Genomic DNA, 54,867 nt, shown 5'->3' with positions numbered 1-54,867 from the left:
TCCGACCTGGCGTCGCTGCGGACCCGCGCGGTGCTCGACGGCGACCACTTCGTGGTCAACGGGCAGAAGGTGTGGACCTCGGGTGCCCACGACGCCGACGTCTTGTTGACGTTCGTCCGTACCAATCCAGATGCGCCGAAGCACAAGGGAATCAGCGCGCTCGTCATCCCCACCGACACCCCGGGTCTGGTGCGCCGGCCGTTCCCGTCGATCTGCGGTGTCGACGATCTGGATTTCAACGAGGTCTTCTTCACCGACGTGCGGGTGCCGGCCGAGAACCTGGTCGGCGAGCTCGACCAGGGCTGGCGGGTGGCCAACGGATCGCTGGGGCACGAACGCACCATGATGTGGCTGGGTTTCGCCGATCGCCTCGAGAACATGATCGACGACTTCCATCCCAACACCGACGTCGAGCGCGACCAGTACGCGAGCACGATCATGGACAGGCAGGCGCTGCGCCTGTTGGGTTCGGCGGCCCTTGCCCGCGCCGCGCGCGGCGAAGATGACGTGGCCGCGATCTCGGTGCTCAAGCTGCTGGGTTCCGAAGCGGAGTTGCGTGGCATGGAACTGGCGTTGACGTCCGCGGGATCCGAGGGGCTCGTGCACCCCGGGCTCACGGGCCCGTACGCGCACATGAACCTCGACCACTACTTCGCCAGCTGGTTCGAGCGCTATGCCCGCAGCTTCTCGGGGACCATCGCCGGCGGTACCTCCGAGATCCAGCGCAACATCATCGCCCAGCGGGTGCTCAGCCTGCCGCGCGGCTAGCGCGCTCAGAGGGCTTGCTGAGAGACATTGCCGGCCAACGGCATCCGGGCCACGCCCGGAGTGTCCAGCTGGCCTGCCAGCCACGGCAACGCCGTGGCGAACACCGTGCCTGCAGTCGGCCAGTCGTGCTTTCCGGGCTGGGCGACCACCGCGCAGTCGATGCCGTTCGCCCGGCCGACCTGGCACAGGGAAGCGGCGGCGGCGGCCTGGTTGCCCGGGTCAGAGGCCGCACCTCGGCTTGCGACAGACAGCGCGGCGCCATCGACGATCGTGATATTGCGATGCGGCGTCGGCGTACCCCCAGAAGTGATGGCGAACCAGCCGGATACCCCGGTGTAGCGGCCGTGGCGGTTGATCACCGTGGTCGGGTCGAATCTCGCCCACGCGTCGGCGTCGCCGTCGAAAAGGTTGGCGATGGTTTGTTCCTTGGTTCCGGTGTTGGGGGTCAGGTCGCCCTCGATGTCGACGAACGAGCTGAACATGTTGGGATGCATGACGGTGAGATCCACTGCGGTCGTCCCGCCCATCGACCAGCCGACAACGCCCCAGTGGGACGGGTCAGGGCTGACCCCGAAGTTCGAGACCATATAGGGCACAACGTCTTTGGTCAGATGATCCGCGGCATTGCCGCGGATTCCGTTGACGCCTTCGGTGTCGTTGTCGAACGCGCCGCTCGGGTCCACGAACACCAGCACCGGTGCATTGCCGTCATGCGCGGCCGCAAAGGCGTCGACAGTCTCTACGGCGTTGCCGGCGCGCACCCAATCGGCGGGCGTGTTGACCATGCCGCCGATCATCATCACAGTCGGCAGCTGCGGCGGCGGGGAACTCGCAAACCACGCCGGCGGCAGGTAGACGAGTTCCTCGCGGTGCTTGAAATGCGACGCGTCGTCGGGAGTCTGCACCGACACCAGGCTGCCGTGCGGCGGCTTGGCTCCCTTCGCCGCCAACGCGATCACGGCGGCTTTGTCGGTCTGGTTGGGCAGCCGAGCGGAGGTGATCTGCTCCCACGCGCTCTGCACGGTCTGGAAGTAGCCGACCCACTGGTTGAGCACGAGCAGCGAGCAGAGCAGGCACAGTGGCACCGCCAGGATCGACAGCGCACGCCGCCACCACCCCGCACCGCGCCAACCCAGGATCAGCACCGCCATGGCCATGCCGACCAGCGCGATCCACACGTACAGCGCGGCCGGTGCCGACTTGCTGGCCCCGTCGGCGATGTAGGAATGCGCCCCGAGGGCCGTCATGACTCCGGCGACGGCCGCGGCGGGCAGCCACAGCAAACGCCAACGACGTGAGCGCCATCCGGCGGCGAGTCCCAGCATGATCGGCGTGACGATCTGGGCCGTGATCGGCACCCAACCGTGGATCAGAGATATGTGGTTGCCCAGAAGCGACATGGCGATTCCTCCTCTCAGCTGCCAGCGATCCAGCTGCGTGAGAAAAGGATCGAATGCCGACCTCGGCGAATCCTTGGTGGATTCTTGGGCACGGTCGGGGTGGCCGGAGCCGGCGCCCGTGGGTGCGCTACATCGGGTGTGAAGCCACGGCGGCTGCCGTCGGCGTGTCGTCGCCCTCAGCGCACAATCAAAACCGCGGGCTCACACTCGAGAACAGCTGAAACGGCTCAGACCGGTTCGAATTTGGTAATCAGCCAGGCGCCGTTGACCCGGGTCAGACTCACCAGCACGCTGCTGGAGGCCATCGCGGGGTCGGGATTGTCCTTGCTCGTGGTGCTCTGGTCGACCAGCACCAGCACCACGGCCGAATTCGGATGTAGTTCCTGTACCGCGGCCCCCAGCACCCGGGCGTTGGTTTTCAGTGACTTCTGTTTGGCTGCCGGAGCCACGATCTGTTCGGTGAACTGGTTGTAGTACGACAAGAAGTCGCCGGACAGGTGAGACTTGGCGGCGGCGAAGTCTTTGTCGAGGGTGTCGGGCGAGTACGACAGCAACGCGACCGTTCCGTCGGACGCCGCGTTGGCGACCACGCTCGCGACGCCGACGTCGGTCTGTTTGTCCGGCCGGTACTGCTTGAAGTACAGCCACGTCGCCGCGCCACCGGAAAGCAGCAGCAGCACAATCAGAATCACGGGAACGACTTTCACCTTGCGCCGCGCGCGTGGAGTCCGAATTTGATTGGCTGTTTCGGCAGAGTCGCCGGCGGTGTCGATGCTGGGCTTTTCCTCGCTCACGGAATGAACTCCACGTTGGACATCTTGTATTGCCCGCCGTCGTTTTTGACGGTCACCTTGAGCCGCCAATTGCGTGGTGCGTCTTTGGCGCCGGCGGCGTTGGTGACGTGCGATGTCGCCGCGACGAGAACCAACGCGAAATCCCCGTTGATGGATTGCACGGCGGCCGCATTCACGGTTCCTTCGGTGACCACTTTGGACTGCTCGACGACGGTCGTGAAATCTTTTGCACGCGCCTGGAAGTCGTCCCGGAACTGGCCGGTCGAGCTGTCGATCACCCGCTGGACGTCCTCCTTGGCTTTGTTGAAGTCCATGGAAGTCAGGTTGACGACACCTTGTCTGGCTCCCGCGATGAAGTTCGCGGCGCGCTGGTTGCGCTCGACGGTTTCATGACGCTGCCACATCATGTATCCGCTGGCCGCGACGAAGGCGCAGATGAGGATGATGACGGCAGCTTTCCATGCCACGGACCACGAGGGCAGCCGCAGGCGTCGCCGAGAGCGCGCCTGCTTGGATTCCGATTCCGCGTCTTCGGGGGTTTCGTCGGAGACTTCTTCCTCGGTCTCCGCTTCGTCGGTTGCCTCGGCGGTGTCGCTGACGTCGTCAGTCTTCGGCTCGGCGGTCGTCGCCTCGTCGGTCTCCGGCTCGGCGGTGTCGGTTGCGTCCTCGGCGGCGTCCGAGGCTTCTTCGGCGATCTCAGTCTCGGACTTGGCCTCAGCCTCAGCTTGGGCCAGCGCTTCGCGCCGCAGCCGGGCGGCACGGGCGCGGGCGCGCGCCGCGGCGGCCAGCGCTTCGGCTTCGGCTGCCTCGGCCTCGGCTTCCTCGAGCAATGCCCTCGCCTCGGCTTTCGAGGTGGCCGAATCTTGCGGCGGTTCCTTGGCCTCAGCCATCGTGCTTACTGACTCCTGTACGTCTCACGCGGCTAGAATCGCACGAGCGAGAACGGGTAACTGTTGCTGCCCCCGGGTCCACCACCGCAGCCCGTGTCGAACGTCGAGTCGACCTGACCCGCCAGCGTCACCGCATCCCACGAATAGACGTCATGCGAGGGAAAGAACTGGACCACGCAGCGAACACCGTCGGGCACATCGACGGCCATGGTGTAACGGCCATTGGCCAGCTGAGCTACGCCTCTGTAGACCGTCGCTTGCCCGTTGGGCTGCGGAGTCGCGTACACCTGCGCGCATCCTGGCGCCGGCTGGACGCACGGGCTAATCGACCAAATCCAGAAGTGGCCGGGATCCCGGTTCGTGTCCACATGGTAGTTGCCAAACAGCATGTCCGCGTGGGCGGTCGGCGTGACAGTCAGCGCGGCAATGGCAAGCGCAAGGCTCACTGCGAAAGTCTTCACCGTTGCGTCTCCCATCTCTGCACGCGCAATTGCCCCAAATATAGGGGGTGGTCACGCTGAACAGGCCCACTCGTAGAAATTGTGAGCAGCTCAGTCGATGACCGCAGCTTCCTTACGCTCGGTGATCGGCCGGGCGAGTTCTTGCTCGTCGCAGATGCGTTGCAGCTTCTCCAGCGTCTCGTCCAGGCCCGCTCCCACCTTGCGGCCGGGCGTGAAGGTGGCCGGCAGCTTACGCATGCCCTGAATGACACCGATGGTCTCGTAGTGGACGGTGCCCTCTGGATCGCACTGATAGTCGGGCATCCGGTCGAGCACCGCGGTCAGCATGGATTTGAACACGGTGCGTGCCACGTTCGACCCGATGCAGCGGTGAACACCCAGCCCGAAGCTGAAGTGCCGGTTGCCCTTACGGTCGAGGATGATCTGGTCCGGGTCGTGGAACACCGAGGGGTCGCGGTTGGCCATCGCCCACGAAATCCAGAGCCGCTCACCCTCTTTGAACTGCGTGCCGTCGAGCTCGGTGTCGTCGGCGAAGGTCCGGCCGTCGCCGGGCGCCGGAGTGAAGTAGCGCAGGAACTCCTCGGTCGCGGGGTCGAGCAGGGTCTTGCGCTCGTTGCTGAGCAGCTGTCGTTGCTCCGGGTTTTCCGAAAGCCATTCCAGTGAATGGGCGGTCAGGGCGGTCGTGGTGTCGAAGCCGCCGCCGATGACCAGGCCCAGGTTGCCGAGGATCTCCAGATCGGGGGCGGGCTCGCCGTCGATCCGCATCTGCAGCAGCGCATTCACGATGCCGGGCCGCGGGTTCGCGCGTATCTCGAGCATGTTGTTGACCATGTCGAGCCCCATCTCGCGGTGCATCGCGGTGACGCGCTCGATGTCGGGGGAGTGCTCGGGCGTGTACACCGCGGCGTGCACCGGCTCGCTGTACATGTTCCACTTCTTCAGCGGGATGCCCAGCATTGCCAGCGTGAAGACGGCGGGCACGATGTTGGCCAGGTCGTCGACGAAGTCGATGCGGCCGCTCTCGATCTTCTCGTCGAGGCAGGCACGCGTCACGTCGTCGATGAACGGTTCCCAGCGCTTGATCGCCGCCGGTGACAGGTACGGATTGAGCACCGTTCGGTACATGCGGTGCTCGGGGTCGTCCATCTCCAGGATGCCGCCGCGCACCGCGCTGACCCGGCTGGCGGTGGGGATCGAAATGCCTTTGTAGCCGCGGCGTTCCCCGTGGATGTCGTGATCGTTGGAGACGGCGGGGCAGCGGGCCAGCTCGAAGACCTCGTGGCTGCCTGCCGCGACCCAGTGCCCGCCATAGGTGTCCGTCCAGGCCATCGGGCACTTGGCGTGCATCTCTTCGGTGATCGCCTTGAACTTGGACCGGTACTCCGAGGAATGCCGGTCGAAGTGGTACCGATTCTTCTTGCGGTCGCTGTCATTGACGACGTCGTCGACACTCAACGCTCTGTCTCCCTATGTGTTTCGCTGGCTAAGGCCCGTGCCGGCTCAGGCGTCGTCGGTGATCATGATGGCCTGCTCCGGACAGGACTGCGCGGCTTCACGCACCTGGTCCTCGCGATCGGCGGGCACCACCTCGTCGATTGCCGACGAACTGCCGTCAATGTCGCTGAGCTGGAACGAATCCGGAGCGATCATCGCGCACAGGGTGTGGCCCTGGCACCGTTCTGAATCCACCGAGACCTTCACGGGCTTTCTCCTCTCACGCTGGTTGCCGGGCACCGCTGACGAATCGCCACCGCTCAGGTGTTTCGACCGCCGTTGACGCCCAAGATCTGACCGGTGATGTAGCCGGCTTCCTCGGACACCAGAAACGCGCACGCCGCCGCGATGTCCTCGGGGGTGCCCATCCGGCGTACTGGGGTTCGCGCGATGGTCTCGTCGATGTCGCCGAGGAATCCGTTCTTCTCGGCCGCGCGCAGCATCGGCGTGTCGATGAAGCCCGGCGGCACCGCGTTGACCGTGATGCCTTTGGGCCCGTACTCGAGCGCGAGGGACTTCGTCAGGCCGTTGACCGCCGACTTGGCCGCCACGTAGTGACTCATATAGGGAGCACCCGAATGCGTGCTCGACGACGAGATGTTGACAATGCGGCCCCACCCCGCCTCGACCATGTCGGGCAGCACCGCCTGGACGGTATGGAAGACGCCGTTGAGATTGACGTCGATCACCCGGTGCCAGTCTTCGAAGGTGATGTTGTTGAACTTCTTGAAACCGTCGAGCCCGGCGGCGTTGACCAGAACCGTCACCGGACCGAGCTGGGCGCGGATGGCCGACAGCGCCGCGTCCAGTTGCGACCGGTCGGTCACGTCGGCGGTGAACGCGAAGTCATCCTCCGACGGACGCAGGTCGATAGAGGCGACGTTCAAACCGTCGGCGCGCAAGCGCCGCACGACGGCGAGACCGATGCCGGATCCGCCACCGGTGACTACCGCAGTCTTCATGTTGAGGCCTCTGCTCCGAAGGGGGCAATTTCAGTCACAAAGAATCTCCCTTACAATTATGAGAACCTTACTCTCCGCGCGGAGCGCCATGCAACACGCGCGCAACACCGTGTCCGGCCTGCGCGGAGAGGCCCAGTCCGACAGCGTACGGCCAGTTGAGGCCCTGGTCGGCACGTCGATCCCATTCCTGAGACTTTCTTGAATTATCGAAAGTCGAATGTAAGATTCGCCGGGGAAGAGAATGAAATTATCGTGATCGCCACCACACTAGGGGGGTACGGAATGCCTGCCCAGGACACGGCAGAGCCCGCCACTGGGACCGCAGCGACCGTCGCAGTAGCCGCCGTCTCAGCGAAAGGAGCCGGCGCATGAGGCCGCTAGAAGGCATCCGCGTCCTCGAAGTCGCCATGTACGGCTTCGTCCCCTCGGCGGGTGCCGTGCTCGCCGAATGGGGCGCCGACGTGGTCAAGGTGGAGCACGCGGTGACCGGTGACCCCCAGCGCGGGCTGCGGCAGACCGGGATGCTGCGCGTTGAAGGCGATCCCAACCCCAACATCGAGCACGCCAACCGCGGCAAGCGCAGCATCGGGCTGGATATGTCGGTGCCCGAGGGCAAGGAAGTGCTCTACGAGCTGGCCCGTCGCGCCGATGTCTTCCTGACCAGTTTCCTGCCCGACCACCGGCAGAAGTTCGGCATCGACGTCGACGACATCCGGGCGATCAACCCCAAGATCGTCTACGCGCGCGGGAGCGCGCTCGGCCCGCGCGGCGAGGAGTCCACCAAGGGCGGCTACGACATGACCGCGTTCTGGTGCCGCGCCGGAACCGCCGCCACCATTACCCCCGCCGGCATGCCGGGCATGATCGCGCCGCCGGGACCTGCGTACGGCGACACCATCTCGGGTACCAACCTCGCCGGTGGCATAGCGGCGGCCCTGCTCAAGCGTGAGCGCACCGGCGAACCGTCAGTAGTCGACGTGTCGCTGCTCGGCAGCGGGCTGTGGTCCATGGGGCACACCGTCGCGCTGACAAAGCATTTGAACCAGCGGCTGGAGGCGCCGCCGCCGGGCGTGCACGGCGCCCCCAACAATCCGTTGGTGGGGCTGTACACGACGTCCGACGGCCGCTATATCTCCTTTGTGATGATGCAGCCCACCAAGTTCTGGGCCGACGTGTGCCGCCACGTCGACCTGCCGGAGCTGGCCGATGACCCGCGTTTCGACACGGTGGAGAACATCGCCGCCAGCACCGCCGACGCGGTGGAGTTGCTGACCAAGGCCATCGCCACCCGCACGCTGGCGGAGTGGAGCGAGCGCTTCGCCACGCTCTCCGGGCCGTGGGCACCCGTACAGGACACCCTCCAGGCGGCCGACGACGCGCAGATCCGCTCCAACGAGTACATGGTCAAGGCGGGCGAACTCGAGCTGGTGGCCAACCCGGTGCAGTTCGACGTCGCAGCGCCACAGACCGGGCCGGCCCCCGGATTCGCAGAGCAGACCGACGAGATCTTGATGGAGCTCGGCCTCGACTGGGACCGGATCATCGAACTCAAGACGGCCGGCGCCGTCACCTAGGACTGGAGCAGCACTGACATGCTTGAGCCGACCGTCGCTTCCGTTGGGACGCAGTTACCTGCCTCACAGCACTGGCCGCGAGATGCGCGATAACGGTTATGCATTTTTCGCTCCGCCTGGACTCGGTATGAGTCATAATCGCCGGACGCTTCAAGACGTGGAGCCCCTCCTTTTGCGGTGCCATGTCACGCGACGGAACGGAGGTCTGTGGTGAGCGGACTCGCAGCTGTCGCAGCGCAGACGGACGCCGGAACATGGCTGCCCGCTGAGCATTTCGCCCTCGTCAGCGCGCCTTTACAGCTGTCAATTCTGTCGAATGTACCGCACTCGTTGCGCCACAACAAGACTGTCGGTCTCGTAGCTCGGGAAGGGGCTGCCACCGATGGCAACCAAGGGAGCTGACCACTGGTCGACGGGGTTGCCCGCGCTCAGGCTCAAGTTCGACCTCTCGGGGCCCATGCAGGCCGTCGGAGCCTTGTTCGCGATGTCGGCCGATGCGGTCAGGTTCTTGTTCCGCCGGCCGTTCCAGTGGCGGGAGTTCCTGGAGCAGTCCTGGTTTGTCGCGCGGGTGTCGCTGGCTCCAACCTTGCTGGTGGCGATCCCGTTTACCGTCCTGGTCAGCTTCACGCTCAACATCCTGTTGCGTGAACTGGGCGCCGCCGACTTATCCGGCGCGGGTGCCGCGTTCGGCGCGGTAACCCAGCTCGGTCCGCTGGTCACGGTTCTGATCGTGGCGGGCGCGGGCGCAACGGCAATGTGTGCGGACCTGGGGTCGCGAACGATTCGCGAAGAGATCGACGCGATGGAGGTGCTGGGCATCAACCCGATCCAGCGGCTGGTCACACCGCGCATGCTGGCTTCCGGATTGGTCGCCTTCCTGCTCAACAGCCTCGTTGTCATCATCGGGGTCCTTGGCGGCTACGTCTTTTCGGTGTTTGTGCAAGACGTCAATCCCGGAGCCTTCGCCGCGGGCATCACCTTGCTCACCGGCGTGCCCGAGGTGGTCATTTCCTGCATCAAGGCAGCCCTCTTCGGTCTGATCGCGGGCTTGGTTGCCTGCTATCGGGGCCTGTCGATCACCGGCGGGGGCGCCAAGGCCGTCGGCAACGCGGTGAACGAAACCGTGGTTTATGCCTTCATGTCCCTGTTCGTCGTCAACGTGGTCGTCACCGCGATCGGCATCAAGATGACGGCGAAGTAGGACAGCAATGGCGCTGAGGGCTACATATCCGCGATTAACCCGCCAACTCGAGAGGCCGGTCGCCCTGATGGGGCGGATCGGCGACCACACCCAGTTTTACGGTAAAGCGCTCGCCGGGGTGCCCTTCGCGGCCACCCATTACACGCGCGAAGTCGTTCGACTGATCGCCGAGATCAGCATGGGCGCGGGCACTTTGGCGATGATCGGCGGGACCGTGGTCATCGTCGGCTTTTTGACACTGGCGGCGGGCGGCACGCTGGCCATTCAGGGTTACACCTCACTGGGCAACATCGGCATCGAGGCGCTGACGGGCTTTCTGTCCGCGTTCATCAACGTGCGTATCGCGGCACCGGTGGTCGCCGGGATCGGTCTGGCGGCCACTTTCGGCGCCGGCGTGACCGCTCAGCTGGGTGCCATGCGGATCAACGAAGAAGTCGATGCGTTGGAGAGCATGGCTATCCGGCCGGTTGCCTATTTGGTGAGCACCAGGATTCTCGCGGGAATGATGGCGATCACGCCGCTGTACAGCATCGCCGTAATCCTGTCGTTCGTGGCCAGCCAGTTCACCACGACGTTCCTGCTCGGGCAGTCCCAGGGTTTGTACCAGCACTACTTCAACACGTTCCTGAACCCGATCGACCTGTTGTGGTCGTTCCTGCAGGCCATCCTGATGGCGCTGACCATCCTGCTGATCCATACCTACTACGGCTATTTCGCCTCCGGCGGGCCGGCCGGCGTCGGCAACGCCACCGGCAACGCGGTGCGCACCTCGCTCATCGTCGTGGTGTCCGTGACGCTGTTGGTCTCGCTTTCTATTTACGGCACAAACGGCAACTTCAACCTGTCCGGTTAGCAGAGGAGGTGAAACAGCAATGACGCAGAATGTTCCGGCGGGTCGCGGCGCTGCCGCAGGCCGACCGGCGCGCGCCGGCCATGGCCGGGCGCCGGCCGAACGGAATTACCTGCCGCCCCTGCTCGGATTAGCCACCGTCCTCATCATTGGTCTGATCTTCGCCGTCGCGGTGGGGCTGTTTCAGGGTTCTTTCACCACAACGGTGCCGGTGACGGTGATCTCGCAACGCGCCGGGCTGGTCATGAACCCGGACGCCAAGGTCAAGATGCGCGGCGTGCAGGTGGGCAAGGTCTCCTCGATCGAGTCGCTGCCCAACGGCCAGGCGGCCATTCACTTGGCGATGGACCCATCGCAGCTGCACTTCATCCCCGGCAACGTGCTCGTCAACATCGCGTCATCGACGGTCTTCGGCGCGAAGTCCGTCGAGCTGGTGCCACCTGATCAGCCCTCGGCCCAACGGCTGCACAGCGGCCAGACGCTGCAGGGCCAGCACGTCATGGTCGAAATCAACACGGTATTCCAGCAACTCGTGTCGGTGCTGTCACACATCGATCCGCCCAAGCTCAACGAGTCGCTGGGCGCACTGGCACAGGCATTCAGTGGGCGGGGCCCGCAACTCGGCCAGTCGCTGAGCGACCTGGATTCGTTCCTGGCCAAGCTGGAGCCGAGCCTTCCCGCATTCCGCCATGACCTGACGGTCTTGCCGGCGGTGTCCAACGCCTATGCCGACGCGGCTCCGGACCTGATCAAGACCGCCGCCAACACGACCCGGATCAGCAAGACACTTGTCGATGAGCAGCACAACCTGGATGCGTTGCTGATCAGCGCGATCGGCTTGGCCGACATTGGCAACGACGTCTTGTCGACGAACCGCCAACCGCTGACGGATGTGTTGCATCTGCTGGTGCCGACCACCGATCTGACCAATGAGTACGCCCCGGCGCTCAACTGCGCTTTCGCCGGGCTCGTACAGCTATCGCACGCGGCGCCGTTGTCGGAACCGAGCATCAACATCTCGGCGAGCCTCACGTGGGGCGCTGAGCGTTATCGGTACCCGACGAACCTGCCCAAGGTTGCGGCGACGGGCGGCCCGCAGTGCGTGGGTCTGCCGAAACTGCCGTTCAATACGGCCCCACCGCAATTGATCACCGATATCGGCGCCGACCCGGTGGGATACGGAAACCCACAGCTGCTGATCAACTCCGATCTACTCAAACAGCTGCTGTACGGGCCGATCGCCGGACCGCCACGCAACTCCGCGCAGATCGGACAACCCGGATGAGGACGCGCGCCACGCTGATCAAGTTCGGCATCTTCGCGGTCGTGATGGCGATACTCACCGCATTCCTGTTCTTCATCTTCGGCCAGTACCGGACGGGTGCGACGACCGAGTATTCGGCGGTGTTCACCGACGTGTCGCGCCTCAAGCCGGGCCAGTCGGTGCGGGTCGCCGGCATCCGGGTGGGCACGGTCAACAGTGTTTCGCTGCAGCCGGACAAGAAAGTTGTGGTGAAATTCGACGCCGACCGCAACGTCGTCCTCACCGAGGGCAGCAGGGCGGCGGTCCGTTACCTCAACCTGGTGGGCGATCGTTACCTCGAACTCGTCGATGGACCGGGCTCGCCCAAGCGGCTGCCGGCCGGCGGTCAGATTCCGGTCAGCCGCACCGCGCCGGCGCTTGACCTCGATCTGCTACTCGGCGGACTCAAGCCCGTCACCCAGGGCCTGAACGCGCGCGACGTCAACGCCCTGACGTCCGGTTTATTGCAGGTCTTCCAGGGGCAGGGCGGGACGCTCGAGTCGCTGTTCTCCAAGACGACGTCGTTTTCAAATGCCTTGGCCGACAACGATCAAACCGTGCAGCAGCTGATCGACAACCTCAACATCGTTATCGGCACGGTTGCCAAGGACGGTAAACAGTTCTCCGGCGCGATCGATCGCCTCGAGCAGCTTGTCAGCGGCCTGTCGGGTGACCGCGACACAATCGGATCCGCCATTGACGCCCTGGACAAGGGAACCGCCTCGTTGGCGGATCTGCTGGCCGAGGCCCGCCCGCCGCTGTCCGGCACCATAGCTCAGTTGAATCGGCTGGCGCCGATACTCGATGGCGATAAGGACCGCCTCGACGCCGCGCTCCAAAAGGCGCCGCGGAACTACCGCAAGCTGGTCCGGCTCGGCGTGAACGGCGCCACCATCCCGTACTATCTCTGCCAATTCGGGATCCGCGGCACAGACCTTTCGGGTAAGACCGTGCGCGCCAATATCTATAGGTCAGATGCGGGAAGGTGCACGGAACCCTGATGCTCAAGTACCGCGGAGCTCAGCTCGTCAAGCCCGGACTCATCGGCGTCGTTCTGGCGGTGATGGTCATCCTGGTCGGCCTGTCGCCCGACCGATTCATCCAATGGGCGACGATGGTCCGCTACCAGGCGCTGTTCACGGAAGCCGGCGGTCTTGCGACGGGCAACCCCGTGATTGTGTCCGGGATGAAGGTCGGCACGGTGTCGGATGTGAAGCTGCGCCACGGCGACGCGCTGGTGACGTTCGCGATGAAGGGCAACATCCTGCTCGGGTCGGAGACCTCTGCGCACATCCGCACCGGCACCCTGCTGGGCGAGCGGATGCTGACGGTGGAATCCGCGGGCAGCGGCACGATGCACCCGATGGCTCTTATTCCCGTCTCGCGAACCTCCTCGCCGTACTCGCTCACCGAAGCGGTCAGTGATCTGACGTCGGACACCGCCGGCACCAACACCACGGCGCTGAATCAGTCGTTGGACACGCTGGCGGCAACGCTCGACCAGATCGCACCCCAAATGGGGCCGGCCTTCGACGCGCTCACCCGCCTATCGCGCACCCTCAACAGCCGTAACAAGAACCTGGGCGAGTTGTTCAAGAGTGCCGGCGACGTCACCGGCATACTTTCCGAACGGAGCATGCAGGTCAACAAGCTCATCCTCAACTCCGATTCTCTGCTGCAAGTGCTGGTCGCACGCCGGCAAGAGATCGTGGACCTACTGGCCAACACGTCCGTGGTGGCCAAGCAGCTGACGGCGTTGGTGCACGACAACGAAAGCACTTTGGCGCCAACGCTGGAGCGGCTGAACAGGGTCCTCGGGGTCTTGGAGAAAAACCGCGACAACATCGGCAAAGCGCTGCCGGGTCTCGCCAAATTCGAGATCACGGTCGGTGAGGCCATCTCCGGCATGTACGCCTATCAGGCGTTCGTCCCGAACTTCCTTGTCCCGCAACTCTTCCAGGAGTTGATCGACTACCTCTGGGGATTCCGCACATTCGACACGTCTAAGGGCCCGGGCTTCCCGTCGCCGGTACCCCGGGCGCTGACCCCCTGGCCGTACAACTCCATTCCACAATGCCCTGGCTGCACATTGGGCGGACGGATCGGAGGATCACAATGACCTCCCGGATCTCCCGGATGCCGCGCAAGCGGCTGGCGGCCGTGACGGCGGTTGCCCTGGTCGGGCTGATCGTGGCCGGCGCCGCCGTGGTCGTCCGTAACACGTTCTTCGGCCCACGAACGATTACCGCCTATTTCACCACCGCGACCGCGATCTATCCCCATGACGAGGTGCGGGTTTCGGGTGTCAAGGTCGGCAACATCAAATCCATTCAGCCGCAGGGCACACGGGCCAAGATAATCCTCTCGGTCGACCACGGCGTGCCTATTCCGGCGGACGCGAAGGCGGTTATCGTCGCCCCGAATCTGGTGGCTTCCCGCTACGTCCAACTCACACCGGCCTATCGCGACACCGGGCCGGTCATGCAGGATGGGGCGGTCATACCAGTCGAACGGACCGCAGTGCCGGTCGAGTGGGACGAGGTCAAAACCCAGTTGATGCGGCTGGCAACGGATTTGGGACCCAAGAGTGGGGTATCGGGCACATCGGTGGGCCGGTTCATCGACAGCGCCGCCAACGCCCTCGACGGCAATGGCGACAAGCTTCGCCAAACACTCGGTCAATTGTCCGGGGTGGGCCGCATCCTCGCCAACGGCAGCGGCAACATCGTCGACATCATCAAAAACCTGCAGACGTTCGTCGGCGCGCTGCGCGACAGCAACGTGCAGATCGAGCAATTCAACGGTCGCCTGGCCACGCTCACCAGCGTGGTCAACGACAGCAAATCCGACCTGGACGCGGCGCTGACCGATCTGTCGACGGCAGTCGGCGAGGTGCGGCGGTTCATCGCCGGGACTCGCAACCAGACCAGCGAGCAGATCGCCCGGTTGGCCGATGTCACGCAGAACCTGGTCGACCACCACATGGCACTGGAAAACATTCTGCACACCTCGCCGAACGCGTTCGGCAACTTCTTCAACGACTACAACGCCGACACCGGAACCATCGTGGGGGGGTTCGGGCTGATGAATATGGCGAATCCCACGTGGGGCGGTCAAATTCTGCTGTCCGTACCGGGCTGCACTCAGATCGGCGCCATCGAGAACATCACCGCGGTCGAAACGGGCAAGCTGTGTTCCCTGTTCCTCGGACCCGGACTGCGGCAGACCAGCTGGAATAACTCGCCAATTCCCATCAACCCGTTCATATCCAAGTCGATTGACCCGTCCAAGGTTCTCTACACCGAACCGCGCCTGGCACCCGGCGGCGAGGGCCCGAAACCCGGCCCGCCCGAGATCCCGCCCGCCGTGTCGGCCTACACCGGCTTGCCGGGTGATCCGGTGGGACCGCCGGGGGCGGTGCCGCCGGAGCGGATACCGGGCGCGGCGATGCCGCTGCCGCCGCCACCGTCGACACCGGCGCCAGCACCACCGGCGCCGACTGTGTCGGGCATGCTGCTGCCAGACGAAGGGCCACAACAATGATCGCCCGGGTTGCCGCTAAGCGGGTGTTCGCCATCGGCTGTTGTGTGGTGGTGACGGCGACGGGATGCGCCTTCCACGGCCTGAATTCACTACCGCTGCCCGGTGCGGTCGGGCGCGGGCCGGGGGCCAACATCTACCACGTCGAACTCCCGAATGTCGGAACGATGGAGTCGAATTCGCCGGTGATGATCGACGACGTCGTCGTCGGCAGTGTCGGCACGATGCGGGTGCAGGGCTGGCACGCCGACGTCGAGATCTCGGTCAAGCGTGATGTGGTGGTCCCGGCCAACGTGGTAGCCACCGTAGGTCAGACCAGCCTGCTGGGCTCGATGCATGTGGAGCTCAATACGCCGCTGGGCCAGCAGGGAAGCGGGCGGCTGCAGCCGGGCGCCACCATCCCGCTCAGCCGGTCATCGGCCTACCCGTCGACAGAGCAGACGCTGTCGTCGCTGGGCGCGGTGGTCAACGGCGGTGGGCTAGGACAGATCGGGGAGGTCATCCACAATTTCTCGGCCGCCCTGTCCGGGCACGAGGGAGCGGTGCGCGATCTGATCACCCGGCTGGACACGTTCGTGGGAACTCTGGACGACCAGCGGGACAACATCGTCGCCTCCATCCAGGCGCTGAATCGGCTGTCGGCCACCTTCGCCGACCAACGCGACGTAATCACCCAAGCGATCAACAAGATTCCGCCCGCGCTCGAGGTGCTGATCAAGGAGCGGCCGCGTCTGACGGCCGCCCTGGATCACCTTCGCGTGTTCAGCAACACCGCCACCCGGCTGGTCAACGACTCCCAGGCCGACCTGGTCAAGAACCTCAAAAACCTGGAGCCGACCATCAAAGCGCTCGCCGACGTCGGACCCGACTTCGGCGCGGCCATCGCGGCGTCGTTCGTGTTCCCGTTCACCCAGAACTTCGTCGACCGAGCGGTCCGAGGCGACTTCTTCAACCTGCATTTCGATTTCGACATAACGATTCCACGGCTCAAGAAGGGCTTGTTCTTAGGAACCCACTGGGGGCAGCTGGACATGCCCGCGCCACCGGTGCCGGGGGATCCGTATCGGATGAATTACACACTCGATCCGCTGCATAACCCCCTGCGGCCACCGTGGGTCGACCCCAACGCGTTGCCGCTGCCCCCACCACCGCCGGGTGCGGTGCCGGCACCGGGGCCGGGGAATTATGGACCGCTGCCCGGGCCGCCGCCGAACGCGGCCCCGCTGCCCGGGCCTGCGCCTGGTGCGGCCGCGGTGCCCGACGCGGGTCTTGGTCAAACGCCGGCGCCCGCAGAAGCGCCTGAAACGGGAGCCGGGGGATAAATGCTGACCCGCTTCGTTCGTATCCAGCTGGCGATCTTCGCAATCGCCGGAACCATCGGGGTGATCTCGATGGTCCTGTTCTACATCCAAGCGCCGACGCTGCTGGGCATCGGCCGGATGACGGTGACACTGGAGCTGCCGGCCACCGGCGGCCTGTACCGGTTTTCCAACGTGACCTATCGCGGGGTTCAGCTCGGCAAGGTCACCGCCGTGGGTTTGACGCCGACCGGCGCGAAAGCGACGCTGTCGCTTAGCACTTCACCAAAGGTCCCCGCGGACCTGATAGCCGAGGTGCTCAGTGTCTCCGCGGTGGGTGAACAATACGTGGACCTGCGGCCCAAAACCGACTCGCCGCCCTATCTGCACGACGGCTCGGTTATCGCCGTGCGCGACACGACGATTCCGCAGCCGGTCGGCCCAATGCTCGAGCAGGTCAATGCCTTGGTCCAAAGCATCCCGAAGACCAAACTCGGCCAATTGCTCGACGAGTCCTTCCAGGGCTTCAACGGTTCCGGTTACGACCTGGGGTCACTGCTCGATTCCTCGAAGACGCTGTCCCGCGACGCCAACGCCGTCGTCGATCGCACCCGAGCCCTCACCGAAGACACCGGACCGCTGCTGGACACCCAGGCGCGCACCACCGATTCGATCAGAACATGGGCGCGCAGCTTCGCCGGCATCTCGGATACGTTGGTGAACAACGATTCTCACTTCCGCACGATCCTGGAGAAAGGTCCTGACGCCGCGAACGAAGCATCCCGGCTTCTGGAACAAATCAAACCGACGCTGCCGGTGTTGCTTGCCAACCTGACCACCATCGGGCAGATCGGCGTCACCTACCATCCGTCGATCGAGCAGCTACTGGTGTTGCTGCCGTCGGGGGTTGCGGTCGAGCAGGCCGCTCAGGGTGAAAACCATCCCGACGGTAGGGCTTACGGCGACTTCGCAGCCACGGTCGACGATCCGCCCATTTGCACGGTCGGCTTCATGCCGCCCAACACCTGGCGATCCCCCGACGACCTCACCGACATCGACACACCGGACGGGTTGTATTGCAAACTCCCGCAGGATTCCCCGATCGCGGTTCGCGGTGCCCGCAACTATCCTTGCATGGGGCACCCGGGTAAGCGCGCGCCGACCGTCGAAATCTGCAACAGCGACAAGCCATACATGCCGCTGGCGATGCGCCAGCACACCCTCGGTCCCTATCCGCTGGATCCGAATCTGCTAGCCCAGGGTGTCCCGCCTGATGACCGGATCACCACCAACGACAGGATCTTTGGCCCGGTCGAGGGAACGCCGCTGCCGCCGGGGGCGGTGCCGCGTGGCGCCCCTGCGGGGCCGCGCGGAGAAAATCCGCCACCGGGCACGGTCGGAGCCGCAGCTCCGCCGTTGCCGTCGTCGGGAGCAGCGCTGGCGCCGATGTCGAGAATGTCGGCTGACCTTCCCCCCATCGCACCACTCGACGTCCCTGTGGCGGGGGAACTTCCCCCGCCCCCCGCCGCGCAGCCAGCGCTGCCTTTAGCCCCGCTCGTTCCTCCCGATCCCGCCCCGCCCATTCCTGCCGACCCCGCACCGGCCGACGGTGGGGGGCCCCAGGCTGCGCCAAGCTCGTTCGGAGCCAACGCATCTAAGCCCGCGCCCTCGGTCGTGGTGGCGAAGTACGATCCGCACACCGGTCGTTATGTCGGTCCGGACGGGAAGTTGTATCAGCAGTCGGATCTCGTCGCTCCGAAAGCGCCCAGGACGTGGAAGGACATGCTTCCCACCTGAATTCGTCCTGTGCCGAAGCTGCCCGAGGTGCGAGGCATGAGAAGCTACGGCCGCCCGGTCAGGAGAGCTGGTCCAGGCGTAACGGCATCGTGATATCGAGCCAATTGTTTTGCCCGCAGGCACCGCTCGGGCCGACTGTCTTGTCCTTGCCCGAGAAGACCCGCGACCCGATCTGGAATCCACCATTGTCGTTCACCGGGTAGAAAAAGAATTGCTGCTGTCCGGGGAACGCGGTGCCGTCCTCGCACCGCTCCCAATTCGGCACTTCGCGCCTCACCTTCCACATCTCCCCGTCATTCATATATAGGGGCGCGCTCCATCCCTGGTCGCTCGTCACTGAGCCATGGCAGACCTGGGTCGAGTCGCAAGTCGAACTGATGGTCCACGTTTGGTAAACCGTCGGTTCGCCGAAGTACTGGTCATTTCTCTGGGCCCAATCGCCAATGGACGTGGCGCGGAAAGTCCCGTTGATGGCGACGTCTTCCTTGGTTATTGCCTGGGCTGTCGATGCAGTGCTCAAACCGCCGAATACGGTGGCAGCCACCAGCGTTGCGGTGGTGAGTGTTTTGACTGAACGCATCACGTGCTCCTCGAAGCGCGAAATCCGAGAGTGCCTATGGCACCTTTTCGCCGTCGGTTGCGGCGTTCTCGAGCGATGACGTTACACCGCTCCGGGTCGCCTGGTAATGGTTAGGACAAGATCTGCCGCGCTCATCCGGACGGGTCGAATTTCGCGATCAGCCAGGAACCGTTGACTTTTGTCAGCGTGACCAAGACGCTGCTCTGCGTGTTCTCGGAATCTTTCTTTTGCACGCTTTTCGTGGTCTGGTCGACGAAGACCAGCACGACGGCGGAATCGGGATGCAATTCCGAGACTGCGGCTCGAATCACCTTGGCCGTCGCCGTCAGTCGGCCCTTCTGCGCCACCGGCGCGACGATCTCGTCGGTAAATTTGCTGTAATAGGTCAGAAAGCCGCCGGTGAGATGCGATTTCGCGTTGTCGAAATCGCGGTTCAAATGGTCATAGGAATACGACAACACGGCCACGGCACCATCTGACGCCGCCTGGATTGCCCGGTGCGCCGCCGCATCGCCGACCTGCTGATCCGGCCGGTACAGGATGAAGTACACGCTGGCGGCGACTCCCACGGCGGCAATAACCAACGTTGTCGCGACGATCGAGCGCCACTTTGCCGAATACCGGACGGCCCGGCGCCGAATCGCCGCCAACCGGCGCAAGCGTGCCGGTCGCTCCGTACTGGGTGGCCTCCCGTCTTCGCCGGCGGGTGAAGTCTCCATGTCGTCAATCGCCTTTTCCGCGCCGTCCGGCGACGAGCCATGTTCGACAGTCATCGCAGGAAGTCAACTTTCGACATCTTGAGCCGGCCGCCGTCGCGGTTCATATTGACGCTCAGCCGAAATAAGGCCGGTGGCGGTTTGGCGTTATCCGGCCCAATGGGATCGGTTTTCGCCGCCACAAGCACGACTCCCGAATTGTCGCTCAACGACTGGACGGCGACGGCTTCGATGGTGACCTTGGTCCCGACCTTGGTCTCCTCGGCCTTCTTGACCATCAGGGTCGACAGCACAGACAGCTGGTCCTTCTGGTCGCCCGTGGAGGCATCGATGGTGCGCTGGACATCCTCCTTGGCATGATCGGGGTCAATCGACATGAAAGCCGTGATCCCTTGCCGGGCGGCGGCGCTGAATTCCGCGGCGAGTTGGCGATTGTGCGCCGCGATGTGGTGCTGCCACAGCATGTAAGCGGTCGCGGCGACCGAGGCCGTGAAAAGCACGGAGCCGACGCCGGTCGCTACTGTTTTCCGCTTTGGACGCCGCAGCCATCGTGGCCGTACCGGACGCCGGAGCCGCAGCCGTCTCCCGGTCCACTTCGTGGGGCGCTGCTCGACATCTTGGGCGTCGTCGTCCGCGCTCCCGATTCGGGCTGCGTCGCGCAGCCGTAAAAGGCGCGCCAGAGCCGCCTCGGCGCGCGCTTCGGCCTTGGCAACTTCGTCGTCTGCGTCCACTTCGGACGCGGTCGCTACGTCGCCGCCATCGGCGCCTGCGCTTGACTGTGGTTCGTCGGGATCGGTCACATCCCCGGGGTCGCCACAATCGTCGGCGTCGGGCCCCTCCGGATCGTGCACGGAGAAGCAGCTTATCACTCCGGCCGGGGCTCAACGCCGGCGTCGAGTGGCCGCTTTCCTGGCCCTCACATGCGGAAATACTCGCGCGCCCGGTACAGGTCGCAGTGGCTTCGGAATCGCCCGCCGCCGACCACTGTTCGGCCCAGGTGATCTTCTCCAACCAGGAGAATTTTCTTTTCAGGTGTGGCAGAGTAATCGGGTGCGATCAATCGTGGCTCTGGTTGCCGCATTGCTCGGCGCCGGGGTGGTGGCGGCGCCGCCGCCCGCCTCGGCCGGGCCGTCTGTCTGCGACTACCCCGCCTGCACGCCGGGCATCATGCCCCATCAGGTTCTAGGTGCGCCGTGTGACAACACCACCTACTACGCCTTCGGAGTCGCCGACGGATACGTCTCCTTCGCCTCGGAGCCCGGACGGCTGATGTTCTGCGGCTCGCCGAGGCGATACCAGCCTCGATGGTTCCGCTCACCGCCGATGGCGGGAGTCAAGGACGAAAACGCCGACTGCCAGAACTATCTGAACTACGTCGCGCAGGCGCCCGACGGTCTGTTCCTCATCTGCATTGCGCACGACGGCATATCGAGCTGGGTCCGCGCCGACACGTAGCAGTCACTCGGGGGTTTCCCGAGGCAGACCGAGCAGGCGTCGGCTCAAGTCGGTGACCCGATCGAGCAGTGTGTCGTCGTCGATATCGGCAACCAGCGGATGCATGACCGCGGTGCTGAGGGCGCCCGAGAACATGGCGGCCTCGATCCGCCCGTCCAGCCCCGCATCGCTCAGTAGCACCCGGTACAGGCGGTCCATGAAAAGTTGAAATGGCTTGTGCTCGGCCAGCAACCGGACGACGACGGGATCGAATTGCAGCGTGCGCACCAACCGGCGATCGCGCACGGCCATCTCAACCACACGCACCAGCAACGCATCCCTTGCCTGAGGACCGTCGTCGTATGCCTCGGCCTCCTCGAGCGCCGGCTCGAGCCGACCGAGTTCGCGCTCGGTCACGGCGATGACGATCTGCTCTTTAGTCCGGAATTGGTGATAGACAGCAGCTTTCGTGATCCCGACGGCGTCGGCGATCATCTGCAGCGACGTACCGCTGACACCGTGTGTGGCGATCAGATCCAGCGCGGCATCGAGTACCCGTGTCCGTGCCGGGCTGTGCGCGATCAGCCAGAATTGCTCATCGGTGACCGGCTCCCGTGCTGTTCCCACGCACCGAGACTAGACGACGCTATTGACCCTGGCTAGCCGATCGGCTAGCTTCGCTCACTAGCCGAGTTTCGGCTGCGATTTCGTGCTTGGGAGGAGTACCGATGTCCGACGCCAGCGCAAACGATGCAGGCGGTAGGCAATCCGCGCGGACCGCGTCGCGGCGGACCGATGGCGAGCTGATCCTGCTCTGGACATTGCCGGCGGCGCTGATCCTGTGGATCGCCTCTTTCTTCCTGTTCCCGGGATTCAACCCGCCGATGTCGCCCACCATGCCGGCGGAGCAGGTGGCCGCGTTCTACCGCGATCCGGGGCATATTCCGCAGATCCGTTCCAGCATGATCTTGTTCAACTGGTTCGGGGTGTGCCTGGTGCCGATCCTGGCCCTGATCGTGCTGCAAATCCGTCGCATGGCGCATCGGACGCCGATCTTTGCCTACGCCGTGCTTGGGTGCGCGGCCGGCGGCCCGACGCTGTTCCTCATCGCCAACGTCTGCTGGCTGCTGGCCGCCTTTCGTCCGGAGCGCAGTCCCGAGCTGACTCAGCTGCTCAACGATCTCGGCTGGATCACCTTTACCATCCTCGTTCCATTTTTCATCGGGCAGTGCGTAATACTGGCCCTGGCAATCTTTTTCGATGATCAGGCGTGCCCGGTATTCAGCCGTTGGGTCGCACACTTCAACCTTCTGGTGGGCGCTGCGCTGGTGCCGGCGTCATTCGTCGGCGTGTCGTTGACCGGCCCGCTGGCCTGGGACGGCTTGCTGTCGTTCTGGGTGAAAAACGTTGCCATTGCCGTCTGGATCATCGTGATGGGCGTCGTGCTGGGGCGAGCCGTTTATCGCGAGCGTGCCGAAAACCGCGACCACCCAAATGAACTGGCGATCGCATGAGCGCTGTGATCACACCGCCGACGGCCCCGGCCACGCCCCCTTCCGGGCCGCTGCATCAACGAATCGGCTGGCACCTGCGGCGCGACCCCAAGCGAGAACTGTGGCTGGCGTGGGGGATCCTCATAGTGTTCTACGGTCTGTTCTTCCCGATGTTCTTCATCGTGGCGCAGGTCCAGCCGCCGCCGGAGCCCACCTGGGACCTCGCCACGCAGGTCCACTGGTTCGCCGAGCGTCGCCTCGGCATACCCGTCGGCTTCGGGGTCATCTTCGCCATCAGCGGCATGATCACGGTCAACAACGCCCTCATCGCGTATTCGATGCGGCGCATGTCCGTCAGCCGCGCGTTCGCCTACTCGTATCTGCTCATCTACTCGCTCAGCGCAGTTCCCGGCATGCTGTTGCTCAACGTCGCGCTGATCGTCGGCACGCTGCGACCCGACCGCGACCCCCGAGTGATCGGTTGGCTCTATGACTTCGCCTTCTTGTCGTTCGACGGAACCATGGGAGTGTTCCTGATCGGTTCGCTGATCTGGATGGTGGCGATCCTGCTCGACAAGAATCGCGTATTCCCCAAGTGGTTCGGCTATCTCAACCTGTGCAACGCGCTGACCGAGGTCGTCGTGGCGCCCTGCTGGATCTTCCGGCGTGGCGTGTTCGCGTGGGACGGCGAGATCGCGTGGTGGCTGGACATGGTCGTGTTCGGCATCTACCAAGTCACGTTCATCGTCATGCTGTTCCAGATGATCCGCCGCGAAGACTTCGGGACCGGAGAGCTGCCGGACCTGCCGCGGAAGAAGGCGGTCGCGCCGTGACCGACCTAGCCGACAAGCGCGAACGCGTCAGGGCCGTGCCGGGCCAGCCCGACATGTGGGCCTTCGTATTGTTCGAGACACTGGTATTCACCGGCTATTTCGGCTTCTACCTGTTCTCACGGGGCCGCAATCCCGAGCTTTTCCTCCAGTCGCAGGCTCACCTCGACCTGCGCGTCGGGGTCTTCAACACCTTGGTCCTGCTACTCAGCTCATGGTCGGTGGCGCGGTGTGTTCAGTCTGCCCGCGCCGGCGTCTATGGGGCGGCTCTCAGGGATGTTTTCATCACGGCAACGTTCGCCGTGGCGTTCTTGTTTTTCAAGGTGTTCGAGTGGGCCCGGTTGGTTCAGGCCGGAAACGGCATAGAGCGTAACGACTTCTTCATGTTCTATTTCTTCCTCACCGGGATCCACTTCGTCCACCTGCTGATCGGCTTCGTCGTCCTCGGCGTCATCGTGTACCAACTCCGGAGTCCGGTGCGACGCTCCCAGGAAATCATCGAAACCGGCGCAACCTATTGGCACACCGTCGATTTCCTGTGGGTGCTGATCTTTGCGCTGCTCTACGTGGTGAGGTGATCGGAATCAGATTCAACAAGAGATTGCTGTTTGTCTGGACGATCTTGGCCGCGTTGACGCTGGCTTATCTGTGGATAGACCGCTCCGTGGACGGGGCGCTGAAATCCAGCGCTGTGGTCACGTCGAGCGTCATCGTCATCGCACTGGTCAAGGTGCGCATCATCTTTCGCGAGTTCATGGAGGTGCGGGACGCCCCAGTCCTGCTGTGCCGACTCACCGACGCGTGGGTGGTGTTGATCGCCTTCGTCTTGCTCGGCTGTTACTTCGTCGGAATGCAGGTCCGGTAGCGCCCGCGAGCGAGTAGTCCTAAGCCACCGGAGCGATCGCGTCCGCGGTGGTGAACGACAGGTGCAGTTCGCTCAGGCCGCGCAGGATGTACGTCGGCTCGTAGGTGTAGCGACGCTCGTAGGCCGGTCCGTGATGGGTTTCGTTGATCTCGATGTGCGGCATCCGGTCCAGGATCCGCTCGATCGAGACACGGCCTTCGACGCGGGCGAGCGGGCCGCCGGGGCAGGAGTGCACACCACGGGCGAACGCCATGTGTTCGCGGACGTTCTTGCGGCGCAGGTCGAACTCGTGCGGGTTCTCGAACCGGCGGGGGTCGCGGTTGGCCGCGCCCGGCAGGATCATCACCACGGTGCCGGCGGGGATGTCGACGCCGCCGATGGTGGTCGCCTTGACGGCCAGCCGCGAATCGCTCTTCACCGGGCTTTCCATCCGCAGCGATTCCTCAATGAACGCCGGAATCAGGCTGCGGTCCTCGCGCACCTGCTGCTGGATGTCGGGCCGGTCGCCCAGAACCTGCAGGGCGGCGCTGAGCAGCTTGGCCGTGGTCTCCTGGCCGGCTGCGAAAAGGAACGTCGCCGAACGGACGACCTCGATCACCGGGGGCGTCGAGCCGTCCGGGTACTTCGCTTCCGCCAGGTACGTCAGCACGTCGCCGCGCGGTTCCCGACGGCGATCCTCGATGTAGTTACAGAACTTGTCGTCGAGCCACTCGAGTGGGTTGATGCCCACCGACTCGTGGTCCAGGGCGCCCACGCGTGCCTCGGGGCGGTCGGCACCCAGGACGACGCGGAACTCCTTGTGGTCGTCCTCCGGGACGCCAAGCAAGTCGGCAATCACCAAGGTGGCGAACGGCTTTGAGTATTCCGCGATGAACTCGCACTCGCCGTTGTGCAGGAACTCATCGAGCTGACGATCGGCGAGGCGCCACATGAACTCCTCGTTCTGCTTCAGCCGGCTCGGGGTCAGCAGCTTGGCGAGCACCGATCGGGCCTTGGTGTGGTGCGGCGGATCCATGGTGACCATGTGCTCGAACATGGGGAAAGAGCTGCGGTGCTGGTTGATCTGCGGGGTGATGTCATCGCCTTCGGGCGTGAAGGGGAGCGGCGGGAACGGCCCGCCGAGCGCGACGATGTTGGAGAACGTCTCCGGGTCCTTGTAGATCTCGGTGGCTTCTTCGTAACCGGTGACCGCGACGACGCCGTAGTGCGGAAGGCGCAGCACCGGGTTCTGACTGCGCAGGTAGTCGAAGTATGGGTGCGGATCTGGGACCAGTGACGGATCGGTGAAGAAGTCGATCGAGTCGAAGGTGCTCATCGGATTGCGTCTCCCTGGGCTGGGTTTACCGGTGGTATTCGGCGGCACATCGCTTCCGCCGCCCGATTTCGAGATCGAAAATGTGCTGAGCACCTGCTTAGCATGGCGGTAATGTCAGGGTCAAGGTCGCAACGCCGCGCCACGATACGATCCGTGGGGTTGGCACGGGATGGCACACAGTACGGAGCAGGGACATGACATCGGCCCGCAGAATCGGGGCGCCGGACGCGAAAAACCGCGTCTTGTTGCTCGATGCCGCCGAACAGCTGATGCTCGAAGAGGGCTACGCCGCGGTGACGTCGCGGCGCCTGGCGAACAAGGCCGGGCTGAAGCCTCAACTGGTGCACTACTACTTCCGCACCATGGAAGAGCTGTTCCTGGAAGTCTTTCGGCGCCGGGCCGAAGAGGCGCTCGAGGCGCACGCGCAAATGCTGAAGTTGCCACAGCCGCTGTGGGCACTGTGGCGATTCGGCACCGATCCCGCGTTCACGCGAATTTCCATGGAATTCATGGCACTGGCCAATCACCGCAAGGACATGCGGGCCGAAATCGCTTATTATGCCGAGCGTTTCCGCGAAGAGCAGCGCCAAGCGGTAGCGACCGCGCTGGAGCGCTACGGCTCCAGAATTCAGGACGGGGGCCAGGACATCGACATCCCTCCGGTGGTGTGGACGGTGCTGATGAGCAGCCTGTCGCGCTTCCTGGTGCTCGAGCAGGCGATCGGTATGTCCGCCGGCCATGCGGAGACGGTGGAGTTGGTCGAGAACTACTTGCGCCGCCTGGAAGGCGAACCGCAGCCGATCGAGGGTGTACCGGAGACCTGGCTGGTTCACCAGTTCCGCAGCGAGCAGAGCACGCCTTTGGGGCCGTCCTTGGATATGACGACGGCGCCGTCTACCGCCAGGTCACAGTGAAGTCCCGGCGTGCCGGGCTCCGTGCCCGTGCTCGCCACGACCATCGCGTAAGCGTCGGGGTTCGACATGTCCAGATCGAAGCCCCACGGCTTGCCCGGGGCCAGGTCGATGTCGACGTGCGGTGTGAACGAGTAGGGGTTGTGGCTGTAGTCGGAGAATTTGTCCGGCTGATGGTCCAGGTAATAGATGCTGGTATAGATCGGATTCTGCGCGCTCACGGTGTATCTGACGTGATGCATGACCGGATCGTCGGCACGGGCCTGTCCGCTTTCCGCCAGCAGACCTGCTGCTGCCAATAGAGAAGCCAACGACACGATGGAGCCGACGCCCATCACTGTCTTCATTGTGGTCATGACGCTCCTCCGGCTGCCGGGCGCGGCTTGGCGTTGCGGTTCATCACCCGTTCTGCGGCCTGCCAGTGCGGGTCGGCAACCCATAACCGTGCGAAGGATGCTATCGCCTCCTCAGGAGAAACTCCGCGGATTACCCGCTTTATCTCGGTCGCCGGCCTGCGCGCCAGCGAGCGTGCGACGGCTCGCCACCCCCGGTCGGGCGAGTCGAACACGCCGCGGGCCACGACCTGATCCACCAACCCGATGCGTTCGGCATCGACCGCGGTGAGGGCCGTTCCTGAGCCGGCCAACAGCAGCGCCCTGCTCTTGCCGACCAGCGCGGCCAGCCGCTCCGCTCCGCCCCAGGCCGGCATGATCTCGAGCTGCACCTGGTTGAACGCGATCTTGATGTCGTCGGCGGCCACGCGGATGTCGGCGGCGACGGCGACTTCGGCCCCGCCGCCGAACGCGTGGCCGTTGAGCGCGGCGATGACGGGAGCGGGGAAATCCGCCAGCTGATCACAGATGGACCGCATCCGCCGGGCCATGGCCGCGGCGTCCTCCTCGGTCCGCAACGCGCTCAATTCCTTGAGGTCGCCACCGGAGACGAAAGCTTTGTCCCCGGCACCCTTGATCACCAGCGCCTGCGCGCCGGCCGACGCATCGAGCGCCTTCTCCAGCTGGTCCATGGTGTCCAGACCGATGGCGTTGCGCGCGTGTGGGCGGTCGATGGTGACCACCGCCAACCCGTCGTCGATCTCCAGGTCCACCATGTGTGTAATCGCTCCTCGACAGGAACCCGATATTGGCATTCTCTTTTCGCGAGAATAACATCATCGCTGCAGGCTACGAACTTTCGTCAGCGAGGATGGAGGTGACGTGATGCGGAACCGAATCGTGGCCGCCGCTGCGGGGGTCCTGGCCGTCGCATTGGTTGGCGCGTGCACGTCGCGGCCAGCAACCCAGCTCGCCGGCACGGCGTCCGTCACCGTGAACGGTAACGACCGAAACTTCCACATCGTGAAGTGCAGCCAGCGGGAGTGGAGTCGGACGATCGAAATCGGCGGCAATTTTGCCGGTGCCAAACTCATCGTCGACGAGAGCGCGCAACCGGCGACGGTCGAGTCTGTACACATCCAAAACCTGGGCGGCTTCAGCGGCATGTACTCGCGGGGCGATGGCGGCAGCGCGGACATGAGCATGACGGGCGACAAATTCACCGTCTCCGGCACCGCCAACGGTTACAGAACCGACAAACCCGGTGAGCCGGCAGACGCCACCTTCAAGATTTTCGTGTCGTGCTGACCACGTCTAACCGGGTTCGGCGGGGCCACGTTGCGGTTAGGCGCCTGTAGAGAATAGTATTCTCACAAATCAAGAAGGAGGATTCCATGGGCCAGTTGTCGCACAAGGTGGACGTTCCATTTCCGATCTTTGACGCGGATAACCATCTCTACGAGCCGCCGGAGGCGCTGACCAAGTTCCTGCCCAAGGAGTACAAGGACTACGTCCAGTACGTGCAGATCAACGGTCGCACCAAGATCGCTATCCGCGGCCAGATCAGCAACTACATTCCCAACCCGACCTTCGAGGTCGTCGCCCGGCCGGGCGCCTGGGAGGAGTACTTCAAGTACGGCAACCCGGAGGGTAAGAGCAAGCGCGAGCTGTTCGGTGAGCCGATGCGCGCGATCCCGGCGTTCTTCGAGCCCGGCCCACGCTTGGAGACGATGAACGAGCTGGGCCTGGACAAGACGCTGATGTTCCCGACCTTGGCCAGCCTCCTGGAGGAGCGTCTGCGTGACGACCCGCTCGCCATCCACGTTCTGGTCCACGCGCTGAACGAGTGGCTGGACGAGGTCTGGGGCTTCAACTACCAGAACCGCATCTTCACCACACCCGTCATCACCCTGCCGATCGTCGAGAAGGCGATCGAGGAACTGGAGTGGGCGGTCAAGCGTGGCGCCCGCGCCATCCTGGTTCGCCCGGCGCCCGTCCCCGGTTTCCGAGGTCCGCGGTCGTTCGCGGTGCCCGAGTTCGACCCGTTCTGGGAGCGGGTCGTCGAGCACGACGTGCTGGTCGGCATGCACTCCAGCGACAGCGGCTACTCCCGGTACACCTCGGAGTGGGACGGCGCCGACCAGGAGATGCTGCCGTTCCAGACCAACGCGATGGGCATCCTCAACGAGTGGCGGCCGATCCAGGACTCGGTGGGGTCGTGGGTCATTCACGGCGCGCTCTACCGCCACCCGAAGCTGAAGGTCGCGATCGTCGAGGCCGGTTCGAAGTGGATGACCCCGCTGCTGGACGGCCTGGCCGAGGTCTTCCGCAAGGCCCCGGAGGCGTTCCCGAGCGACCCGGTCGAGATGGTCAAGAACCGGATCCACGTCAGCCCGTTCTTCGAGGATGGCATCGACGATCTGGTCAACCTCGTCGGTGTCGATCAGGTGCTCTACGGCTCGGACTGGCCGCACCCGGAGGGGCTGGCGGAGCCGACCTATTACATCGAGGCGCTTTCCCACCTGTCCGTTGAGGACCAGGCAAAGATCATGGGCGGCAACCTCGGTCGGCTCGTCACGGTGTGACAGCCCCGCCAACGGGCGGCGACGATGCAGAGCGCGCAGCGCGATGAGGAGGAGCCGGCCAAATCAGGCATGGCAGACCATCCCCGAGATGGTCTTGAGCGCGGCGGATCGTTTCGGCGATGCGGAAGCAGTCGTCGACGGTCCACTGCGCTTGACTTTCAGGCAGGTAGTCGAGCGAATCCGTTGCGCCGCAGGCGCCTTCGCGGACCTCGGCGTCGACAAAGGTGACCGGGTCGCGATCTGGGCGCCCAATTCGGCCGAGTGGATCATTGCTGCGTTCGGGTTGCTCACCGCGGGTGGCGTGCTCGTCCCGGTCAACACCCGGTTCAAGACCGAAGAAGCCGGCGACATCATCGTCCGCAGCAAGGTGAAGGCCGTCCTGGTCCAGAAGGGCTTCCTGGACCAGGATTACACCGCGCCCGCCGGCGTGCCGGTCATCGACCTGAAGTCCGATTTCCTGTCCAGCGGTTCACCATTCGAGCGAACGGTGAGCGGCATCGATACCTCGGACATCATCTTCACGTCGGGCACGACCGGGCGCCCCAAGGGGGCGATGCTGAGTCACGGTCAAACGCTGCGCATGTATGAGGAGTGGGCGACCCTTGCGGACCTGCGCGAGGGCGACCGCTACCTGCAGATCAACCCTTACTTCCACACCTTTGGGCTGAAGGCGGGTCTCGTCACGTCTTTCCTGCGCGGTGCCACGATGCTGCCCGTCGCGGTGTTCGACGTCGACACGGTCGTGGAACTCATTGAACGCGAACGCATCACGATGCTTCCCGGACCGCCGACGCTGTATCACTCGTTGCTTACGGTGCAGGACAAGTCCGGGCTGTCGTCATTGCGCGCGGGAGTGACCGGCGCCGCCGACATCCCCGTCGAGCTGGTCCGCCGCATCCACGACGAACTGCCGTTCCAGACGCTGATGACGGGTTACGGGCTCACCGAGGCCGGCAACGTCACCCTTTCGCTGCCCGGCGATTCCTTCGAGGACGTCGCGACCACCGCGGGCGTGCCGTGCGACGGGGTCGAGGTGCGGATCGCCGACGACGGCGAGGTGCTGGTCCGCGGCTACGGGGTCATGAAGGGCTACCTAGACGAACCGGAGGCCACCGCCCAGGCGATCGACGACGATGGCTGGCTGCACACCGGAGACCTCGGCGACTTCACCGAGGCCGGGCGGCTGCGCATCGTCGGCCGGAAAAAGGACATGTTCATCGTCGGTGGCTTCAATGCCTACCCGGCCGAGATCGAGGGCTTCCTGCTCAACCACCCGGCCGTCGCGCAGGCGGCCGTCATCGGCGTCCCCGACGAACGGATGGGCCAGGTCGGCAAAGCGTTCGTGGTCCGCAAAGGCGACGTCAGCGCCGACGAATTGATCGGCTGGTGTCGCGACCGGATGGCCGGTTTCAAGGTGCCCCGCACGGTAGAGTTCCTCAATTCACTCCCACTCAACGCGACGGGGAAAGTGATGAAGGACCAACTCCGATGAATAACGGCGATATCCACTCGATGGTGATCGCGTCGGACTACCGCGTCCCCGATCCCACCCGGGTATGGCCGCTGCTGGAACGCAACAAGGCCGCGCTGGCCGATATCGGCGCGCACCACGTGCTGGTCTACACCTCAACCCGCGACCACGGTCGGGTACTGGTGATGATCGGCGTCCACAGCCGTGAGCCGATCGTGGAGCTGCTGCGCTCCCGCGTCTTCTTCGATTGGTTCGACGAGGCCGGCGTCGAGGACATCCCGGCCGTCTTCGCCGGCGAGATCGTCGACAGGTTCATCGCGCAGCCACCGAAAAGCCCGGCGGCACCGGGCGTCGTGGTCGCCGCCATCGCGTCCGTGAACGACGTATCCCTGCTGACCTACGAAGTCAGCACGGCGATCGACCGATTCACCACGGCCGGCATCCGAAAGACGTGGGTATTCCAGGCTTTCGACGACGACCACGAAGTGCTGATCTTGCAGGAGTTCCCCGACGAAGAAAGCGCCCGAGAGTGGATCGACCACCCCGACGCCGCGGCGCAGTGGATGTCGGGGGCGGGCATCGGTGCCTACCCGCCGTTGTTCGTCGGCCGATTCTTCGACATGATGCGCATCGAGGCGGACTGAGGATTCGCCGTTGTTCGTGTGCCTGTGCAATGGAGTCACCAGTCAAACCGTGACCGAGGTCGTGTCGTGCGGGGCATCGACCACGAAGGAGGTCGCCCAGGCGTGCGGAGCGGGCGCCGATTGCGGTCGCTGCCGTCGGACGGTGCAGGCCATCCTGCGGTCCGGTGCGGATCGGACGCAGAACTCGCGCTAGTGCGTCAACGTCGCGGACTACCGTCCGGTGACGTCGGCTGGACGAGTTCGACCAGCAGGTTGGGGATTTCGAGCCGCGGCAACACCACCTCGACGAACACCATGCGGTCCTGATTCTCCGCGGCGGCGGTCAGGGCCTCGTCGAGCTCGCCGTAGGTCTGGACCCGGAACGCCAGATGGTCGGTGACGCCCAGCGCGCGGGGCACGTCCGTCCACTTCCAATTGACGATGTCGTTGTACGGCGCGGTCTCGCCGTGGATCGCCCGTTCGATGGTGTAGCCGTCGTTGTTCACCACCACGATGACGGGGGACAGGCCCTCGCGTGAGAACGCGCCCAGCTCTTGGACGGTCAGCTGCGCGGCGCCGTCCCCGATGATCAACACTATTCTGCGGTCCGGATGCGCCACCGCCGCCCCGAGCGCGGCGGGCAATGTGTAACCGATTGAGCCCCATAGTGGTTGACCGATGAAGGTCACGCCCTGCGGCAGCCGATGGTCGGCCATGCCGTAGTAGGAGGTGCCCTGGTCCGCGAGCACCACGTTGCCCGGTGTGAGGGCCACGCACAGGCGGTCCCACAACAACTTCTGGGTGAGCGGTTCGTCGCGCGCTGGGGGCGGCGGCAGTGGTTCGGCCGGCGGCGACACCACCGGCGGCGACGAGATCCCGCGCCGGACCAGGATGGTGGCCAGCGCCTCGAGCGCGGCGCCCATCTCCAACGGCGCGAAGACCTCTCCGGCCACACTGCTCTGATACTGGCCGACGTCCACGGTCCGGGAGGGGTCGATGCGCTGGCTGAAGAAGCCGCTGACCATGTCGGTGAACACCACACCGGCGGTGACCAACACGGGTGCCTCTTCGATCGCGGTGCGCACCGCCGGCGCGCTGGCGGACCCGGCGTAGATGCCCAGGAAGTTGGGTGAACTCTCGTCGAGCAGACTCTTTCCCCACATCAGCGTGGCATGCGGTACCACGTCGGCGGCCAGCAGCGCCTCGAGTTCTTTGATCGCCTGCAGCCGGTGCACCAGCAGGTCGGCGAGCACGGTGATCTGGTGGTCGCCGATGAGTTCGGTCGCGGCCTCGACGAACATCGCCAGGGCGCGGGGACTGGTGCCGCCGGTGTAGCGGGGCAGCGGCGTCTCGGGCGGCTCGGTGGGGAAGCGGGCCACGTCGGTGGACAGCAGGATGTAGCCGGGGCGCTTCTGCTCACGCACCTCGGACAGCACCCGGTCGATCTCACGGCGGGCCGTGGCGGGCATGAGATTGGCTTGGGCACAGGTGATTTCGCGGCTGACCCGGAAGAAGTGCTCGAAGTCGCCATCGCCCAGCGAATGGTGCAGGGCCCGGCGGGTGCCCTGGGCGTCCTTGGACGGACCGCCGACGATGTGCACGACGGGCACCTGCTCGGCGTAGCTGCCCGCGACCGCGTTGGCAGCGGAGAGCTCGCCGACACCGAAAGTTGTTACCAAAGCTGACATTCCGCGCAACCGCCCATACCCGTCGGCAGCGTAGCCGGCGTTCAGTTCGTTGGCGTTGCCGACCCAGCGAATGCGGGGGTGGGCGATGATGTGGTCGAGGAATTCCAGGTTGTAATCGCCGGGAACGCCGAAGATCTCCGAGACGCCGAGCTCGGCGAGACGGTCCAACAGGTAGTCACCGACGGTGTATGCGGAATCGGTCGCGGCATCATTCACAGGCACGACGGTACGCTCGGTCCAATACGTTCCGGGTGAGACGCCAGGCCAGTATCGTGCGGGCCATGGCACTCAAAGAATCCCGGGAGATCGTCATCGAAGCCAGTCCGGACGAGATTCTGGACGTCATCGCCGACTTCGAAGCGATGCCCGAATGGTCGGAGCCGCATCAGAGCGCGGAGATCCTCGACACCGGCGACGACGGGCGCCCCCGCCAAGTGAAGATGAAGGTCAAGGTCGCCGGGATCACCGACGAACAGGTGGTCGCCTACGCGTGGGGCGACAACGTGGTGAGCTGGAAGCTGGTCAGCTCCTCGCAGCAGAAGGCGCAGGACGGGAAGTACACCCTGGTGCCGCAAGACAACGCGACCCTGGTCAAGTTCGAGCTTCTCGCCGATCCGAACGTGCCGCTGCCCGGCTTCGTGCTCAAGCGCGCCGTGAAGGGGACGATCGATTCGGCGACCAAGGCGCTGCGCGAGCGGGTGCTCCAGGTCAAGAAGGGCAAGTAGCCGGCGTGAGCGGCCTCGGGCCGCTGGCGGGGGTGCGAGTCATCGAACTCGGCGGCATCGGACCGGGGCCGCACGCGGGAATGCTGCTCGCCGATCTGGGTGCCGACGTGGTGCGGGTGCGCCGTCCAACAGGCGGGCTCGTGGCGATCGCAAGCGCGGCGAAGCCGGGCGAAGCGGGTCGCCACCAAACAGGCGTGAGCATGCCGGCCGAAGACCGCGATCTGCTGCACCGCGGCAAGCGAATCGTCGACCTCGACGTCAAGACTCAGCCGCACACGCTGCTGGAGCTGGCAGGCAAGGCCGACGTGCTGCTGGACTGCTTCCGGCCCGGCACCTGCGAGCGGCTCGGCATCGGGCCGGACGACTGCGCGACGGTCAACCCGCGGCTGATCTACGCGCGGATGACCGGTTGGGGACAGGACGGGCCCCTGGCGCCGACCGCCGGTCACGACATCAACTACCTGTCCCAGACCGGTGCGCTGTCGGCGCTGGGCTACGCCGACCGGCCACCGATGCCGCCGCTGAACCTGGTCGCGGACTTCGGCGGTGGTTCGATGCTGGTGGTGCTCGGCATCGCGGCCGCCCTGTACGAACGGGAACGTTCGGGCACGGGGCAGGTGATCGACGCGGCGATGGTCGATGGGGTGAGCCTGCTCGCCCAGATGATGTGGACCATGAAGTCCACCGGCGCACTGCGGGACCGGCGCGAATCGTTTCTGCTCGACGGCGGCGCCCCGTTCTACGGCTGCTACGAGACCGCCGACGGACGATACGTTGCCGTCGGCGCCATCGAGCCACAGTTCTTCGCGGCGTTGCTCGCGGGGCTTGGCCTGTCACCCGACGACGTGCCCGCCCAACACGACAGAGCCTCCTACCCGCGGATGCGCGAGGTCTTCACCCAACGATTCGCCAGCCGGACCCGCAACGAATGGGTACAGACCTTCGCCGGCACCGACGCGTGCGTCACCCCGGTGCTGACGTGGAGCGAGGCCGCCGCCGATGAGCATCTGCGGGCGCGGTCCACGGTGATCACCGCCCACGGTGCCGACCAGGCCGCACCCGCCCCACGGTTTTCGCGGACCCCGGCCGGACCGGTCGGACCGCCCCCGGCGGCAACCACGCCGCTCAGCGAAATCAACTGGTAGGAAACTGTTTACGGCGAATCGGTCCGCGCCGGGGTCAGCGTTGCTAAGTTAATCCTCAGTGGCCGTAAAAGCATCACGGGAATTTGTCGTCAACGCGCCGCCAGAAGTGGTCATGGAAGCGCTGACAGATGTCGGCGTCCTGTCATCGTGGTCGCCGCTGCACAAACACATCGAAGTGCTCGACCGGTATCCCGACGGCCGGCCGCACCACGTCAAAACCACCATCAAGATTCTCGGGCTGGTCGACAAGGAAGTCCTGGAATACCACTGGGGCCCCGATTGGGTTGTCTACGACGCCAAGGGAACCTCCCAGCAGCATGGGCAGCACGTCGAGTACACCCTCAAACCCGAAGGGATCGACCAGACCCGGGTGCGTTTCGACGTCACCGTCGAACCCGGCCGGCCCATGCCCGCGTTCATCGTGCGTCGGGCAAGCGAAAGCGTTCTCGACGCGGCGGTAAAGGGATTGTGCGACCTGGTAAACCGCGGCAACAGTTCGGCTGAGCCCGAATAGTGGGCGTCTGCAGTTTTGGCCTTCGTCAGCGGTGGTGCTGTTGTTTACTGGTAAGCGGTGGCCATACAAGCATCGTCGGAAATCGTCATTGACGCGCCTCCGGATCTGATCATGGAGGCGCTCGCCGACATGGACGCGGTGCCGTCGTGGTCGTCGGTGCACAAGCGCGTCGAGGTCGTCGACAAGCATCCCGACGGTCTGCCGCACCATGTGAAGGTCACGATCTCGGTGACCGGCATCCATGACACGGAACTGCTTGAGTACAACTGGGGGCCGGACTGGATGGTGTGGGATGCCGATCGGACCGCCCAACAACACGGTCAGCACGGGGAGTACAACTTGAGCCGGCTGGGTGACGAAAAGACCAGGGTGCGATTCACCATCACCGTTGAACCGTGGGCGCCGCTGCCGGAGTTCTGGGCTGCCCGGGCCCGCAAGAAAATTCTCTACTCGGCGCTGGAGGGCTTGCGCAAGCGGGTGATGGGGCGCGAGGGTTCCGGCCCGGCTAGGTAACGCTAGCGGAGCGCGGCCAATCGCTTGATCGCCTCGTCGAGGGTGTCGTCACGCTTGCAGAAGGTGAAGCGCACCAAGTGATTCCACACGTCGGCCGGGCCTTTCGTGGTGTCCGGATCGCAGAAGGCCGACATCGGGATCGCGGCCACCCCAACCTTTTCCGGTAGCGCCGCGCAGAACGCACTGCTGTCGTCGTAGCCCAGCGGACGCGGATCGGCGCACAGGAAGTACGTGCCGGCGCTGTCGTGCACCTCGAACCCGACGTCGATCAGCCCGGCGGCCAGCCGGTCACGTCTGGCCTGCAAGGTGGCGCGCAGGCCGGCCACCCACGCGTCCTCGGTCTCCAGCGCCAGGGCCACCGCCGGCTGGAACGGTGCACCACCGACGTAGCTCAGATACTGCTTGGCCGCGCGCATCCCGGCGATGAGTTGTGCTGGGCCGCAAGCCCATCCGATCTTCCAGCCGGTGCAGTTGAACATCTTGGCCGCGCTGGAGATGGTGATCGTCCGCTCGGCCATGCCGTCGAAGCCGGCCAGCGGCACATGCCGCCGCCCGTCGAACACCAGGTGCTCGTAGACCTCATCGGTGATCACCAACAGGTCGGCCGCGATCGCGACCTCGGCGATGGCCGCGAGTTCCTCGGCGCTCAGCACCGTGCCGGTCGGGTTGTGCGGGGAGTTGACGATCAGCGCGCGGGTCCGTGGCGTCACCGCCCGGCGCAGCGCATCGGCGTCCAGGGCGAAGCCGCGGCCATGGGGGACGAGCGGCACGGCCACCCGCTGCGCGGAGGCCATTGCCACCACCGGCGAGTAGGAGTCGTAGAACGGCTCGATGAGCAGGACCTCGGAGCCGGGTTCGATGAGGCCGATCACCGCCGACGCGATGGCCTCGGTCGCCCCGACCGTCACCAGCACCTCGGTGTCGGGGTCGAATTCGATGCCGTAGCGGCGCTGCCGCTGGGCGGCGATGGCGTGGCGCAGCGGTGCGATGCCGATGCCCGGCGGGTATTGGTTGACGCCGTCGGCGATGGCCTCCTGGGCGGCCTTGAGCATCGCCGGGGGCCCGTCCTCGTCGGGAAACCCCTGGCCGAGGTTCACCGCTCCGATCCGCGCGGCCAGCGCCGACATCTCGGCGAACACCGTCGTCGCGTAGGGGCGCAGTCGCGACACTGTCATGGTGGTCGAGCTTAGGCGGGGCGTGCCACGGCGAACGCCCGGCGTCTCGCCTCGCCGAATGTGAAGTCAGGTGCACACTCGGCGCGGAGCGTGAAAGTAATTTCACGCTCGCCCGTGGCGGGCGCCCATCCGCCGAGCGAGCGTGGTGTCCGTCACAAGGCCCCTCTGAGCTGCGCGGTCTTGCCCAACCAACAGGTTGGCCGGGGCCCCTGTTACGCTGGCGCGGGATCTAGTCTTGAAGACGGATTCGAACCCAATTTCGGAGAACAGGAAGTCGTATGTCCGAAGAAGCTTTTATCTATGAGGCCATCCGCACCCCGCGGGGCAAGCAGCGCAACGGTTCGCTGAACGAGGTGAAGCCGCTCAACCTGGTCGTTGGCCTGGTTGACGAGCTCCGTCGGCGTTTCCCCGACCTGGACGAGAACCTGATCAGCGACATGATCCTGGGCGTCGTGTCCCCGGTCGGTGACCAAGGCGGCGACATCGCCCGCACCGCGGTGCTGGCCGCGGGCCTGCCCGAGACCACCGGCGGCGTGCAGCTCAACCGGTTCTGCGCGTCCGGCCTGGAGGCCGTCAACACCGCCGCGCAGAAGGTGCGCTCCGGCTGGGACGACCTGGTGCTGGCCGGCGGTGTCGAGTCGATGAGCCGCGTCCCGATGGGTTCCGACGGCGGCGCCTGGGCGACCGACCCCGAGACCAACTACCGGATCGGCTTCGTCCCCCAGGGCATCGGCGCCGACCTGATCGCCACCATCGAGGGCTTCTCCCGCGAGGACGTCGACCGCTACGCGCTGCGCTCGCAGGAGAAGGCGGCCGCGGCGTGGTCGGGCGGCTACTTCGCCAAGTCCGTCGTGCCGGTGCGCGACCAGAACGGCCTGGTCATCCTCGACCACGACGAGCACATGCGGCCCGACACCACCCTGGAGGGCCTGGGCAAGCTCAAGACCGCGTTCGACGGCATCGGCGAGATGGGCGGCTTCGACGACGTGGCGCTGACCAAGTACCACTACGTCGAGAAGATCAACCACGTGCACACCGGCGGCAACAGCTCCGGCATCGTCGACGGCGCCGCGCTGGTGCTGGTCGGTTCGGAAGCCGCGGGCAAGTCGCAGGGGCTGACCCCACGGGCGCGCATCGTGGCCACCGCCACCAGCGGCTCCGACCCGGTCATCATGCTCACCGGCCCGACCCCGGCCACTCGCAAGGTGCTCGACCGCGCGGGCATGACGATCGACGACATCGATCTGTTCGAGCTCAACGAGGCGTTCGCATCGGTGGTGCTGAAGTTCCAGAAGGACCTCAACATCCCGGACGAGAAGCTCAACGTCAACGGTGGCGCCATCGCGATGGGCCACCCGCTGGGCGCCACCGGCGCCATGATCACCGGCACCATGGTCGACGAGCTCGAGCGCCGCAACGCGCGTCGCGCCCTGATCACGCTGTGCATCGGCGGCGGCATGGGTGTCGCCACCATCATCGAGAGGGTTTAAGGCCATGGCAGAGAACACTATTCAGTGGGACAAGGACGCCGACGGCATCGTCACGCTGACTCTGGACGACCCCACCGGGTCGGCCAACGTGATGAACGAGCACTACAGCGAGTCGATGCACAACGCTGTGGAGCGCCTTGCCGCTGAGAAGGATTCGATCACCGGCGTGGTCATCACCAGCGCGAAGAAGACCTTCTTCGCCGGCGGTGACTTGAAGGGCATGATCAACCTCGGCCCGGAGAACGCCGGTGAGGCGTTCGACACCGTCGAATCGGTCAAGCGTGACCTGCGCGCGCTGGAGACCCTCGGCAAGCCGGTGGTCGCGGCCATCAACGGCGCCGCGCTGGGCGGTGGACTCGAGATCGCGCTGGCCTGTCATCACCGTATCGCCGCGGACGTCAAGGGTCTGGTCGTCGGCCTGCCCGAGGTGACGCTGGGCCTGCTGCCCGGCGGTGGCGGCGTGACCCGCACCGTGCGGATGTTCGGCATCCAGAACGCGTTCATGAACATCCTGTCGCAGGGCACCCGCTTCAAGCCGGACAAGGCCAAGGAGATCGGCCTGGTCGACGAGCTCGTCGGCTCGGTCGAGGAACTGGTGCCCGCCGCCAAGGCGTGGATCAAGGCCAACCCCGATTCGCACGAACAGCCTTGGGACAAAAAGGGTTACAAGATGCCCGGCGGTACCCCGTCCAGCCCCGCCCTGGCCGGCATCCTGCCGTCGTTCCCGGCGCTGCTCAAGAAGCAGCTCAAGGGCGCACCGATGCCGGCGCCGCGGGCCATCCTAGACGCGGCCGTCGAGGGCGCGCAGGTGGACTTCGACACCGCCAGCCGCATCGAGAGCCGCTACTTCACCCAGCTGGTCACCGGCCAGGTCGCCAAGAACATGATCCAGGCGTTCTTCCTGGACCTGCAGCACATCAACGGCGGTGGTTCCCGTCCGGACGGCATCGAGCCAGTCAAGATCAACAAGATCGGTGTGCTGGGCGCGGGCATGATGGGCGCCGGTATCGCCTACGTCTCGGCCAAGGCCGGGTTCGAGGTGGTGCTCAAGGACGTCAGCCTGGAGGCCGCCCAGAAGGGCAAGGGCTACTCGGAAAAGCTTGAGGCCAAAGCACTTCAGCGTGGCAAGACCACCGAGGAGAAGAGCAAGGCGCTGCTGGACCGGATCACGCCGGCCGCCGACCCCGAGGCCCTCAAGGGCGTCGACTTCGTGATCGAGGCCGTGTTCGAGAACCAGGAACTGAAGCACAAGGTGTTCCAGGAGATCGAGGACATCGTCGAGCCCAACGCGCTGCTCGGGTCCAACACCTCGACGCTGCCGATCACCGGTCTGGCGACCGGCGTGAAGCGCCAGGAGGACTTCATCGGGATCCACTTCTTCTCGCCGGTCGACAAGATGCCGCTCGTGGAAATCATCAAGGGCGAGAAGACCTCTGACGAGGCGCTGGCCCGCGTGTTTGACTACACGCTGGCCATCGGCAAGACCCCGATCGTGGTCAACGACAGCCGCGGCTTCTTTACCAGCCGCGTCATCGGCACGTTCGTCAACGAGGCGCTGGCGATGCTGGGCGAGGGCGTGGAGCCGGCGAGCGTCGAGCACGCCGGGTCGCAGGCCGGCTACCCGGCCCCGCCGCTGCAGCTGTCCGACGAGCTCAACCTGGAGCTGATGCACAAGATCGCTACGGCCACCCGCAGGGGCGTCGAGGACGCGGGCGGCACTTACGAGCCGCACCCGGCCGAGGCCGTCGTCGAGAAGATGATCGAGCTCGAACGCCCGTCGCGGTTGAAGGGCGCGGGCTTCTACGAGTACGTCGACGGCAAGCGGACCCGACTGTGGCCGGGCCTGCGCGAGACGTTCAAGTCGGGCAGCGCGGAAATTCCGTTGCAGGACATGATCGATCGCATGCTGTTCGCCGAGGCGCTCGAGACGCAGAAGTGCCTGGACGAGGGAGTGCTGACGTCGACCGCCGACGCCAACATCGGGTCGATCATGGGCATCGGCTTCCCGCCGTACACCGGTGGTAGCGCCCAATTCATCGTCGGTTACCAGGGCGCGGGCGGTATCGGCAAGGAAGCGTTCGTGGCCCGGGCCAAGGAACTGGCCGCCAAGTACGGCGACCGCTTCCTGCCGCCGGCGTCGCTGAGCTAAGATCCAAGCGTAAAAGCCCCCGAGACAACGAGTTTCGGGGGCTTTTACGTATGGCGCGCACTGGAAAGGCCATAGCGCGTCGGACGCCGCACTGACGGCCGGATAGTCTGACCGGCATGACCGAATATGCGACGTTGGACTTCGACCAAGCTGGCTCGATTGCGCGCATCGTGTTGAACCGTCCGGCCGACGCCAACGGCATGAACGATGCCATGACCCGCGAATTGGCCGACGTAGCACGACGATGCGATGCCGCCGGCACCAAGGTAGTGGTGTTGACCGCCACCGGCCGATTCTTCTGCGCCGGTGGGGATCTCAAGGCAATGGCGTCGTCGCCGCTGGGTCGCGGTCCCTACGTCAAGGGGATCGCCGACGACCTGCACCGCGCGATCTCAACCTTCGCGCGCATGGATGCGGTGCTGATCACCGCCGTCAACGGAGTGGCCGCAGGCGCTGGATTCAGCCTTGCGATCACAGGCGATCTCGTACTGGCCGCCGAATCTGCATCGTTCACCATGGCCTATACCAAGGCGGGGCTGAGCCCCGACGGGAGCTCGTCGTACTTTCTGCCCCGGCTGGTGGGAGTTCGCCGTACCCAGGAGCTGATGTTGACCAACCGACGGTTGTCGGCTCGTGAGGCCTTGGACTGGGGTCTGATCACCGAGGTTGTCCCGGACGCCGACCTCGTCGCCCGCACAGACGCGCTAGCTACCGAAATGGCCGCTGGGGCAAAGGACTCCGGGTCGGCCGTGAAGAAGCTGCTGTTGACCACGTTCGGTAACGGCCTCGAAGAGCAGATGGAGATCGAGGGCAGGCTGATCGCGGCGTGCGCGGCCGGCGCCGATGGCCGTGAGGGCATCGAAGCATTCCTCGCCAAACGCGCGGCACGGTTTGCGTAGTAAATCCGCGCGCCGTCAACAGCGTGTCTCTACGCAACGCGTAGCGGCGGGCGCTCATGGGTTCCGCTGGAACAGGTAGTACCACGCCGGGGTCTTCTCGGCGCGGTCCAGCTCGCGTTCCGCGCCGGCCGACAACAGCGTCCAGCTCTGGGTGAATTGTCGTTCCATCTCGGCGCGGTCGACGCCGCGCACCCCGACCCGGCCGCCCGGGACGAACGCGACGATCAGCAGCCGCGCGTCGGGCGCCGCGAGGGCGGTGATCTCCCGGACGTAGGCGTCGCGATCCGCATCGCTCATGTTGTGCAGGCACCCGTTGTCGACGATCAGCTCGAAGTTCGCGCCGATGCCCTTCCGGCTCAGCTGCGTGACGTCGGCCTGGACGAACTCGATCGCGGCGCCGGCCGCGGCGGCCTTGGCACGCGCGCGCTCGAGGGGCTTGGCCACGAAATCGACCGCGGTGACGTTCCAGCCGTGTTGGGCGAGATAGATGGAGCAGTCACCGGTACCGCAGCCGACTTCCAGCGCCGATCCGGCGGGCAGCGCCGCGGCGTCACGCGTCCCTTCGACCAGATCCCGCACGCTCTGCGCGAGCGGGTGACCATCCCACGGGGTGAAGCCGATGTGGTAGAAGACCCGGAACAGCGTTTGTTTGGAAGCCATAGCTCACCCTAGGCCCGTCGGGCCGGTGTCAGCTGGCGGCGGCGGCGGCGATGCGGCGCCATTCCTCCCGCGGGAAGGCCCGGGGATCGGCCCGCAGCACCTGGACGCAGACGTGGTCGGCGCCCGCGGACCGGTGCTCGGCGACGCGGCGCATGACGGCCGCCTCATCACCCCACGCGATGATCGCGTTGAAGAGCCGATCGCTGACCTGCGACAGGTCGTCTTGGGAGAAGCCGCTGCGCAGCAGGTTGTTGGCGTAGTTGGGCAGGGCCAAATACGCGCGCAGCCAATCGGTTCCGATCTGGCGGGCCTCGTCGGCGCTGTCGGTCAGGATCACCGTCTGTTCGGGAAGCAGCAGCGGGCCCCGGCCCAAAGTCGCACGCGCGGAAGCGGTGTGCTCGGGGGTGACGAGGTACGGATGGGCGCCGCCGGCGCGGGTCGCCGACAGCGCCAGCATCTTGGGGCCGAGCGCGGCCAGCACCCGGCGCTCGATGGGAACCGCACGCGGTGCGGCATCCAAGCCGTCCAGGAAGGTCGCCGTCGCCGCCAGCGGTTTGCGGTATCGCCCGGGTTGGCCGGCATCGATCAGCGGGGCGTGGCTGACACCGATTCCGAGCAGGAAGCGGTCGCCGTGCTCGGCAGTCAGCGTCGCATAGGATTCGGCGACATCGGCGGGCGAATGCATCCACAGGTTCAGGATTCCCGTGGCGATCACGGTCCGCCTGGTCGCGCCGAGCAGATGGGCCACCGCGTCGAACACCGGGCCGCCGACGTCGGGTATCCACAGCGCCGGGAAGCCCAGTTCGTCGAGTTCGGCTGCGGCCTCGGCAGATTCGGCCGGGTCGCCGTAGCGCAGTTGACTGCTCCAGATTCCAACACCGGTCAGTTCCATGTGCGGCCTTCCCTTCGTGGCCCGCGGCTGCCGCGGCTCTGCATCACATGCTGTCAGACGTCGATTCCGGTGTAGTCGGGCACCGGCATCGAATCGTGCATCCGGATGCCCTTGGTGTTGAGCTTCGCCACCGCCCGCGACAGGGATCCTGGTATCAGTGAGACCAGTTGAACCCCCCGGCTCAGCGCCCAGACTCCGGCTCGGGAGCCGGGAATGAGTCCCTTGGCGGCGCCACGCGCGAAAGTCCGGCTGCGATGCACCGATTCGCTCATCTGTAGTTCGTAGGCGGCGAAGGCGCGCAGGTGGTCGCCGTCGGCCTCGGCGAGTTCGCCGGCCAGCACGTAGGCGCCGAGCACGGCGAGGCTGGTGCTGCCACCGACCGCGGGTCCCGGGCAGTATCCGGCGTCGCCGACCAGGGTGACCCGGCGGCGCGACCATCGGTCCAGGCGCAGTTGACTGATCGCATCGAAGTAGAAGGCGGGCGTCCGGTCAATTTCCTCCAGCCAGCCATCGACCTCGGGGTGCATGCCCGCGAACGCATCGCGCAGTAGTTCCTTCTGCCGCAACGAATCTCGGTGGTCATAGTCGAGCTCCTCTTTGCTGCGAAACATGAAGACCGCCCTCGCGTCGTCCAAATGCTCCGCGGTGTAGATAGCCGCCAGTCGACCGAGACCTAGGTGGCCGATCATCTCGTTGGTGGCGGCCAGGCTTTTGGGCGCCGACACCACCGCCAGATAACCGCCGAGGAACCGGGTCAGGTCGGCTTCGTCACCGAACGTCAGGCGCCGGACATTGGAGTGCAGCCCGTCGGCACCGACGATGACATCGAACGCGTGTGCCGGCGCGTGCTCGAATGTCACGGTGCCGTCGTGCTCGATCGCGGTGATCGAGTCACCGAACAGGTACTCGACGTCGTCGCGGGCGGCGTCGTAGTAGATCTCGCTGAGGTCGTCACGCATGATCTCCACATGCCGGTCGGAGGTGGCCGCGTAGATCTTGGTGAGGTCGATCCGGATGGGCTTCGTCCGGCCTTCCCGGTACATCGTCAGCCGGGCCGTTCCAGTAGCCAGTGCCTCGATGCGTGGGAGGACGCCCATCTTCGCCGAGATTTCCATTGCGGGACGGAACAAGTCGACGGCATGGCCGCCGGTTTTGCGCAGCGTCGGCGCACGCTCCACGACGGTGACGTCGAAGCCGTACCGGGTCAGCCAGTACGCCAGGACCGGGCCGGCGATGCTGGCCCCAGAGATGAGTATCCGCATGATCACCTCCACACTTACTTAACGTTCGGTAAGCATAACATCCACTTACCTATCGGTAAGTCAGATAAACTCGTGGGGTGAGCAGGCCCCGGTCGGACACCCGCGAGCGCATCCAGGAGGTCGCCCGCGAGCTGTTCTTGCAGCGGGGCGTGCAGCGCACCAGCCTGCAGGACATTGCAAATGAGCTGGGCATCACCAAACCCGCACTGTACTACCACTTTTCGTCGCGCGAAGACCTGGTGCGCAGCATCCTGGTGCCGCTGATCGACGAGGGCGAACGGTTCGTCGCCGACCACGAGGGCCGCCGCCACAACGATGTGCGTGAGCTGCTGGAGGGCTATTTCGACTTCCACTACCGGCACCGACGGGATCTGGTGCTGCTGTTGACCGAGCTGTCTACGCTGATCGACCTCGACCTGATCGACACCGTGCTGGCGTGGCGGGAGCGGTTGGCCAGGCTGGTCTTCGGCAAGAAGCCGACGCTCGCGCAGTCCACTCGGGCGGTGGTCGCGTTCGGCGGCTTGCAGGACTGCTGCGTGCAGTTTCCCGATGCACCCCACGGGGAGCTGCGCGAGAAGTCGGTGGCGGCCGCGCTCGACGCGCTGGGTGTATGAGAGGCAGGGGGTCCGTCAGGACGTACCCGCACCGCTCGCGGTGCTCTGATCCTGGGCGTTCTGGGTGAAGATGTCGCCGGAGCTCGGGTTGTCGTTGTCGTCGTCGTTGACCGCGATGATCCGCCCCCTCGCCCCGGCCTGAACGTGTTGCGGCCCGGCGAGCGCAGCGTCACCGCGCGGTGCGGCACCGGAGAGGGCTAGCGTCGCGATGGCCGTAGCGCCGGCGAAGAGTGCCGGCGCGGCATGGATGTGCCGACGGCGAGCGCGGGCGGGATTGGCGGGATGCCCGATGGGTGTCATGCGTCAGGCGTACGGCCCGGGTGTCGGCGCCGGCTGGGCGCGACTTAACGATCCGCTGTGAGCTCGTGCGAGATACAGTCCCTAGTTATGCGCTTTGGACTCTTCATTCCGCAGGGCTGGCGGATGGATCTGGTTGACATCGAACCCGAAAAACACTGGGCGGTGATGCGCGACCTGGCCACCTACGCCGACAACGGTGCGTGGGACTCGCTGTGGGTCTACGACCACTTCCACACCGTGCCGATGCCCACCGGCGAGGCCACGCATGAAGCGTGGTCGCTCATGGCGGCCTACGCGGCAACCACGTCGCGCATCAAACTCGGCCAGATGTGCACGGCGATGAGCTACCGCAATCCCGTGTACCTCGCCAAGGTGGCCGCGACGGCCGACATCATCTCCGGCGGCCGCATCCAGATGGGCATCGGCGGCGGCTGGTACGAACATGAATGGCGCGCTTACGGTTACGGGTTCCCCTCGGCAGGTGTTCGATTGGGCCGGCTGGACGAGGGCGTGCAGATCATGCGCGATGCGTGGCGCGACGGCAAGGTCAGCTTAGACGGCAAGCATTATCAGGTCGACGGGGCGATCGTTGAACCGAAACCATTGCAGGACAACGGGATTCCGCTATGGATTGCCGGCGGCGGCGAGAAGGTGACGTTGCGCATCGCCGCGCAGTACGCGCAATACACCAACTTCACGCCGGAGCTCGAGGCCTTCAAACACAAATCTGATGTGCTGGCGGAGCACTGTCGTGAGGTGGGCACCGACTTCGACGCCATCGTGCGCTCGGCCAACTTCAGCGCGATCATCGGCACCTCCGAGGCCGACGTCAAGGACCGGCAGCAGCGGATACGCGACCGGATGTCCCGCTACGTCCCCGAGGCGGCGGCGGATGCCATGCTCTCCGGCGGTTCCGAGGGGGCAACGGGCACAACGGAACAAGTCATCGAGCGGATCACCAAGGTCCGCGACCTGGGGTGCGAGTACGCGATCTGCTATTTCCCCGAGGCCGCCTACGACCGCTCCGGCATCGAGCTGTTCGAACGCGAAGTGATTCCCGCGCTGGGCTAGATGTCGCTGGTGACGTACCTGGTCTTGGCCGGGGGCGCGGCCAGCAGCGGAGGAAGCTGTGTCAGCTTGCCCTCGCCGGCGCGAAATGCGCGGTACGCCTCGTCGTGTTGGACCGTCTCCCACAACTCATAGATGAGCCAGTGCGCCTCGTCGTCCTCATCGACAAGGACGTCGGTGCGGACATTGCCGTCGAACGCCCGGGTGTCCTGCAGCGCCCGGCCCATCAGCTCGCGCCCCGCCGCAACTTCGTCGGGTTTGAATCTGAGCTCGAGTATCACCGTGACCGTCATGGGCCCAACTTATCCCCGCGCCCCGGGCGGCCGATGGCCTGGCCTTCCTCCCGCAGATGAGAATGCGGTTTCCACTTTTCGGAAAGCTGTTATACGGTTCAGTGAGCAATATTCTGTTGGCGGATTGTGGACGATCCAGGAGGATCCCTCGATGCAGAAGGCCCTGGCCCCCGAGATCTCTACCTGGCCCGATGAGAGCCCACAGCTCATCGGCAGCCGATGCGGCAGCTGTGGCGCTACCACCTTCCCGGTGCAGCAGTGGTGCCCGCGATGCAGCGCCGCCGAGATGTCCGACGTGCTGTTGCCCCGGCGCGGGACGCTGGTGGCGTGGACCACCCAGGGCTTCCCGCCCGGAGCTCCCTATGCCGGCCCGACCGGAAAGGACTTCGTGCCGTTCGGCGTGGGGTTGGTCCAGCTCGGTGACGTCATCCGCGTCGAAGGCCGGTTGACCGAGAACGATCCGGCCAAGCTGCAGTTCGGCCAGGAAGTCGAACTCACCATGGTGCCTTTCGCGACCGACGACGAGGGCGCCGAAATCATCACCTTCGCCTTCCGGCCGATCTAGCCGGTCTGACGGACCCGTGGCGATCGCGAGGGCGGCGGAGCCGGGCGAAGCGGGTCGCCACCATTTAGCCAGGAGGATTTGAGATGACCAACGACGTCGCCATCATCGGCGTGGGCCTGCACCCGTTCGGCCGGTTCGAGAAGACCGCGATGCAGATGGGCGCCGAGGCCGTCCAGCTCGCGCTCAAAGACGCCGGCGTGGAGTGGAAGGACATCCAGTTCGGTTTCGGTGGCAGCTACGAGGTCTCCAATCCCGACGCGGTGACGCGGCTGGTCGGGCTGACCGGCATCACGTTCACCAACGTGTTCAACGCCTGCGCCACGTCGGCCAGCGCGATTCAACAGACCGCCGACACCATCCGGTTGGGCAAGTACGACATCGGGATCGCGATCGGGCTCGACAAGCACCCGCGCGGCGCCTTCACCGACGACCCCGCCAAGCTGGCGCTGCCCCAGTGGTACGCCAACAACGGCCAGTTCGTCACCACCAAATTCTTCGGGATGAAGGCCAACAAGTACATCCACGACCACAACATCTCGCAGGAAACACTGGCGCGGGTGGCCAATAAGAACTTCCGCAACGGCGCCCTGAACCCGAATGCCTTCCGGCGCAAGGAGATCTCCGTCGAGGAGATCCTCAACTCGCCCGCGCTGAACTACCCGTTGACGCAGTACATGTTCTGCGCGCCCGATGAGGGGGCCGCCGCGGTCATCATGTGTCGCGCGGATTTGGCCGAGAAGTTCACCGACAAGCCGGTTTACGTGCGCGCCTGCGAGATTCGGACCCGGCGCTTCGGTGCCTACGAGGTGCACGCCACGTCGGCGCCGCTGGATGAGGACGCGTCACCGACGGTGTATGCCGCCAAGGCCGCCTACGAGGCGGCCGGCATCGGCCCGGAGGACGTAGACGTCGCGCAGCTGCAGGACACCGACGCCGGCGCCGAGGTGATCCACATGGCCGAGACCGGCCTGTGCGCGGACGGCGAACAGGAGAAGCTGCTGGCCGACGGCGCCACCGAGATCCACGGCTCGATGCCGGTCAACACCGACGGCGGGCTGATCGCGAACGGCGAGCCGATTGGCGCGTCGGGGCTGCGGCAGATGCACGAATTGGTGCGGCAGTTGCGCGGCGAGGCGGGGGAGCGTCAGGTGCCCGGCAACCCGCGCGTCGGGCTAGCGCAGGTGTACGGCGCACCCGGCACCGCATCGGCAACCATCCTGTCGCGCTGAACCGCCTGAGCCCCAAGCTAAATCGCCGGCCCCAGCAGGTCGTCCGCGTCGCGGATGATGTAGCCGTAGCCCTGCTCGGCCAAAAAGCGCTGCCGGTGCGCGGCGTACTCGGCGTCCAGGCTGTCGCGCGCCACCACGGAATAGAAGATGGCACCCCCACCGTCGGACTTGGGCCGCAACAGCCGGCCCAGGCGTTGCGCCTCCTCCTGGCGTGAGCCGAAGGTTCCCGAAACCTGCACTGCCACAGAGGCTTCCGGCAGATCGATGGAGAAGTTCGCCACCTTGGACACCACCAGGGTGGACAACTCGCCGCGCCGGAACGCGTCGAACAGCTCTTCGCGTTCCTTGGTCCGGGTCGACCCCTGGATCACTGGGGCGTTCAGCTCGGCACCGAGTTCGTCGAGCTGATCGAGGTATGCGCCGATCACCAGCGTCTGCTCACCCGGATGCTTCGCCAGGATCGATTTGACCACAGCGATTTTGGTGTGCACTGTCGAGCACAGCTTGTACCGCTCTTCGGGCTCGGAGGTGGCATACAGCATCCGCTCGTTGTCCGTCATGGTGACCCGCACCTCGACGCATTCGGCCGGCGCGATCCACCCCTGCGCCTCGATGTCCTTCCAGGGCGCGTCATAGCGTTTCGGGCCGATCAGCGAGAACACGTCGCCCTCGCGGCCGTCCTCGCGGACCAGCGTGGCGGTCAGGCCCAGTCGCCGCTTGGACTGCAGATCGGCGGTCATCCGAAAGACAGGTGCCGGCAACAGATGGACCTCGTCGTAGATGATCAGCCCCCAGTCCCGGCTGTCGAACAGCTCCAGGTGCCGATATTCGCCCTTGGTGCGCCGGGTGATCATCTGATACGTCGAAATGGTGACCGGCCGGATCTCCTTACGTTCGCCGGAGTATTCGCCGATCTCGTCCTCGGTGAGCGACGTGCGCGCGATCAGCTCGCGCTTCCATTGCCGCGCCGCGACGATATTGGTGACCAGAATCAGCGTCGTCGCACCGGCTTTCGCCATGGCGGCCGCGCCCACCAGCGTCTTACCGGCGCCGCACGGAAGCACCACCACCCCGGAGCCGCCGGACCAGAACGAATCGGTGGCCATCTGCTGATAGTCGCGCAGGTGCCAACCGTCCTGGGCCAGGCTGATAGGATGGGCTTCGCCGTCGACGTAGCCCGCGAGATCCTCTGCGGGCCAACCGATTTTGAGCAGCATCTGCTTAACGCGGCCACGTTCGCTGGGATGGACGATGACGGTGTCGTCGTCGATGCGGGCGCCGAGCATCGGGGCGATCTTCTTGTTGCGCAGCACCTCTTCGAGCACCGCGCGATCCAGGCTCACCAGCGTCAGGCCGTGCGCGGGGTTCTTCATCAGTTGCAGGCGCCCGTAGCGGGCCATGGTGTCGACGATGTCAACCAGCAGCGGCTGGGGCACCGCGTAGCGCGAGAAGCTCACCAGCGCGTCGACCACCTGCTCGGCGTCATGACCGGCGGCGCGGGCGTTCCACAGCGCCAGCGGCGTGATGCGGTACGTGTGCACGTGCTCGGGCGCGCGCTCCAGCTCGGCGAACGGCGCGATGGCGGCGCGCGCCGCGCCGGCCTGCTCGTGGTCCACCTCGAGCAGCACCGTCTTATCCGACTGCACGATCAACGGTCCGTCAGACATAGTCAGCGGCACTCCTCCTCATCTGTGCCTTCAAGGGCATGCCAACCATTATCCGGCGGTGGCCGACACGACCGACGTGATGCGGTGGATGGCGAAGTCACGCAGCCGCCCGGACGCGGAATCAAAGGCGACCAGCTGACCGCCCTTGATCGTGATGGGCGACACGACCCGCTGGGTGGCCACGCCCGCCGCATCCAGATAACCGATCATCAGGGTGTCTTGTTCCTTGGCCGCGCGCTGCAGCTGGGTCATGGTGACGGCGGGATCGACGCGGATGTTGCCGAACGGTGCGGCGGTCACCTTGCGCAGCACCGCCACCACCGCGTTGAGGCTTTCGCTGTTGGGGCGCCGGACCGGGCGATACGGTCGGCGCTGCTGGGGGGTGGCCACCCGGGCGCCGCGCGGACGCACGTCGACGATGGCGCCGGAGGAATCCTCGGCCGCCGGAGCAAAGCCCGCGGCGCGCAACGCGACGAGCACCTCGCCGATGGGCGCCGGCGACACCGCGACCGTCGGCGCCAGCGCCCGCAACTGCACCTCTTCGGTCGCCGGCGCGGCCACGGCCTGCGCCAGCAGCGCGGGGTCCTCGCAACGCACGAACGACGCGGCCATGCCGATCCGCAGCTGCCCATGCCGGCGCGCCACATCGTCGATGAGATACGTAAGCCCTTGGGGCACCGGCGTTTTGGAATGGTTGGCGAACAGGGAATGCATCCAGTCGCGGGTCTTGCCGACGTCGAGTGCGTGCCGGATCGACTGCTCGCTGACGCGGTACACCATCGCGGTGCCGGCCGATTCGACGGTGGCGACGACGGCGAGTTGCTCGGCCAGGCCGCGCTCCAACGGCCCGGGCACGACCACGGTCAGATCCGCCTGCACCAGGAAGTGGTCGACCGGCTTGGGCAGGGCCCGGTTCATCGCCTCGATCGCGACCTGCGGATCCCCGTCGTCGTCCAGCAGCGCCCGCCCGGGCGTGCTGATCGCCCCGCGGCCCACCAGGCCCAGGGCATTGCTCTCGGCGAGCAGGTCGCCGACCGGTCCGGGCTGCAACCGCTTCGCCCAGCGCGGACGCCGCCAGATCAGCGCCGCGGAGGCTGCCGCCGCGTTGACGCCGGCGCCGGGGGACAGCTCGGACAGCATGCCGAGCAACAGCCGGCGATCCAGCGGTGCGGCCGTGGAGTACAGCCCGTCGGTGAGGGCGCCGTAGGGCTTGGCGTCGGGCCCGCGGCTGCCGATCAGCGCCGGGCGACCGGGAAGGTCGAGCCAACTGCTCGCCAACAGTTGCCAGCGTTCGGCCGCCGACATGGCGGTGTACCGGTCGGTGGCGACGGTCGGCGCCCAGTACGGCGCCTCGCCGGTCACCGGCTCGGGGTCGGGCATGCCGCTGGCGATCAATCCGGCCGCGGCCGCGACTTCGAGGATCAACCCCAGCCGCGGCTCCTCGATGCCCGTCACCTTGCTCAGCCGCTTGACGTCACGAATACCCAGCCCACCGCTGCGCAGCTCGGAAACCGGTGCGGTGGACAGCGTTTCAAGCAGGACGTCGACTTCGTGCAGCAAGTCGATGACGGCCCCGGCGGCCGCCGCGTCGGCGTCGTCGGCCGTGGTCGTCGACACCACCGGGTCGGGCGCGGTCAGCTGCATGGGGCCGGGCTGCTCGCCGCGCAGCACCTGCCCGACGTGGCGGGGCAGGATCACCGTCTCGGCGTCGATGCGCCGCAGCAGCCCCATGGCCAAAAGCTGGGGCACCGGCCGGTCGGCGGGTGCGCCGGGCGCGGCGTCGCGGGTGCGGCCCATCGGGGAGCCCTCGAGAAGCTTCTCCAACACGTCGAGCTGCGCCTGGTTGAGGTCGTCGATCAGGCCGGCGATCTCCTCGGCGCCGCGCGAGGTGTCCTCGAGGATGACCTGCCCCGGATGCCACGGCATTCCCGTCGCGGCGTCGGCGGCCACCCGCAGCGCGGCCTCGCCCCAGACCAGGGCGCGTAGCCGGAGGTCGTCGACCGCGTCGAGGACGTCGGATTCGGGGGCGCGGTCATCGATCAGGGCCAGCAGCTTCGCGGTCGGCACCGGCTCCGCGTCGGCCTGCAGCACCAGCAACGCGTCGAGAACGGCCAGGCGCAGGAAGTCGAGGTCGTCGGTGCCGGCCTTGATCGACTGGCGGGCCTGGGCGCGCGCGGCCAGTGCGGCGATGCTGCCGGGGGGCGGCTGGGCGAGGTCCGGCCGCAATTCCAATAGTCGGATCAGCCGCTCATCGGATAACTCGGCCAGCCAAGACCCCAGCGGGATATCCGGGGTGTTGTCGGTCATTGCTGACCAGCGTAAAGCAGGCCGCGGGTACCGAGCAGAGCTCGATCAGTGATCGCCTCACCAGGGCGGTGCCCTCGGCGGCGAGCGTTGTGCGCCTGCCAACCCCGGTCTTGCGCCACACGCTGCGGGGCCACCTGTAAGAATGGACCTCGTGGCTGACACTGCTGAGGGCAAAGCCCGCAAGACCAAGTATGTCGACAACGGCTGGCCGACGACGGACCCCGACGACCATGCGGTCAGTGAGCTTGTGACCGATCGCACGGGTGCGCTGTCACCCTTCGGCGAGCTGGTGTTCCCGCTGCCCTCCACCGATCTGCCCTACCTGCACCCGGTCACCGTCGTCAATCGGTAGGCCGCCAGATGGCTAGGGCCTCTGAGGCCTCCGAAGCCTCGGCGAGCTGGGAGTCGGCAGACTCCGGCTCGGGCACCCTGTCACACCTGGACGATCACGGGGCGGCGCGCATGGTCGACGTCAGCGAGAAGGCGGCCACCAAGCGGACCGCGGTCGCCGCCGGCGTGCTGCGCACGTCGGCGCAAGTGGTGGGGCTAATCTCGACCGGCGGCCTGCCCAAGGGCGATGCGCTGGCCACCGCGCGGATAGCCGGCATCCAGGCCGCGAAGCGCACCAGCGACCTCATCCCGCTTTGTCATCAACTTGCGCTCACTGGGGTCGACATCGACTTCACCGTGGGCGAGTCTGAGATCGAGATCATCGCAACGGTGCGAAGCACCGACCGCACGGGGGTGGAGATGGAAGCGCTGACCGCCGTCAGCGTCGCGGGCCTGACGCTCTACGACATGATCAAGGCGGTAGACCCGGCCGCACTAATCGACGACATTCGAGTGCTGCGCAAGGAAGGCGGCAAAACCGGAAGGTGGGCGCGCCCATGAGTTCCCGTTCAGCCCGCGTCATCATCGCCTCGACCCGCGCGTCGTCGGGCGTGTACGACGACCGCTGCGGCCCGATCATCGCCGAATGGCTGATGGAGCGGGGCTTTTCGGACGTGCAGCCGGAGGTGGTCGCCGACGGGCGGCCGGTCGGCGACGCGCTGCGCACCGCGATCGACGCCGAGGTCGACGTCATCATCACCTCCGGTGGCACCGGCATCTCGCCCAGCGACAGCACACCGGACCAGACCGTGGCCGTCGTCGACTACATGGTTCCGGGGCTGGCGGAAGCTATCCGCCAGTCGGGCCTGCCCAAGGTGCCGACATCGGTGCTGTCGCGCGGGGTGTGCGGTGTGGCCGGCCAGACCCTGATCGTCAACCTGCCGGGTTCGCCCGGAGGGGTGCGCGATGGGCTCGGCGTGCTCGCCGGTGTGCTCGACCACGCGCTCGACCAGCTCGCCGGTAAAGATCACGAGCGATGACACTCGTCGTGCGCGCAGCCATGACCGAGCACTCGATTTCGCTGGCCGAGCACGAAGAATTGGTGGGCCACCAGTCGGCCGGGGCCATCGTCGGGTTCGTCGGCATGATCCGCGACCACGACGGCGGACGGCGGGTGGTGCGACTGGAGTATTCGGCGCACCCGTCGGCCGAGCAGGTCATCGCCGACGTGGTGGCCGAGGTGGCCGAGCAGTCCAGTGGCGTGCGTGCCGTCGCCGCCAGCCACCGGATTGGCGCGCTGCGCATCGGAGAGGCGGCGCTGGTGGCGGCCGTCGCCGCCGACCACCGGCAGGCGGCGTTCGCCACCTGTGCGCACCTGGTGGACACCATCAAGGCGCGGCTACCGGTGTGGAAGCACCAATTCTTCGCAGACGGCACCGAGGAGTGGGTGGGCTCGGCCTGACGCCGTAGTCACACGCCGGCCTTGCATCCGCCCTACAGCTGGCCACAACGGTTCGCCCTGCCGACACGCCCCGAACAGGAGGGTTTTCGGGGCGTGCGGGGAGTGTGGCGGGGTCAGGCGCTGGGCGACGGCTGAGCGAGAGCGTCCAGCGCGTCGTTGCCCTGAACGTCCTGGGCCCGGATGGCGTCCCACAGTTGCTGGGTGTAGCCGGCCTCGGAAACATGCTGCGGCATGCCGGCCGGTACGAAACCGTGGAAGTCCGTGTCCACGACGGGCGGTGCGTCCGCCGGGGGCGCGGGCGGCATCGCGTCGGCCGGAGGCGGGACATCGGCCGGCGGTGCCGGCGGCAGGTCCACGGGGGGCGCGGGCGGCATCGCGTCGGCCGGAGGCGGGACATCGGCCGGCGGTGCCGGCGGCAGGTCCACGGGGGGCG

At 65.8% G+C, this 54,867-nt stretch carries 59 protein-coding genes and 1 pseudogene (1 of these 60 only partly in view); 36 read left to right on the top strand and 24 right to left on the bottom strand.

Translation table 11 applies throughout. From position 1 onward, the window contains the following. Positions 1 to 768 carry the 3' portion of an acyl-CoA dehydrogenase family protein gene (locus B8W69_RS25645; RefSeq protein WP_085292514.1) on the top strand. Its footprint begins 408 nt before the window's first position, so the window shows 768 of its 1,176 coding nt (coding positions 409-1,176); the start codon falls outside the window, past its left edge; the stop codon is at positions 766 to 768. 5 nt (positions 769 to 773) lie between these two features. Here the strand turns inward: B8W69_RS25645 and B8W69_RS25640 are convergent, their stop codons facing one another. The 7 genes from B8W69_RS25640 to B8W69_RS25610 form a co-directional block, all read right to left on the bottom strand. Next, positions 774 to 2,168, bottom strand: a complete 1,395-nt coding sequence (locus tag B8W69_RS25640; RefSeq protein WP_085292513.1) for an alpha/beta hydrolase — start codon at positions 2,166 to 2,168, stop codon at positions 774 to 776. Between the two features lie 227 nt (positions 2,169 to 2,395). After that, entirely contained in the window at positions 2,396 to 2,962 is a 567-nt protein-coding gene (locus B8W69_RS25635; protein WP_085292512.1) for a hypothetical protein, read from the bottom strand. Beyond that, the gene (locus tag B8W69_RS25630; protein ID WP_085292511.1) at positions 2,959 to 3,852 is read right to left on the bottom strand and encodes an Rv1363c family protein; all 894 of its coding nucleotides are present in this window, start codon (positions 3,850 to 3,852) and stop codon (positions 2,959 to 2,961) included. The genes B8W69_RS25635 and B8W69_RS25630 overlap by 4 nt, the downstream gene beginning before the upstream one ends. 32 nt (positions 3,853 to 3,884) lie before the next feature. Continuing rightward, complete coding sequence (locus B8W69_RS25625; RefSeq protein ID WP_181447478.1) at positions 3,885 to 4,328, bottom strand: hypothetical protein; 444 nt, start codon at positions 4,326 to 4,328, stop codon at positions 3,885 to 3,887. A 75-nt stretch (positions 4,329 to 4,403) separates the two neighbouring features. Further along, positions 4,404 to 5,768, bottom strand: a complete 1,365-nt coding sequence (locus tag B8W69_RS25620) for a cytochrome P450 (protein WP_085292510.1) — start codon at positions 5,766 to 5,768, stop codon at positions 4,404 to 4,406. A 45-nt stretch (positions 5,769 to 5,813) separates the two neighbouring features. Beyond that, positions 5,814 to 6,014 carry a ferredoxin gene (locus B8W69_RS25615; protein WP_085292509.1) on the bottom strand — a complete coding sequence of 67 codons (201 nt, stop codon included), beginning with the start codon at positions 6,012 to 6,014 and terminating at the stop codon, positions 5,814 to 5,816. A gap of 53 nt (positions 6,015 to 6,067) precedes the next feature. Further along, the gene (locus B8W69_RS25610) at positions 6,068 to 6,769 is read right to left on the bottom strand and encodes an SDR family NAD(P)-dependent oxidoreductase (protein ID WP_085292508.1); all 702 of its coding nucleotides are present in this window, start codon (positions 6,767 to 6,769) and stop codon (positions 6,068 to 6,070) included. Between the two features lie 368 nt (positions 6,770 to 7,137). Between B8W69_RS25610 and B8W69_RS25605 the strand changes: the two genes are divergently transcribed. The 9 genes from B8W69_RS25605 (at position 7,138) to B8W69_RS25565 (ending at position 18,332) form a co-directional block, all read left to right on the top strand. Further along, positions 7,138 to 8,343: a CaiB/BaiF CoA transferase family protein gene (locus B8W69_RS25605; RefSeq protein ID WP_085292507.1), complete on the top strand. Its 1,206-nt coding sequence runs from the start codon at positions 7,138 to 7,140 to the stop codon at positions 8,341 to 8,343. Between the two features lie 382 nt (positions 8,344 to 8,725). Further along, positions 8,726 to 9,544, top strand: a complete 819-nt coding sequence (locus B8W69_RS25600; protein WP_085292506.1) for an MlaE family ABC transporter permease — start codon at positions 8,726 to 8,728, stop codon at positions 9,542 to 9,544. Between the two features lie 7 nt (positions 9,545 to 9,551). After that, a complete protein-coding gene (locus B8W69_RS25595; RefSeq protein WP_085292505.1) occupies positions 9,552 to 10,397 on the top strand; it encodes an ABC transporter permease in 846 nt (281 codons plus the stop codon). A gap of 19 nt (positions 10,398 to 10,416) precedes the next feature. Then, a complete protein-coding gene (locus B8W69_RS25590) occupies positions 10,417 to 11,679 on the top strand; it encodes an MCE family protein (protein WP_085292504.1) in 1,263 nt (420 codons plus the stop codon). Beyond that, the gene (locus B8W69_RS25585; RefSeq protein ID WP_085292503.1) at positions 11,676 to 12,698 is read left to right on the top strand and encodes an MCE family protein; all 1,023 of its coding nucleotides are present in this window, start codon (positions 11,676 to 11,678) and stop codon (positions 12,696 to 12,698) included. Before B8W69_RS25590 ends, B8W69_RS25585 begins: the two co-directional genes overlap by 4 nt. Then, complete coding sequence (locus B8W69_RS25580; protein WP_085292521.1) at positions 12,698 to 13,816, top strand: MCE family protein; 1,119 nt, start codon at positions 12,698 to 12,700, stop codon at positions 13,814 to 13,816. Before B8W69_RS25585 ends, B8W69_RS25580 begins: the two co-directional genes overlap by 1 nt. Then, on the top strand, positions 13,813 to 15,240 hold the full coding sequence (locus B8W69_RS25575) for an MCE family protein (protein WP_085292502.1): 1,428 nt from the start codon (positions 13,813 to 13,815) through the stop codon (positions 15,238 to 15,240). Before B8W69_RS25580 ends, B8W69_RS25575 begins: the two co-directional genes overlap by 4 nt. After that, entirely contained in the window at positions 15,237 to 16,559 is a 1,323-nt protein-coding gene (locus tag B8W69_RS25570; protein ID WP_085292501.1) for an MCE family protein, read from the top strand. Before B8W69_RS25575 ends, B8W69_RS25570 begins: the two co-directional genes overlap by 4 nt. Then, complete coding sequence (locus B8W69_RS25565) at positions 16,560 to 18,332, top strand: MCE family protein (protein ID WP_085292500.1); 1,773 nt, start codon at positions 16,560 to 16,562, stop codon at positions 18,330 to 18,332. Positions 18,333 to 18,390: 58 nt separating this feature from the next. Here B8W69_RS25565 and B8W69_RS25560 read toward each other — a convergent pair whose 3' ends face one another. The 3 genes from B8W69_RS25560 to B8W69_RS25550 form a co-directional block, all read right to left on the bottom strand. Further along, complete coding sequence (locus tag B8W69_RS25560; protein WP_085292520.1) at positions 18,391 to 18,912, bottom strand: Rv2253/PknI dimerization domain-containing protein; 522 nt, start codon at positions 18,910 to 18,912, stop codon at positions 18,391 to 18,393. A gap of 131 nt (positions 18,913 to 19,043) precedes the next feature. Next, positions 19,044 to 19,685 carry an Rv1363c family protein gene (locus B8W69_RS25555; protein ID WP_085292499.1) on the bottom strand — a complete coding sequence of 214 codons (642 nt, stop codon included), beginning with the start codon at positions 19,683 to 19,685 and terminating at the stop codon, positions 19,044 to 19,046. Next, complete coding sequence (locus B8W69_RS25550) at positions 19,682 to 20,479, bottom strand: Rv1363c family protein (RefSeq protein WP_085292498.1); 798 nt, start codon at positions 20,477 to 20,479, stop codon at positions 19,682 to 19,684. Before B8W69_RS25550 ends, B8W69_RS25555 begins: the two co-directional genes overlap by 4 nt. 211 nt (positions 20,480 to 20,690) lie before the next feature. Here B8W69_RS25550 and B8W69_RS25545 point away from each other — a divergent pair, with 211 nt between their 5' ends. Beyond that, a complete protein-coding gene (locus B8W69_RS25545) occupies positions 20,691 to 21,083 on the top strand; it encodes a hypothetical protein (protein WP_085292497.1) in 393 nt (130 codons plus the stop codon). 3 nt (positions 21,084 to 21,086) lie between these two features. Here B8W69_RS25545 and B8W69_RS25540 read toward each other — a convergent pair whose 3' ends face one another. Further along, positions 21,087 to 21,689 (bottom strand): TetR/AcrR family transcriptional regulator, encoded by a 603-nt coding sequence (locus B8W69_RS25540; RefSeq protein ID WP_085292496.1) that lies wholly within the window; start codon positions 21,687 to 21,689, stop codon positions 21,087 to 21,089. Between the two features lie 101 nt (positions 21,690 to 21,790). On the opposite strand from B8W69_RS25540, the gene B8W69_RS25535 reads away from it, so the two are divergent. From B8W69_RS25535 to B8W69_RS25520, 4 genes are read left to right on the top strand one after another with little or no spacing between them, the layout of a single operon-like run. Next, a complete protein-coding gene (locus B8W69_RS25535) occupies positions 21,791 to 22,576 on the top strand; it encodes a hypothetical protein (protein WP_085292495.1) in 786 nt (261 codons plus the stop codon). After that, positions 22,573 to 23,388, top strand: a complete 816-nt coding sequence (locus B8W69_RS25530; protein ID WP_085292494.1) for a hypothetical protein — start codon at positions 22,573 to 22,575, stop codon at positions 23,386 to 23,388. Before B8W69_RS25535 ends, B8W69_RS25530 begins: the two co-directional genes overlap by 4 nt. Continuing rightward, a complete protein-coding gene (locus B8W69_RS25525) occupies positions 23,385 to 23,963 on the top strand; it encodes a cytochrome c oxidase subunit 3 family protein (protein WP_085292493.1) in 579 nt (192 codons plus the stop codon). The genes B8W69_RS25530 and B8W69_RS25525 overlap by 4 nt, the downstream gene beginning before the upstream one ends. Next, complete coding sequence (locus B8W69_RS25520) at positions 23,963 to 24,250, top strand: cytochrome C oxidase subunit IV family protein (protein ID WP_181447479.1); 288 nt, start codon at positions 23,963 to 23,965, stop codon at positions 24,248 to 24,250. The genes B8W69_RS25525 and B8W69_RS25520 overlap by 1 nt, the downstream gene beginning before the upstream one ends. Positions 24,251 to 24,269: 19 nt before the next feature. On the opposite strand, the gene B8W69_RS25515 is transcribed toward B8W69_RS25520, so the two are convergent. Next, complete coding sequence (locus B8W69_RS25515; protein WP_085292491.1) at positions 24,270 to 25,565, bottom strand: cytochrome P450; 1,296 nt, start codon at positions 25,563 to 25,565, stop codon at positions 24,270 to 24,272. A 194-nt stretch (positions 25,566 to 25,759) separates the two neighbouring features. Here B8W69_RS25515 and B8W69_RS25510 point away from each other — a divergent pair, with 194 nt between their 5' ends. Beyond that, a complete protein-coding gene (locus B8W69_RS25510) occupies positions 25,760 to 26,479 on the top strand; it encodes a TetR/AcrR family transcriptional regulator (RefSeq protein WP_085292490.1) in 720 nt (239 codons plus the stop codon). Here B8W69_RS25510 and B8W69_RS25505 read toward each other — a convergent pair. Together B8W69_RS25505 and B8W69_RS25500 are read right to left on the bottom strand one after the other, a co-directional pair. Further along, positions 26,395 to 26,823 (bottom strand): Rv2576c family protein, encoded by a 429-nt coding sequence (locus B8W69_RS25505; RefSeq protein ID WP_500684406.1) that lies wholly within the window; start codon positions 26,821 to 26,823, stop codon positions 26,395 to 26,397. The genes B8W69_RS25510 and B8W69_RS25505 overlap by 85 nt on opposite strands. Before the next feature lie 5 nt (positions 26,824 to 26,828). Next, the gene (locus B8W69_RS25500) at positions 26,829 to 27,584 is read right to left on the bottom strand and encodes an enoyl-CoA hydratase/isomerase family protein (RefSeq protein WP_085292489.1); all 756 of its coding nucleotides are present in this window, start codon (positions 27,582 to 27,584) and stop codon (positions 26,829 to 26,831) included. 109 nt (positions 27,585 to 27,693) lie between these two features. On the opposite strand from B8W69_RS25500, the gene B8W69_RS25495 reads away from it, so the two are divergent. The 5 genes from B8W69_RS25495 to B8W69_RS25475 all read left to right on the top strand — a co-directional run bounded on the left by B8W69_RS25495 (position 27,694) and on the right by B8W69_RS25475 (position 31,701). Beyond that, complete coding sequence (locus B8W69_RS25495) at positions 27,694 to 28,116, top strand: lipoprotein LpqH (RefSeq protein ID WP_085292488.1); 423 nt, start codon at positions 27,694 to 27,696, stop codon at positions 28,114 to 28,116. Positions 28,117 to 28,202: 86 nt separating this feature from the next. Continuing rightward, positions 28,203 to 29,393, top strand: coding sequence for an amidohydrolase family protein (locus B8W69_RS25490; protein WP_085292487.1), 1,191 nt, complete (start codon positions 28,203 to 28,205; stop codon positions 29,391 to 29,393). Between the two features lie 88 nt (positions 29,394 to 29,481). Continuing rightward, positions 29,482 to 30,885 carry a FadD3 family acyl-CoA ligase gene (locus B8W69_RS25485; RefSeq protein ID WP_245843365.1) on the top strand — a complete coding sequence of 468 codons (1,404 nt, stop codon included), beginning with the start codon at positions 29,482 to 29,484 and terminating at the stop codon, positions 30,883 to 30,885. Beyond that, entirely contained in the window at positions 30,882 to 31,508 is a 627-nt protein-coding gene (locus tag B8W69_RS25480) for a fatty-acid--CoA ligase (protein ID WP_085292485.1), read from the top strand. The genes B8W69_RS25485 and B8W69_RS25480 overlap by 4 nt, the downstream gene beginning before the upstream one ends. 10 nt (positions 31,509 to 31,518) lie before the next feature. Next, positions 31,519 to 31,701: a (2Fe-2S)-binding protein gene (locus tag B8W69_RS25475; protein ID WP_085292484.1), complete on the top strand. Its 183-nt coding sequence runs from the start codon at positions 31,519 to 31,521 to the stop codon at positions 31,699 to 31,701. Between the two features lie 4 nt (positions 31,702 to 31,705). Here the strand turns inward: B8W69_RS25475 and B8W69_RS25470 are convergent, their stop codons facing one another. Further along, on the bottom strand, positions 31,706 to 33,391 hold the full coding sequence (locus B8W69_RS25470) for an alpha-keto acid decarboxylase family protein (protein ID WP_085292483.1): 1,686 nt from the start codon (positions 33,389 to 33,391) through the stop codon (positions 31,706 to 31,708). 65 nt (positions 33,392 to 33,456) lie between these two features. Between B8W69_RS25470 and B8W69_RS25465 the strand changes: the two genes are divergently transcribed. The 4 genes from B8W69_RS25465 to B8W69_RS25450 are packed head-to-tail and all read left to right on the top strand — an operon-like array spanning position 33,457 to position 36,072. Then, positions 33,457 to 33,900 carry an SRPBCC family protein gene (locus B8W69_RS25465; RefSeq protein ID WP_085292482.1) on the top strand — a complete coding sequence of 148 codons (444 nt, stop codon included), beginning with the start codon at positions 33,457 to 33,459 and terminating at the stop codon, positions 33,898 to 33,900. A gap of 5 nt (positions 33,901 to 33,905) precedes the next feature. After that, positions 33,906 to 35,045 carry a CaiB/BaiF CoA transferase family protein gene (locus B8W69_RS25460; protein ID WP_085292481.1) on the top strand — a complete coding sequence of 380 codons (1,140 nt, stop codon included), beginning with the start codon at positions 33,906 to 33,908 and terminating at the stop codon, positions 35,043 to 35,045. Positions 35,046 to 35,103: 58 nt separating this feature from the next. Beyond that, the gene (locus B8W69_RS25455; protein WP_085292480.1) at positions 35,104 to 35,559 is read left to right on the top strand and encodes an SRPBCC family protein; all 456 of its coding nucleotides are present in this window, start codon (positions 35,104 to 35,106) and stop codon (positions 35,557 to 35,559) included. A gap of 57 nt (positions 35,560 to 35,616) precedes the next feature. After that, a complete protein-coding gene (locus tag B8W69_RS25450; RefSeq protein ID WP_085292479.1) occupies positions 35,617 to 36,072 on the top strand; it encodes an SRPBCC family protein in 456 nt (151 codons plus the stop codon). Between the two features lie 2 nt (positions 36,073 to 36,074). On the opposite strand, the gene B8W69_RS25445 is transcribed toward B8W69_RS25450, so the two are convergent. After that, complete coding sequence (locus B8W69_RS25445; RefSeq protein ID WP_085292478.1) at positions 36,075 to 37,247, bottom strand: pyridoxal phosphate-dependent aminotransferase; 1,173 nt, start codon at positions 37,245 to 37,247, stop codon at positions 36,075 to 36,077. A 278-nt stretch (positions 37,248 to 37,525) separates the two neighbouring features. Between B8W69_RS25445 and B8W69_RS25440 the strand changes: the two genes are divergently transcribed. The 3 genes from B8W69_RS25440 to B8W69_RS25430 all read left to right on the top strand — a co-directional run bounded on the left by B8W69_RS25440 (position 37,526) and on the right by B8W69_RS25430 (position 41,785). Next, a complete protein-coding gene (locus tag B8W69_RS25440) occupies positions 37,526 to 38,737 on the top strand; it encodes an acetyl-CoA C-acetyltransferase (protein WP_007777222.1) in 1,212 nt (403 codons plus the stop codon). A 4-nt stretch (positions 38,738 to 38,741) separates the two neighbouring features. After that, positions 38,742 to 40,886 carry a 3-hydroxyacyl-CoA dehydrogenase NAD-binding domain-containing protein gene (locus tag B8W69_RS25435; protein WP_085292477.1) on the top strand — a complete coding sequence of 715 codons (2,145 nt, stop codon included), beginning with the start codon at positions 38,742 to 38,744 and terminating at the stop codon, positions 40,884 to 40,886. A gap of 116 nt (positions 40,887 to 41,002) precedes the next feature. Next, the gene (locus tag B8W69_RS25430) at positions 41,003 to 41,785 is read left to right on the top strand and encodes an enoyl-CoA hydratase/isomerase family protein (RefSeq protein ID WP_085292476.1); all 783 of its coding nucleotides are present in this window, start codon (positions 41,003 to 41,005) and stop codon (positions 41,783 to 41,785) included. A 54-nt stretch (positions 41,786 to 41,839) separates the two neighbouring features. Here B8W69_RS25430 and B8W69_RS25425 read toward each other — a convergent pair whose 3' ends face one another. Genes B8W69_RS25425 through B8W69_RS25415 form a run of 3 tightly spaced genes read right to left on the bottom strand, consistent with a single transcriptional unit; the run spans position 41,840 to position 44,599 of the window. Continuing rightward, positions 41,840 to 42,445: a class I SAM-dependent methyltransferase gene (locus B8W69_RS25425; RefSeq protein ID WP_085292475.1), complete on the bottom strand. Its 606-nt coding sequence runs from the start codon at positions 42,443 to 42,445 to the stop codon at positions 41,840 to 41,842. A 28-nt stretch (positions 42,446 to 42,473) separates the two neighbouring features. Continuing rightward, positions 42,474 to 43,337 (bottom strand): LLM class F420-dependent oxidoreductase, encoded by an 864-nt coding sequence (locus tag B8W69_RS25420; RefSeq protein ID WP_085292474.1) that lies wholly within the window; start codon positions 43,335 to 43,337, stop codon positions 42,474 to 42,476. A 53-nt stretch (positions 43,338 to 43,390) separates the two neighbouring features. Then, a complete protein-coding gene (locus B8W69_RS25415; protein WP_085292518.1) occupies positions 43,391 to 44,599 on the bottom strand; it encodes an FAD-dependent monooxygenase in 1,209 nt (402 codons plus the stop codon). A gap of 77 nt (positions 44,600 to 44,676) precedes the next feature. On the opposite strand from B8W69_RS25415, the gene B8W69_RS25410 reads away from it, so the two are divergent. Beyond that, positions 44,677 to 45,213 (top strand): TetR/AcrR family transcriptional regulator, encoded by a 537-nt coding sequence (locus tag B8W69_RS25410; protein WP_085292473.1) that lies wholly within the window; start codon positions 44,677 to 44,679, stop codon positions 45,211 to 45,213. Positions 45,214 to 45,228: 15 nt separating this feature from the next. On the opposite strand, the gene B8W69_RS25405 is transcribed toward B8W69_RS25410, so the two are convergent. Then, positions 45,229 to 45,513 (bottom strand): hypothetical protein, encoded by a 285-nt coding sequence (locus tag B8W69_RS25405; RefSeq protein ID WP_085292472.1) that lies wholly within the window; start codon positions 45,511 to 45,513, stop codon positions 45,229 to 45,231. An 87-nt stretch (positions 45,514 to 45,600) separates the two neighbouring features. Here B8W69_RS25405 and B8W69_RS25400 point away from each other — a divergent pair, with 87 nt between their 5' ends. Then, positions 45,601 to 46,584 (top strand): LLM class F420-dependent oxidoreductase, encoded by a 984-nt coding sequence (locus tag B8W69_RS25400; RefSeq protein ID WP_085292471.1) that lies wholly within the window; start codon positions 45,601 to 45,603, stop codon positions 46,582 to 46,584. Here the strand turns inward: B8W69_RS25400 and B8W69_RS25395 are convergent. Beyond that, positions 46,581 to 46,874 (bottom strand): putative quinol monooxygenase, encoded by a 294-nt coding sequence (locus B8W69_RS25395; protein WP_085292470.1) that lies wholly within the window; start codon positions 46,872 to 46,874, stop codon positions 46,581 to 46,583. The two genes, B8W69_RS25400 and B8W69_RS25395, sit on opposite strands and share 4 nt — an antisense overlap. A 151-nt stretch (positions 46,875 to 47,025) precedes the next feature. Between B8W69_RS25395 and B8W69_RS25390 the strand changes: the two genes are divergently transcribed. Further along, positions 47,026 to 47,439 carry a Zn-ribbon domain-containing OB-fold protein gene (locus B8W69_RS25390; RefSeq protein ID WP_085292469.1) on the top strand — a complete coding sequence of 138 codons (414 nt, stop codon included), beginning with the start codon at positions 47,026 to 47,028 and terminating at the stop codon, positions 47,437 to 47,439. Positions 47,440 to 47,522: 83 nt separating this feature from the next. Continuing rightward, the gene (locus tag B8W69_RS25385) at positions 47,523 to 48,668 is read left to right on the top strand and encodes a thiolase family protein (protein WP_085292468.1); all 1,146 of its coding nucleotides are present in this window, start codon (positions 47,523 to 47,525) and stop codon (positions 48,666 to 48,668) included. A gap of 17 nt (positions 48,669 to 48,685) precedes the next feature. On the opposite strand, the gene B8W69_RS25380 is transcribed toward B8W69_RS25385, so the two are convergent. After that, complete coding sequence (locus B8W69_RS25380; protein WP_085292467.1) at positions 48,686 to 50,335, bottom strand: DNA repair helicase XPB; 1,650 nt, start codon at positions 50,333 to 50,335, stop codon at positions 48,686 to 48,688. Between the two features lie 48 nt (positions 50,336 to 50,383). After that, the gene (locus tag B8W69_RS25375) at positions 50,384 to 52,642 is read right to left on the bottom strand and encodes a helicase-associated domain-containing protein (RefSeq protein WP_085292466.1); all 2,259 of its coding nucleotides are present in this window, start codon (positions 52,640 to 52,642) and stop codon (positions 50,384 to 50,386) included. Positions 52,643 to 52,793: 151 nt separating this feature from the next. Here B8W69_RS25375 and B8W69_RS25370 point away from each other — a divergent pair, with 151 nt between their 5' ends. Genes B8W69_RS25370 through B8W69_RS25355 form a run of 4 tightly spaced genes read left to right on the top strand, consistent with a single transcriptional unit; the run spans position 52,794 to position 54,434 of the window. After that, positions 52,794 to 52,994 carry a hypothetical protein gene (locus B8W69_RS25370; protein ID WP_174320979.1) on the top strand — a complete coding sequence of 67 codons (201 nt, stop codon included), beginning with the start codon at positions 52,794 to 52,796 and terminating at the stop codon, positions 52,992 to 52,994. Between the two features lie 8 nt (positions 52,995 to 53,002). Beyond that, positions 53,003 to 53,533 (top strand): cyclic pyranopterin monophosphate synthase MoaC, encoded by a 531-nt coding sequence (moaC, locus tag B8W69_RS25365; protein ID WP_085292465.1) that lies wholly within the window; start codon positions 53,003 to 53,005, stop codon positions 53,531 to 53,533. Then, positions 53,530 to 54,012 (top strand): MogA/MoaB family molybdenum cofactor biosynthesis protein, encoded by a 483-nt coding sequence (locus B8W69_RS25360; RefSeq protein ID WP_085292517.1) that lies wholly within the window; start codon positions 53,530 to 53,532, stop codon positions 54,010 to 54,012. The genes moaC and B8W69_RS25360 overlap by 4 nt, the downstream gene beginning before the upstream one ends. Then, the gene (locus B8W69_RS25355) at positions 54,009 to 54,434 is read left to right on the top strand and encodes a molybdenum cofactor biosynthesis protein MoaE (protein ID WP_085292464.1); all 426 of its coding nucleotides are present in this window, start codon (positions 54,009 to 54,011) and stop codon (positions 54,432 to 54,434) included. The genes B8W69_RS25360 and B8W69_RS25355 overlap by 4 nt, the downstream gene beginning before the upstream one ends. A 113-nt stretch (positions 54,435 to 54,547) precedes the next feature. Here the strand turns inward: B8W69_RS25355 and B8W69_RS31635 are convergent. Continuing rightward, positions 54,548 to 54,867: pseudogene (locus B8W69_RS31635) on the bottom strand (transglycosylase family protein); the annotation flags it as partial.

Source organism: Mycolicibacterium vulneris, assembly GCF_002104765.1.
Classification (GTDB): domain Bacteria; phylum Actinomycetota; class Actinomycetes; order Mycobacteriales; family Mycobacteriaceae; genus Mycobacterium; species Mycobacterium vulneris.
This window is presented reverse-complemented; position numbering and strand designations above follow the sequence as displayed.

Coding starts and splice junctions, on each gene's coding strand:
- B8W69_RS25640 (WP_085292513.1), bottom strand. CDS start 2,168: ATGTCGCTTCTGGGCAACCACATATCTCTGATCCACGGTTGGGTGCCG.
- B8W69_RS25630 (WP_085292511.1), bottom strand. CDS start 3,852: ATGGCTGAGGCCAAGGAACCGCCGCAAGATTCGGCCACCTCGAAAGCC.
- B8W69_RS25625 (WP_181447478.1), bottom strand. CDS start 4,328: ATGGGAGACGCAACGGTGAAGACTTTCGCAGTGAGCCTTGCGCTTGCC.
- B8W69_RS25610 (WP_085292508.1), bottom strand. CDS start 6,769: ATGAAGACTGCGGTAGTCACCGGTGGCGGATCCGGCATCGGTCTCGCC.
- B8W69_RS25605 (WP_085292507.1), top strand. CDS start 7,138: ATGAGGCCGCTAGAAGGCATCCGCGTCCTCGAAGTCGCCATGTACGGC.
- B8W69_RS25600 (WP_085292506.1), top strand. CDS start 8,726: ATGGCAACCAAGGGAGCTGACCACTGGTCGACGGGGTTGCCCGCGCTC.
- B8W69_RS25595 (WP_085292505.1), top strand. CDS start 9,552: ATGGCGCTGAGGGCTACATATCCGCGATTAACCCGCCAACTCGAGAGG.
- B8W69_RS25590 (WP_085292504.1), top strand. CDS start 10,417: ATGACGCAGAATGTTCCGGCGGGTCGCGGCGCTGCCGCAGGCCGACCG.
- B8W69_RS25585 (WP_085292503.1), top strand. CDS start 11,676: ATGAGGACGCGCGCCACGCTGATCAAGTTCGGCATCTTCGCGGTCGTG.
- B8W69_RS25580 (WP_085292521.1), top strand. CDS start 12,698: ATGCTCAAGTACCGCGGAGCTCAGCTCGTCAAGCCCGGACTCATCGGC.
- B8W69_RS25575 (WP_085292502.1), top strand. CDS start 13,813: ATGACCTCCCGGATCTCCCGGATGCCGCGCAAGCGGCTGGCGGCCGTG.
- B8W69_RS25570 (WP_085292501.1), top strand. CDS start 15,237: ATGATCGCCCGGGTTGCCGCTAAGCGGGTGTTCGCCATCGGCTGTTGT.
- B8W69_RS25565 (WP_085292500.1), top strand. CDS start 16,560: ATGCTGACCCGCTTCGTTCGTATCCAGCTGGCGATCTTCGCAATCGCC.
- B8W69_RS25560 (WP_085292520.1), bottom strand. CDS start 18,912: ATGCGTTCAGTCAAAACACTCACCACCGCAACGCTGGTGGCTGCCACC.
- B8W69_RS25555 (WP_085292499.1), bottom strand. CDS start 19,685: ATGACTGTCGAACATGGCTCGTCGCCGGACGGCGCGGAAAAGGCGATT.
- B8W69_RS25535 (WP_085292495.1), top strand. CDS start 21,791: ATGTCCGACGCCAGCGCAAACGATGCAGGCGGTAGGCAATCCGCGCGG.
- B8W69_RS25530 (WP_085292494.1), top strand. CDS start 22,573: ATGAGCGCTGTGATCACACCGCCGACGGCCCCGGCCACGCCCCCTTCC.
- B8W69_RS25515 (WP_085292491.1), bottom strand. CDS start 25,565: ATGAGCACCTTCGACTCGATCGACTTCTTCACCGATCCGTCACTGGTC.
- B8W69_RS25510 (WP_085292490.1), top strand. CDS start 25,760: ATGACATCGGCCCGCAGAATCGGGGCGCCGGACGCGAAAAACCGCGTC.
- B8W69_RS25505 (WP_500684406.1), bottom strand. CDS start 26,823: ATGAAGACAGTGATGGGCGTCGGCTCCATCGTGTCGTTGGCTTCTCTA.
- B8W69_RS25500 (WP_085292489.1), bottom strand. CDS start 27,584: ATGGTGGACCTGGAGATCGACGACGGGTTGGCGGTGGTCACCATCGAC.
- B8W69_RS25495 (WP_085292488.1), top strand. CDS start 27,694: ATGCGGAACCGAATCGTGGCCGCCGCTGCGGGGGTCCTGGCCGTCGCA.
- B8W69_RS25490 (WP_085292487.1), top strand. CDS start 28,203: ATGGGCCAGTTGTCGCACAAGGTGGACGTTCCATTTCCGATCTTTGAC.
- B8W69_RS25485 (WP_245843365.1), top strand. CDS start 29,482: ATGGTCTTGAGCGCGGCGGATCGTTTCGGCGATGCGGAAGCAGTCGTC.
- B8W69_RS25480 (WP_085292485.1), top strand. CDS start 30,882: ATGAATAACGGCGATATCCACTCGATGGTGATCGCGTCGGACTACCGC.
- B8W69_RS25465 (WP_085292482.1), top strand. CDS start 33,457: ATGGCACTCAAAGAATCCCGGGAGATCGTCATCGAAGCCAGTCCGGAC.
- B8W69_RS25445 (WP_085292478.1), bottom strand. CDS start 37,247: ATGACAGTGTCGCGACTGCGCCCCTACGCGACGACGGTGTTCGCCGAG.
- B8W69_RS25440 (WP_007777222.1), top strand. CDS start 37,526: ATGTCCGAAGAAGCTTTTATCTATGAGGCCATCCGCACCCCGCGGGGC.
- B8W69_RS25435 (WP_085292477.1), top strand. CDS start 38,742: ATGGCAGAGAACACTATTCAGTGGGACAAGGACGCCGACGGCATCGTC.
- B8W69_RS25430 (WP_085292476.1), top strand. CDS start 41,003: ATGACCGAATATGCGACGTTGGACTTCGACCAAGCTGGCTCGATTGCG.
- B8W69_RS25425 (WP_085292475.1), bottom strand. CDS start 42,445: ATGGCTTCCAAACAAACGCTGTTCCGGGTCTTCTACCACATCGGCTTC.
- B8W69_RS25420 (WP_085292474.1), bottom strand. CDS start 43,337: ATGGAACTGACCGGTGTTGGAATCTGGAGCAGTCAACTGCGCTACGGC.
- B8W69_RS25415 (WP_085292518.1), bottom strand. CDS start 44,599: ATGCGGATACTCATCTCTGGGGCCAGCATCGCCGGCCCGGTCCTGGCG.
- B8W69_RS25405 (WP_085292472.1), bottom strand. CDS start 45,513: ATGACACCCATCGGGCATCCCGCCAATCCCGCCCGCGCTCGCCGTCGG.
- B8W69_RS25400 (WP_085292471.1), top strand. CDS start 45,601: ATGCGCTTTGGACTCTTCATTCCGCAGGGCTGGCGGATGGATCTGGTT.
- B8W69_RS25395 (WP_085292470.1), bottom strand. CDS start 46,874: ATGACGGTCACGGTGATACTCGAGCTCAGATTCAAACCCGACGAAGTT.
- B8W69_RS25390 (WP_085292469.1), top strand. CDS start 47,026: ATGCAGAAGGCCCTGGCCCCCGAGATCTCTACCTGGCCCGATGAGAGC.
- B8W69_RS25385 (WP_085292468.1), top strand. CDS start 47,523: ATGACCAACGACGTCGCCATCATCGGCGTGGGCCTGCACCCGTTCGGC.
- B8W69_RS25380 (WP_085292467.1), bottom strand. CDS start 50,335: ATGTCTGACGGACCGTTGATCGTGCAGTCGGATAAGACGGTGCTGCTC.
- B8W69_RS25375 (WP_085292466.1), bottom strand. CDS start 52,642: ATGACCGACAACACCCCGGATATCCCGCTGGGGTCTTGGCTGGCCGAG.
- moaC (WP_085292465.1), top strand. CDS start 53,003: ATGGCTAGGGCCTCTGAGGCCTCCGAAGCCTCGGCGAGCTGGGAGTCG.
- B8W69_RS25360 (WP_085292517.1), top strand. CDS start 53,530: ATGAGTTCCCGTTCAGCCCGCGTCATCATCGCCTCGACCCGCGCGTCG.
- B8W69_RS25355 (WP_085292464.1), top strand. CDS start 54,009: ATGACACTCGTCGTGCGCGCAGCCATGACCGAGCACTCGATTTCGCTG.